The 57099-nt window shown below is 73.8% G+C and carries 57 protein-coding genes (1 of these 57 only partly in view); 44 read left to right on the plus strand and 13 right to left on the minus strand.

Annotated features, from left to right (window positions below; translation table 11 throughout):
* Positions 1-43: 43 nt before the first annotated feature.
* Positions 44-817, minus strand: coding sequence for a DUF305 domain-containing protein (locus WCD58_RS29925; RefSeq protein ID WP_337706784.1), 774 nt, complete (start codon positions 815-817; stop codon positions 44-46).
* Positions 817-1734, minus strand: a complete 918-nt coding sequence (locus tag WCD58_RS29930) for a thioredoxin-like domain-containing protein (RefSeq protein WP_337706785.1) — start codon at positions 1732-1734, stop codon at positions 817-819. The genes WCD58_RS29925 and WCD58_RS29930 overlap by 1 nt, the downstream gene beginning before the upstream one ends.
* 123 nt (positions 1735-1857) lie before the next feature.
* On the opposite strand from WCD58_RS29930, the gene argS reads away from it, so the two are divergent.
* The 25 genes from argS to WCD58_RS30050 all read left to right on the plus strand — a co-directional run bounded on the left by argS (position 1858) and on the right by WCD58_RS30050 (position 28004).
* Positions 1858-3510 (plus strand): arginine--tRNA ligase, encoded by a 1653-nt coding sequence (argS, locus tag WCD58_RS29935; protein WP_337706786.1) that lies wholly within the window; start codon positions 1858-1860, stop codon positions 3508-3510.
* A 78-nt stretch (positions 3511-3588) separates the two neighbouring features.
* On the plus strand, positions 3589-5013 hold the full coding sequence (gene lysA, locus WCD58_RS29940; protein WP_337706787.1) for a diaminopimelate decarboxylase: 1425 nt from the start codon (positions 3589-3591) through the stop codon (positions 5011-5013).
* A gap of 26 nt (positions 5014-5039) precedes the next feature.
* Positions 5040-6389 carry a homoserine dehydrogenase gene (locus WCD58_RS29945; protein ID WP_337706875.1) on the plus strand — a complete coding sequence of 450 codons (1350 nt, stop codon included), beginning with the start codon at positions 5040-5042 and terminating at the stop codon, positions 6387-6389.
* Positions 6386-7480, plus strand: a complete 1095-nt coding sequence (gene thrC, locus WCD58_RS29950; protein ID WP_337706788.1) for a threonine synthase — start codon at positions 6386-6388, stop codon at positions 7478-7480. The genes WCD58_RS29945 and thrC overlap by 4 nt, the downstream gene beginning before the upstream one ends.
* A 14-nt stretch (positions 7481-7494) precedes the next feature.
* Positions 7495-8403: a homoserine kinase gene (gene thrB, locus WCD58_RS29955; RefSeq protein ID WP_337706789.1), complete on the plus strand. Its 909-nt coding sequence runs from the start codon at positions 7495-7497 to the stop codon at positions 8401-8403.
* Between the two features lie 415 nt (positions 8404-8818).
* Positions 8819-10969: a transcription termination factor Rho gene (gene rho, locus WCD58_RS29960; RefSeq protein ID WP_337706876.1), complete on the plus strand. Its 2151-nt coding sequence runs from the start codon at positions 8819-8821 to the stop codon at positions 10967-10969.
* A 184-nt stretch (positions 10970-11153) separates the two neighbouring features.
* Entirely contained in the window at positions 11154-12266 is a 1113-nt protein-coding gene (locus WCD58_RS29965; RefSeq protein WP_337706790.1) for a nitroreductase family protein, read from the plus strand.
* On the plus strand, positions 12263-13795 hold the full coding sequence (locus WCD58_RS29970; RefSeq protein WP_337706791.1) for a phenylacetate--CoA ligase family protein: 1533 nt from the start codon (positions 12263-12265) through the stop codon (positions 13793-13795). The genes WCD58_RS29965 and WCD58_RS29970 overlap by 4 nt, the downstream gene beginning before the upstream one ends.
* 139 nt (positions 13796-13934) lie before the next feature.
* Entirely contained in the window at positions 13935-14156 is a 222-nt protein-coding gene (gene rpmE, locus WCD58_RS29975) for a 50S ribosomal protein L31 (protein ID WP_337706792.1), read from the plus strand.
* Positions 14157-14244: 88 nt separating this feature from the next.
* Positions 14245-15348, plus strand: a complete 1104-nt coding sequence (gene prfA / locus WCD58_RS29980; protein ID WP_337706793.1) for a peptide chain release factor 1 — start codon at positions 14245-14247, stop codon at positions 15346-15348.
* Positions 15345-16157: a peptide chain release factor N(5)-glutamine methyltransferase gene (prmC, locus tag WCD58_RS29985; protein ID WP_337706877.1), complete on the plus strand. Its 813-nt coding sequence runs from the start codon at positions 15345-15347 to the stop codon at positions 16155-16157. The genes prfA and prmC overlap by 4 nt, the downstream gene beginning before the upstream one ends.
* A gap of 11 nt (positions 16158-16168) precedes the next feature.
* On the plus strand, positions 16169-16816 hold the full coding sequence (locus WCD58_RS29990; protein WP_337706794.1) for an L-threonylcarbamoyladenylate synthase: 648 nt from the start codon (positions 16169-16171) through the stop codon (positions 16814-16816).
* Positions 16817-16879: 63 nt separating this feature from the next.
* The gene (glyA, locus tag WCD58_RS29995) at positions 16880-18166 is read left to right on the plus strand and encodes a serine hydroxymethyltransferase (RefSeq protein WP_337706795.1); all 1287 of its coding nucleotides are present in this window, start codon (positions 16880-16882) and stop codon (positions 18164-18166) included.
* Positions 18167-18327: 161 nt separating this feature from the next.
* A complete protein-coding gene (locus tag WCD58_RS30000) occupies positions 18328-19461 on the plus strand; it encodes a glycosyltransferase family 4 protein (RefSeq protein WP_337706878.1) in 1134 nt (377 codons plus the stop codon).
* 29 nt (positions 19462-19490) lie between these two features.
* Positions 19491-19976: a Cg1360 family ATP-synthase-associated protein gene (locus tag WCD58_RS30005; protein WP_337706796.1), complete on the plus strand. Its 486-nt coding sequence runs from the start codon at positions 19491-19493 to the stop codon at positions 19974-19976.
* A gap of 87 nt (positions 19977-20063) precedes the next feature.
* A complete protein-coding gene (locus WCD58_RS33805) occupies positions 20064-20363 on the plus strand; it encodes an AtpZ/AtpI family protein (RefSeq protein ID WP_373696309.1) in 300 nt (99 codons plus the stop codon).
* Positions 20360-21190, plus strand: a complete 831-nt coding sequence (gene atpB, locus WCD58_RS30010) for a F0F1 ATP synthase subunit A (RefSeq protein ID WP_337706797.1) — start codon at positions 20360-20362, stop codon at positions 21188-21190. Before WCD58_RS33805 ends, atpB begins: the two co-directional genes overlap by 4 nt.
* Before the next feature lie 87 nt (positions 21191-21277).
* On the plus strand, positions 21278-21484 hold the full coding sequence (atpE, locus tag WCD58_RS30015; RefSeq protein ID WP_116706531.1) for an ATP synthase F0 subunit C: 207 nt from the start codon (positions 21278-21280) through the stop codon (positions 21482-21484).
* Positions 21485-21523: 39 nt separating this feature from the next.
* Positions 21524-22129 carry a F0F1 ATP synthase subunit B gene (atpF, locus tag WCD58_RS30020; RefSeq protein WP_337706798.1) on the plus strand — a complete coding sequence of 202 codons (606 nt, stop codon included), beginning with the start codon at positions 21524-21526 and terminating at the stop codon, positions 22127-22129.
* Positions 22126-22971 (plus strand): F0F1 ATP synthase subunit delta, encoded by an 846-nt coding sequence (locus WCD58_RS30025; protein WP_337706799.1) that lies wholly within the window; start codon positions 22126-22128, stop codon positions 22969-22971. The genes atpF and WCD58_RS30025 overlap by 4 nt, the downstream gene beginning before the upstream one ends.
* Positions 22972-23014: 43 nt before the next feature.
* A complete protein-coding gene (atpA, locus tag WCD58_RS30030) occupies positions 23015-24661 on the plus strand; it encodes a F0F1 ATP synthase subunit alpha (RefSeq protein ID WP_337706800.1) in 1647 nt (548 codons plus the stop codon).
* Between the two features lie 5 nt (positions 24662-24666).
* Entirely contained in the window at positions 24667-25680 is a 1014-nt protein-coding gene (locus WCD58_RS30035; RefSeq protein WP_337706801.1) for a F0F1 ATP synthase subunit gamma, read from the plus strand.
* Between the two features lie 11 nt (positions 25681-25691).
* On the plus strand, positions 25692-27143 hold the full coding sequence (gene atpD / locus WCD58_RS30040; RefSeq protein WP_337706802.1) for a F0F1 ATP synthase subunit beta: 1452 nt from the start codon (positions 25692-25694) through the stop codon (positions 27141-27143).
* Positions 27143-27541 (plus strand): F0F1 ATP synthase subunit epsilon, encoded by a 399-nt coding sequence (locus WCD58_RS30045; protein ID WP_337706803.1) that lies wholly within the window; start codon positions 27143-27145, stop codon positions 27539-27541. Before atpD ends, WCD58_RS30045 begins: the two co-directional genes overlap by 1 nt.
* 31 nt (positions 27542-27572) lie before the next feature.
* Positions 27573-28004, plus strand: a complete 432-nt coding sequence (locus WCD58_RS30050) for a DUF2550 domain-containing protein (protein ID WP_337706804.1) — start codon at positions 27573-27575, stop codon at positions 28002-28004.
* Between the two features lie 4 nt (positions 28005-28008).
* Here the strand turns inward: WCD58_RS30050 and WCD58_RS30055 are convergent, their stop codons facing one another.
* Positions 28009-28488: a hypothetical protein gene (locus tag WCD58_RS30055; RefSeq protein ID WP_337706805.1), complete on the minus strand. Its 480-nt coding sequence runs from the start codon at positions 28486-28488 to the stop codon at positions 28009-28011.
* A gap of 497 nt (positions 28489-28985) precedes the next feature.
* A complete protein-coding gene (locus WCD58_RS30060; RefSeq protein WP_337706806.1) occupies positions 28986-29741 on the minus strand; it encodes a FadR/GntR family transcriptional regulator in 756 nt (251 codons plus the stop codon).
* Between the two features lie 65 nt (positions 29742-29806).
* Between WCD58_RS30060 and WCD58_RS30065 the strand changes: the two genes are divergently transcribed.
* Genes WCD58_RS30065 through rutA form a run of 8 tightly spaced genes read left to right on the plus strand, consistent with a single transcriptional unit; the run spans position 29807 to position 37838 of the window.
* Positions 29807-30334 (plus strand): MaoC family dehydratase, encoded by a 528-nt coding sequence (locus WCD58_RS30065; RefSeq protein ID WP_337706807.1) that lies wholly within the window; start codon positions 29807-29809, stop codon positions 30332-30334.
* A complete protein-coding gene (locus tag WCD58_RS30070) occupies positions 30331-31539 on the plus strand; it encodes a CaiB/BaiF CoA transferase family protein (RefSeq protein WP_337706808.1) in 1209 nt (402 codons plus the stop codon). The genes WCD58_RS30065 and WCD58_RS30070 overlap by 4 nt, the downstream gene beginning before the upstream one ends.
* A complete protein-coding gene (locus tag WCD58_RS30075; protein WP_337706809.1) occupies positions 31539-32702 on the plus strand; it encodes an acyl-CoA dehydrogenase family protein in 1164 nt (387 codons plus the stop codon). The genes WCD58_RS30070 and WCD58_RS30075 overlap by 1 nt, the downstream gene beginning before the upstream one ends.
* Positions 32699-32893: a hypothetical protein gene (locus WCD58_RS30080; RefSeq protein ID WP_337706810.1), complete on the plus strand. Its 195-nt coding sequence runs from the start codon at positions 32699-32701 to the stop codon at positions 32891-32893. The genes WCD58_RS30075 and WCD58_RS30080 overlap by 4 nt, the downstream gene beginning before the upstream one ends.
* Complete coding sequence (locus tag WCD58_RS30085) at positions 32890-34269, plus strand: amidase (RefSeq protein WP_337706811.1); 1380 nt, start codon at positions 32890-32892, stop codon at positions 34267-34269. The genes WCD58_RS30080 and WCD58_RS30085 overlap by 4 nt, the downstream gene beginning before the upstream one ends.
* A gap of 53 nt (positions 34270-34322) precedes the next feature.
* Complete coding sequence (locus WCD58_RS30090) at positions 34323-35723, plus strand: MmgE/PrpD family protein (protein WP_337706812.1); 1401 nt, start codon at positions 34323-34325, stop codon at positions 35721-35723.
* Position 35724: 1 nt separating this feature from the next.
* Positions 35725-36762, plus strand: a complete 1038-nt coding sequence (locus WCD58_RS30095; RefSeq protein ID WP_337706813.1) for an LLM class flavin-dependent oxidoreductase — start codon at positions 35725-35727, stop codon at positions 36760-36762.
* Between the two features lie 23 nt (positions 36763-36785).
* Positions 36786-37838, plus strand: a complete 1053-nt coding sequence (gene rutA, locus WCD58_RS30100) for a pyrimidine utilization protein A (protein ID WP_337706814.1) — start codon at positions 36786-36788, stop codon at positions 37836-37838.
* Between the two features lie 165 nt (positions 37839-38003).
* Here rutA and WCD58_RS30105 read toward each other — a convergent pair whose 3' ends face one another.
* Both WCD58_RS30105 and WCD58_RS30110 read right to left on the minus strand, forming a co-directional pair.
* The gene (locus tag WCD58_RS30105; RefSeq protein WP_337706815.1) at positions 38004-38522 is read right to left on the minus strand and encodes a hypothetical protein; all 519 of its coding nucleotides are present in this window, start codon (positions 38520-38522) and stop codon (positions 38004-38006) included.
* A gap of 89 nt (positions 38523-38611) precedes the next feature.
* Positions 38612-39907: a D-arabinono-1,4-lactone oxidase gene (locus WCD58_RS30110; RefSeq protein ID WP_337706816.1), complete on the minus strand. Its 1296-nt coding sequence runs from the start codon at positions 39905-39907 to the stop codon at positions 38612-38614.
* Positions 39908-39957: 50 nt separating this feature from the next.
* Between WCD58_RS30110 and WCD58_RS30115 the strand changes: the two genes are divergently transcribed.
* Positions 39958-41139 (plus strand): alanine racemase, encoded by a 1182-nt coding sequence (locus tag WCD58_RS30115; RefSeq protein WP_373696311.1) that lies wholly within the window; start codon positions 39958-39960, stop codon positions 41137-41139.
* On the opposite strand, the gene WCD58_RS30120 is transcribed toward WCD58_RS30115, so the two are convergent.
* The 3 genes from WCD58_RS30120 to WCD58_RS30130 are packed head-to-tail and all read right to left on the minus strand — an operon-like array spanning position 41136 to position 43552.
* On the minus strand, positions 41136-41873 hold the full coding sequence (locus WCD58_RS30120; protein WP_337706818.1) for a glycoside hydrolase family 16 protein: 738 nt from the start codon (positions 41871-41873) through the stop codon (positions 41136-41138). The two genes, WCD58_RS30115 and WCD58_RS30120, sit on opposite strands and share 4 nt — an antisense overlap.
* An 11-nt stretch (positions 41874-41884) precedes the next feature.
* The gene (locus tag WCD58_RS30125; protein ID WP_337706819.1) at positions 41885-42466 is read right to left on the minus strand and encodes a cob(I)yrinic acid a,c-diamide adenosyltransferase; all 582 of its coding nucleotides are present in this window, start codon (positions 42464-42466) and stop codon (positions 41885-41887) included.
* 39 nt (positions 42467-42505) lie between these two features.
* Positions 42506-43552: an iron-siderophore ABC transporter substrate-binding protein gene (locus tag WCD58_RS30130; protein WP_337706820.1), complete on the minus strand. Its 1047-nt coding sequence runs from the start codon at positions 43550-43552 to the stop codon at positions 42506-42508.
* Between the two features lie 113 nt (positions 43553-43665).
* On the opposite strand from WCD58_RS30130, the gene WCD58_RS30135 reads away from it, so the two are divergent.
* The 4 genes from WCD58_RS30135 to murA are packed head-to-tail and all read left to right on the plus strand — an operon-like array spanning position 43666 to position 47976.
* Positions 43666-44751 carry a FecCD family ABC transporter permease gene (locus WCD58_RS30135; RefSeq protein WP_373696312.1) on the plus strand — a complete coding sequence of 362 codons (1086 nt, stop codon included), beginning with the start codon at positions 43666-43668 and terminating at the stop codon, positions 44749-44751.
* 26 nt (positions 44752-44777) lie between these two features.
* The gene (locus tag WCD58_RS30140) at positions 44778-45815 is read left to right on the plus strand and encodes a FecCD family ABC transporter permease (RefSeq protein WP_337706822.1); all 1038 of its coding nucleotides are present in this window, start codon (positions 44778-44780) and stop codon (positions 45813-45815) included.
* Positions 45816-45849: 34 nt separating this feature from the next.
* The gene (locus WCD58_RS30145) at positions 45850-46695 is read left to right on the plus strand and encodes an ABC transporter ATP-binding protein (RefSeq protein WP_337706823.1); all 846 of its coding nucleotides are present in this window, start codon (positions 45850-45852) and stop codon (positions 46693-46695) included.
* A 12-nt stretch (positions 46696-46707) separates the two neighbouring features.
* Positions 46708-47976: a UDP-N-acetylglucosamine 1-carboxyvinyltransferase gene (gene murA, locus WCD58_RS30150; RefSeq protein ID WP_337706824.1), complete on the plus strand. Its 1269-nt coding sequence runs from the start codon at positions 46708-46710 to the stop codon at positions 47974-47976.
* Positions 47977-48017: 41 nt separating this feature from the next.
* On the opposite strand, the gene WCD58_RS30155 is transcribed toward murA, so the two are convergent.
* Positions 48018-48311, minus strand: coding sequence for a hypothetical protein (locus WCD58_RS30155; RefSeq protein ID WP_337706825.1), 294 nt, complete (start codon positions 48309-48311; stop codon positions 48018-48020).
* Positions 48312-48468: 157 nt separating this feature from the next.
* Here WCD58_RS30155 and WCD58_RS30160 point away from each other — a divergent pair, with 157 nt between their 5' ends.
* Positions 48469-50502, plus strand: coding sequence for an ethylmalonyl-CoA mutase (locus tag WCD58_RS30160; RefSeq protein ID WP_337706826.1), 2034 nt, complete (start codon positions 48469-48471; stop codon positions 50500-50502).
* Here the strand turns inward: WCD58_RS30160 and WCD58_RS30165 are convergent.
* Positions 50499-50852 (minus strand): nuclear transport factor 2 family protein, encoded by a 354-nt coding sequence (locus WCD58_RS30165; protein WP_337706828.1) that lies wholly within the window; start codon positions 50850-50852, stop codon positions 50499-50501. The two genes, WCD58_RS30160 and WCD58_RS30165, sit on opposite strands and share 4 nt — an antisense overlap.
* A gap of 107 nt (positions 50853-50959) precedes the next feature.
* Here WCD58_RS30165 and WCD58_RS30170 point away from each other — a divergent pair, with 107 nt between their 5' ends.
* Positions 50960-51352 carry a PaaI family thioesterase gene (locus WCD58_RS30170; RefSeq protein ID WP_337706829.1) on the plus strand — a complete coding sequence of 131 codons (393 nt, stop codon included), beginning with the start codon at positions 50960-50962 and terminating at the stop codon, positions 51350-51352.
* Between the two features lie 13 nt (positions 51353-51365).
* On the opposite strand, the gene WCD58_RS30175 is transcribed toward WCD58_RS30170, so the two are convergent.
* Positions 51366-52382, minus strand: coding sequence for a methyl-accepting chemotaxis protein (locus WCD58_RS30175; protein WP_337706830.1), 1017 nt, complete (start codon positions 52380-52382; stop codon positions 51366-51368).
* Positions 52383-52498: 116 nt separating this feature from the next.
* Positions 52499-53023, minus strand: coding sequence for an NUDIX domain-containing protein (locus WCD58_RS30180; protein WP_507237436.1), 525 nt, complete (start codon positions 53021-53023; stop codon positions 52499-52501).
* A gap of 55 nt (positions 53024-53078) precedes the next feature.
* Here WCD58_RS30180 and nucS point away from each other — a divergent pair, with 55 nt between their 5' ends.
* The 4 genes from nucS to WCD58_RS30200 form a co-directional block, all read left to right on the plus strand.
* Positions 53079-53768, plus strand: a complete 690-nt coding sequence (gene nucS / locus WCD58_RS30185) for an endonuclease NucS (protein ID WP_337706831.1) — start codon at positions 53079-53081, stop codon at positions 53766-53768.
* Positions 53768-54253 (plus strand): HIT family protein, encoded by a 486-nt coding sequence (locus tag WCD58_RS30190; RefSeq protein ID WP_337706832.1) that lies wholly within the window; start codon positions 53768-53770, stop codon positions 54251-54253. The genes nucS and WCD58_RS30190 overlap by 1 nt, the downstream gene beginning before the upstream one ends.
* 97 nt (positions 54254-54350) lie before the next feature.
* The gene (locus tag WCD58_RS30195; RefSeq protein ID WP_337706833.1) at positions 54351-55859 is read left to right on the plus strand and encodes an aldehyde dehydrogenase family protein; all 1509 of its coding nucleotides are present in this window, start codon (positions 54351-54353) and stop codon (positions 55857-55859) included.
* Between the two features lie 94 nt (positions 55860-55953).
* On the plus strand, positions 55954-57099 hold the 5' portion of the coding sequence (locus WCD58_RS30200) for an FAD-binding oxidoreductase (protein WP_337706834.1). It continues 228 nt past the right edge of the window; only the first 1146 of its 1374 coding nucleotides appear in the window; it begins with the start codon at positions 55954-55956; its stop codon lies off the right edge, out of view.

A 57099-nucleotide genomic window follows, 5' to 3' on the forward strand; every position in this document is an offset into this window, starting at 1 on the left:
CGTCAGATGCCAGCGATGCCGCATCGCTCGCACGGGGACGTGATCAGTTCATGCCGGGCATGTGCCCGTCGTGCGCCATGCCGGCGTGGGGGTCCGCGGGCGCGGGGAGGGGAGCCGCGCCGCGTTCGGCGAGCATCTGCGTCATCGTCGCCGCCTCCGCGCTCTGGGACGCGACCATGCTCCCGGCGAGCGCGCGCACCGCCGGCACCGAGGCCTCCGACGCCGCCGCCTGCATCATCGACAGGCCGCCCTGGTGGTGGCGCAGCATGAGCTGCAGGAACGCCACGTCGAGGTCGCGGCCGGTCGACGCACGCATCCGCGCCAGGTCGTCCGGCGACGCCATGCCCGGCATCGTCGCGGTCGGCATGCCCATCCAGGCCATGTACTGCCCGCCGGGCGGGGTCAGCGGCTGGCCCCACAGGGTCAGCCAGCCCTCCATGCGCCCGACCTGCGAGGTCTGCGTCGACTCGATGTCGAACGCGATCTGTCGGACCTGCGGGTCGGCGGTGTTGTTCCGCGCCCACACGGCCATCTCGACCGCCTGGCCGTGGTGGACGTCCATGTCCTGCAGGAAGCCGACGTCGATCGAGCCCTCGGCGGGCCCGTACGTCGTCGCCGTCGAGCGCCCGAGCGCGATGCCGCCGATCACGCCGACGAGCACCAGCAGCAGCGCCAGCCCGCCGGCGACCACGGCCTTCGCCCACGTCGGGCTCGCGGACCACCAGCCACCCGCGCCGCCGTCGTCCCCGGAGCCGCCGTCGTCGTCCACGGGCGGTGGGGGATCGACGCGTTCCACCTCGGTGTCGGCCGCCATCATCAGCCGCCGTTCCCGCTCTGCGCGCCGCGGCCGTCCATCGTCACCGCGTCCGGGGGCGGGGGCGAGGCGTCGAAGGGCGGCGGGTTGTCCGGGTCGAAGGCGCCCGGCCCGAGCGCGTCGCAGCTCGCCCCGACCTCGGGGTAGGTGTACTGGTTCTGGCGCAGCGAGGAGATGAACTGGTCGATCCGCGGGTCGTTCGGGTCGCCGAGCTTGAGCTCGTGGCCCCACGACTGCAGCGCGATCGGCTGGTCGAGCCCCGGGTACGGCGACATCATCGTGTAGTCCTGGCCCTGCACCTTCGCCGCCAGCTGCTGCACCGCCGGGCCGGTGACCTGGTCCGGGTTGTAGGCGATCCACACCGCGCCGTGCTCCAGCGAGTGCACCATGTTCTCGGTGCGCACCGGGGTCGGGTAGACGACGCCGTTGCAGGCCGCCCAGTAGCCGTCGTGGGGCCCGCCGAACGGGGGCGAGCGGTCGTAGGCGACGCGCTGCTGCGGACTGACGTGCTGCTGGCCCGCGTACTGCCCGGTGACGATGCCGGGGATCGCGAGCGAGGGGTCGCGGTTGTCGTCGCTCGGGCGCCAGGCGCTGACCTCGCTCTCGCGGGTGAGCGCGAACCCGATGACGCCGACGGCGAGCACCACGATGACCGAGATCGCGCCGATCAGCAGCCACGGCACCTGGCGGCGGGTCGCCGCGGCGGGGCGCTTGCCGCGGGTGACGGGGTTCGGGCCGCGCTTGGCGTTCGGCCGCTGCCCGCCGCCGGAGCGCTGGCCGGCGGGGCGCTGACCACCACCGGAGCGCTGACCGCCGCCGCTCCTGCCGCGCGCCTGGCCGTTGCCGCCGCCACGCGCGGGCCCGGAGGACGACCGCCCGGAACTCGACCCGGTCCCGCGGCCGGACCCACCACTCGCCATGGGGGCGAGGATACGGAGGACACCGTCACGCCCCGGTGACCCCCCGTGATCAACGAATCCGGCCACCGGGCGGGTGACTCCTCCGCCGAGAACCCGCAGGCACCGGTCCCTAGAATCTCCGGGGTGACCCCCGCAGCCCTGGCCGACCTCCTGCGCACCGTCGCCGTGGACGTGCTCACCGAGCGCGGCCTCGACACGACGGTGCTGCCCGAGACGGTCACGGTGGAGCGCCCGCGCAACCCGGAGCACGGCGACTACGCCACCAACCTCGCGCTGCGCTCGGCGAAGAAGGCGGGCGTGCCCCCGGCCGACCTCGCGGGCTGGCTGGCCAAGGCCCTCGAGCAGCACGACGGCATCGCCGCCGCCGAGGTCGCCGGCCCCGGCTTCCTCAACCTGCGCCTGGCCGCGGACGCCCAGGGCGGCATCGTCGCCGACGTCCTCGCCGCCGGGAGCGGGTACGGGCACACCGACGCGCTGACCGGGCAGGCGATCAACCTCGAGTTCGTCTCCGCCAACCCCACGGGCCCGATCCACCTCGGCGGCACCCGCTGGGCCGCGGTCGGCGACGCCCTCGGCCGCGTGCTGGCGAGCCAGGGCGCCGCGGTCACCCGCGAGTACTACGTCAACGACGCCGGCGCGCAGATCGACCGGTTCGCCGAGTCGCTCATCGCCGCGGCGCGGGGCCTGCCGGTGCCGGAGAACGGCTACGGCGGGGCGTACGTCGCCGAGGTCGCGCAGAAGGTCGTCGACACCGAGCCGGGCGTGCTCGACCAGCCCGACGACCAGGTGCTCGCCGCGTTCAAGCGCCTCGGCGTGCAGATCATGCTCGACGAGATGCGGGCGAGCCTCGAGTCGTTCGGCACCCACTTCGACGTGTGGTCCTCCGAGCTGGCGCTGCACAGCTCCGGCGCCGTCGAGCAGTCGGTGCAGGACCTCAAGGACGGCGACGCGCTCTACTTCGCCGAGGGCGCGTGGTGGATGCGCTCGACCGCCCAGGGCGACGACAAGGACCGCGTCGTCATCAAGTCCGACGGGCGCCCGGCCTACATCGCGGGCGACATCGCCTACTACCGCGACAAGCGCGCCCGCGGCGCCGACCTCGCGATCTACATGCTGGGCGCGGACCACCACGGCTACATCCACCGCCTCAAGGCCGTCGCGGCCGCGTTCGGCGACGACCCGGCGCGCGTCGAGGTGCTCATCGGGCAGCTCGTGAACCTCGTGCGCGACGGCGAGCCGGTGAAGATGTCCAAGCGCGCCGGCACGATCATCACGCTGGAGGACCTCGTCGACGCCGTGGGCGTGGACGCCGCGCGCTACACGCTGGCGCGCAGCTCGGTCGACCAGGTGCTCGAGATCGACCTCGACCTCATCTCCAGCCGCACCAACGAGAACCCCGTGTTCTACGTGCAGTACGCCCACGCGCGGCTGTCGTCGCTGGCCCGCAACGCCGCCGACCTGGGCGTCTCCGCCGAGGACCCCGACCTCGCGCTGCTCACCCACCCCCGCGAGGGCGACCTCATCCGCACGCTCGGGGAGTTCCCGCGCGTGCTGTCCTCGGCCGCGAGCCTGCGCGAGCCGCACCGGGTGGCGCGCTACCTCGAGGAGCTGGCGGGCACCTACCACCGCTTCTACGACTCCTGCCGCGTCCTGCCCCAGGGCGACGAGGAGCCCGCGGCCATCCACACGGCGCGCCTCGCCCTCTGCTCCGCGGCGCGTCAGGTGCTCGAGAACGGCCTGGGCCTGCTCGGCGTCAGCGCGCCCGAGCGCATGTGATCACCGAACACACCGACGAACAGAGCTGGTTGCACCCACGATGACCCCGCGAGACGTAGCGGAGCGGAGCTCGACCCGATGACGAGAGCCCATCCCGCCGGGCCCCGCCACGCCGACGTCATCCCGCAGCACGAGGACGGCGCCGGCCCGCCGGACGCCGCCGCGCTCGACGCGCTGCCCGCCGCCGTGTGGCCCCGCCACGCCGTGCGCGGTGAGGACGGCGTCGTGCGCCTCGCCGGCGTCGACGTCACCACCCTCGCGCGCGAGCACGGCACCCCGCTGTTCGTCGTCGACGAGGCCGACTTCCGCTCCCGGTGCGCCGAGCACGCCGCCGCGTACGGCGACGCGGGCCTCGTGCACTACGCCGCCAAGGCGTTCCTCACCGCCGAGACCGCCCGCTGGGTCGCCGACGAGGGCCTCGGCCTCGACGTCTGCACCGAGGGCGAGCTGCTCACGGCGCTGCGCGGCGGCTTCCCGCCCGAGCGGATCACCGTGCACGGCAACAACAAGAGCCGCCACGAGCTCGCCGCCGCGCTCGACGCGGGCGTCGGGGCGATCGTGCTCGACTCCTACGTCGAGATCGCCCGCCTCGACGAGCTCGCCCGCGGGCGCGACGTGCGCGCCGACGTGATGGTGCGCGTGACCGTCGGGGTCGAGGCGCACACCCACGAGTTCATCGCGACCGCCCACGAGGACCAGAAGTTCGGGTTCTCGCTGGCCGCGGGCGACGCCGCCGAGGCCGTGCGCCGGGTGCTCAAGTCGCCGGGCCTGCACCTCGTCGGGCTGCACAGCCACATCGGCTCGCAGATCTTCGACGCCGACGGCTTCGAGCTCGCCGCGCGCCGGGTGATCGGGCTGCTCGCGGAGCTGCGCGACGAGCACGGGGAGGCGGTCGCCGACGCCCTGGGCACCGTCGACCTCGGCGGCGGCATGGGCATCGCCTACACCGTGGCCGACCAGCCGCGCTCGCCCGCCTGGATGGCCGGCGAGCTGCGCGCGATCGTCGACCGCGAGTCCGCGCGGGCCGGGCTCGCGCCGCCGCGGATCGCCGTCGAGCCGGGCCGCGCGATCGTCGGGCCGGGCACGGTGACCCTCTACGAGGTCGGCACGGTGAAGGACGTCGAGCTGGGCGGGGGCGCCCGCCGGCGCTACGTCAGCGTCGACGGCGGGATGAGCGACAACATCCGCACCGCGCTCTACGACGCGCACTACGACTGCCGGCTGGTGTCGCGGTCCGCGGCCACCGCCCCGCCGGTGCGCTCGCGGGTCGTCGGCAAGCACTGCGAGTCCGGCGACGTCGTCGTCCGCGACTGCTGGCTGCCCGCCGACCTCGCGCCCGGCGACCTCGTCGCCGTCGCCGCGACGGGCGCCTACTGCTACGCGATGGCCAGCGCGTACAACAAGGTCCCGCGGCCCGCGGTCGTCGCCGTGGCGGACGGCACGTCGCGGACGGTGCTGCGGCGCGAGACCCTCGACGACCTGGCGCGACTGGAGGTGGGGTGACGGTGGTCGGCAACGGTGGACGACCCATCTCCGTGGCCCTGCTGGGCTGCGGTGTCGTCGGGTCGCAGGTGGTCCGGCTGCTCACCGAGCAGGCCGACGAGCTGACCGCGCGGGTCGGGGCGCCGCTGCGCCTGGCCGGCGTCGCGGTCCGGCGCCCGCAGCGCCACCCCGACGTCCCCGCCGACCTGCTGACCACCGACGCCGCCGGGCTGGTGTCCCGCGACGACGTCGACGTCGTGGTCGAGCTGGTCGGGGGCATCGAGCCGGTGCGCGGGCTGCTGCTCACCGCGCTGAAGAGCGGCAAGTCGGTGGTGTCGGCCAACAAGGCGCTGCTCGCCGAGGACGGCGCGGCGCTCGCCGCGGCCGCCGACGAGTCGGGCGCCGACCTCTACTACGAGGCCTCGGTCGCCGGCGCGATCCCGCTGCTGCGCCCGATCCAGCAGTCGCTGGCGGGCGACCGGATCGTGCGCGTCGCCGGCATCGTCAACGGCACGACGAACTTCATCCTCTCGGCGATGGCGTCCTCGGGCGCGAACTACACCGAGGCGCTCGAGGAGGCCGGCCGGCTGGGCTACGCGGAGGCCGACCCCACCGCCGACGTCGACGGCTACGACGCCGCCTCCAAGGCCGCGATCCTCGCGAGCCTCGCCTTCCACACCCGCGTCACCGCCGATGACGTGTACCGCGAGGGCATCCGGGACGTCACCGCCGCCGACATCGCCGCCGCGAAGGCCCTGGGCTGCACGGTGAAGCTGCTGGCGATCTGCGAGCAGGTGGACGGTGCGGTCAGCGCCCGCGTGCACCCGGCCATGATCCCGCGCTCGCACCCGCTGGCGTCGGTCTCGGGCGCCTACAACGCGGTGTTCATCGAGGCCGCCGCGGCCGGGCAGCTGATGTTCTACGGGCAGGGCGCGGGCGGCCCGCAGACCGCGAGCGCCGTGCTGGGCGACCTCGTCGCGGCCGCGCGCAACCGCGTCATCGGCGGGCGGGGTCCCCGCGACACCGCGCACGCGGCCCTGCCGGTGCTGGCGATGGGCGACACGCACACCCGCTACCACGTCGCGCTCGACGTGAACGACCGCGCGGGCGTGCTCGCGCAGGTGGCGGGCGTGTTCGCCGAGCACGGAGTGTCGATCGCGACGGTGCGCCAGGAGGGCCGCGGCTCCGGCAACGGGGAGGCCGGGCGTGACGCGGACGATGGCGCGCCCGGGCCCAAGGACGCCACACTGGTGATCGTGACCCACTCCGCCTCCGACGCCGCCCTCGCGGCCACCGTCGACGCCCTCACCGGGCTCGACGCGGTCCGGGGCGTCGCCGGCGTGCTGCGCGTCGAGGGCCTCGGGCGCCCCGTGACGGAGCTGGGGGGCGGGTCGTGACCGGAGTCGTCCCTGCTCAGGCGCTCGGCGCGCGCGTCGAGTGGCCCGGCATCATCCACGCCTACCGCGACCGCCTGCCCCGGGTGCAGCCCGGCTGGGAGGTCGTGACCCTGCGCGAGGGCGGCACCCCGCTGCTGCCGGCGCCGCACCTCTCGGAGCTCACGGGCTGCGAGGTGCACCTCAAGATCGAGGGCGCGAACCCCACGGGGTCGTTCAAGGACCGCGGCATGACCGTGGCGATGACCGAGGCGCTCGCGGGCGGCGCGCAGGCCGTGATCTGCGCGTCCACCGGCAACACCTCGGCCTCGGCGGCCGCGTACGCCACGCGCGCCGGCATGACCTGCGCCGTCCTCGTGCCCCAGGGCAAGATCGCGCTCGGCAAGCTCGCCCAGGCCACGGTGCACGGCGCGCGGATCCTGCAGCTCGAGGGCAACTTCGACGCCTGCCTCGAGCTCGCCCGCCGCGCGGCCGAGCAGTACCCGATCGCGCTGGTCAACTCGGTCAACCCGGCGCGGATCGAGGGCCAGAAGACGGCGTCGTTCGAGATCTGCGACCAGCTGGGGCGCGCGCCCGACGTCCACGCGCTGCCCGTCGGCAACGCCGGCAACATCACCGCCTACTGGCGCGGCTACACCGAGTACGCCGGCGACGGCGTCGTGGCCGGCACGCCCCGCATGCTCGGGGTGCAGGCCGCCGGCGCCGCCCCGCTCGTGCACGGCGCCCCCGTCGCCGACCCGGAGACGCTGGCCACGGCCATCCGGATCGGCTCGCCCGCCTCGTGGGACGGCGCGATCGCCGCCCGCGACGAGTCCGCGGGCGAGATCACCGCCGTCGACGACGACGCGATCGTCGAGGCCTACCGGCTGCTCGCCGCCCGCGAGGGCGTGTTCGTGGAGCCGGCGTCGGCGGCCTCGGTCGCCGGGCTGCTCGCGAAGGCCCGCGCCGGTCGCCTCGACACCGGACAGCTCGTCGTGTGCACGGTGACCGGACACGGGCTCAAGGACCCGGCGACCGCGCTCGCCGACGCCCCGGACCCCGTCGTGCTCCCGACGCACGTCGACGCCGTCGCCGACGCCCTGGGCCTGCGCTGAGCGCCGGGGCGGAGGTGGCGCAGGAGGAGGCTCCTGCGGGCACCGTCGTGCGCGTCCGGGTGCCCGCCACCTCGGCGAACCTGGGCCCCGGCTTCGACACGCTCGGCCTGGCGCTGGGCATGTGGGACGAGGTCGAGCTCTCGGTCGGCGACGGCGAGCGGTGCACCGTCGAGGTCGAGGGGGAGGGCGCCGCACGCGTCCCCCGCGACGAGCGCCACCTCGTGCTGCGCGCCGCGCACGCCACCTTCGCACGGGCGGGGGCACCGCGGGTGTCGCTGCGCCTGCGATGTCGCAACGTCATCCCGCACAGCCGTGGGCTGGGCTCGTCGGCGGCCGCCGCCGTCGCGGGAATCGTGGCGGCCCGGGGCTTGTTGTCCTCGACGTATCCGTTGGACGACGACGCGGTGCTCGACCTCGCGGCCGGGTTCGACGGCCACGCCGACAACGTGGCCGCCTGCCTCCACGGCGGGCTCGTCGTCAGCTGGGGACACGAGGGCGACTGGCACGCCGTGCACCTCACGCCGCACCCGGCGCTGCGCCCCGTGGCGCTGATCGCCGAGCGGTCCAGCTCCACCGAGGCCACCCGCGGGCTGCTGCCCGACCGCGTCCCGCACGCGGACGCGGCCTTCACGGCGGCACGGTCGGCGTTGCTCGTGCACGCGCTGACCAGCGAGCCCGAGCTGCTGCTCGCGGCCACCGAGGACCGCCTGCACCAGCCCTACCGGCGGCCCGCCTACCCGGAGACCGCCGCGGTCGTCGACTGCCTGCGCGCCGCCGGCGTCGCGGCCGTCGTCTCGGGGGCCGGGCCGACGGTGCTCGCGCTGACGCTCGACGGGCAGCTGCCCGACGAGCTCGACACCACCGGCTTCACGGTGCGGCCGCTCGCGGTCGACACCGAGGGCGCGCGGGCCGAGATCGTCTGAGGGAGATCCCGCTGCCCGCCGCGCGGGGGGTGGTTGTTGCCGGTCACCGGGGCGGGGTCTACATTGAGGCTCACAGCGACCACGCGTGTGGCGCGTCGGTGCCTGGTCCCGCTCCGTTCGGGGCCAACCCTCTTCCCCAGCCGTCGGGTCGTCCCGGCGGACGGACACTCATGATCGCTGTACGAGAGTTCCGCGGGCCTTCCCGCCCGAGACCGGCTCCTGCCGGTCCGCCGGGCCGGAGCGGTCCCGCGAGCAGCCCCGTCGTATGCGGGGCGGACACGTCCGCTGGCTCGGGTGGTCCCCGGGCCGGTCAGGAAGGACCTGCGTGACCGAAACCGACGTCATCTCCACCGACGGCGCCGACGGCGCTGCGACTCCCGCGCCCGAACGGCGCCGGCGGGGAGGTGTCTCCGGAATGGTGCTCGCCGAGCTGCGCGATCTCGCGACCTCGCTCGGCGTCTCCGACACCACGGGGATGCGGCGCAACGACCTCATCGCCGAGATCAAGAAGCGGCAGTCCGGCGGCGGCGACCAGCTCCCGCTCGCCGAGGACGCCCCCACCGGCGGCAACGGCGCCGCCGCTGCCGCCACCACCGAGACCCCCGCCGAGGCGCCGGCCCAGGCCCCCGCCGAGGACGCCGCTCCGGCGCGCCGCCGCGGCGGTCGCCGTCGCGCCACCTCCGCGGCGGGATCGCCGCCCGAGGCCGAGTCGCCCGCCGAGGACGCCGCCGCGTCCAACGGCAGCGCGCCGGCCGAGGTGCCCACCGAGGCCCCCACCGAGGTGCCCAGTGCCGTGACCGCGGCGTCCGACGCCGTGCCCGGTGCCGACGCCGCGGCCGCCACCGCGACCGAGGCCCCGTCCGACAACACGTCCGACAGCACCTCCGACACCACCTCCGAGGCCCCGAGCTCGTCCCGCCGTGGCCGTCGTGGCGCCCGCCGCGACGCCGGCCCGGGTGTCGACGCGCCGGACGGGGCGGCCGCCGCGGACGAGACGTCCGCGAGCGAGTCGGCCACCGACAGCGCCCCCACCACCGAGCGCACCGACACCACGCCCGACGGCGACGGTGACGGCGGCCGCAACCAGGGTGGCCAGTCCCGCCGCCAGCGCGACCGCGACCGCCAGCAGGACCGCCAGCAGGACCGCCAGCAGGGTGGCAAGCCCGACCAGAACGGTCAGGGCGGCCAGCAGGGCGGCGGCCGCAACCAGGGTGGTGGCCAGCAGCAGGGCGGCGGCCAGCAGGGCGGCGGCCAGCAGGGCGGCGGCCAGCAGCAGACCAACCAGCGCGACGACGATGACGACGACGAGGAGGGCGGTGGCCGCCGGCGCGGCCGGCGCTTCCGCGACCGTCGGCGCAACCGCAACGACCGCGGCGACCGCAACGAGCGCGGCCAGGGCGGCGGCGAGCCGGAGGTCCGCGACGACGACGTCCTCATCCCCGTCGCCGGCATCCTCGACGTGCTCGACAACTACGCGTTCGTCCGCACGTCGGGCTACGCGTCGGGGCCGAACGACGTCTACGTGTCGATGTCGCTGGTGCGCAAGCACGGGCTGCGCCGCGGTGACGCCGTCACCGGCCAGGTCCGCCAGCAGCGCGAGGGCGAGCAGAACCGGCAGAAGTTCAACCCGCTGGTGCGCATCGACTCGATCAACGGGCTGGACCCCGAGGCGGCGCGCAAGCGTCCCGAGTTCACCAAGCTCACCCCGCTCTACCCCAACGAGCGGCTGCGCCTCGAGACCGACTCGCACCTGCTGACCACGCGCGTCATCGACCTGGTCATGCCGGTCGGCAAGGGCCAGCGCGCGCTGATCGTCTCGCCGCCGAAGGCCGGCAAGACGATGGTGCTGCAGGCGATCGCCAACGCGATCACCACGAACAACCCCGAGGTCCACCTCATGGTCGTGCTCGTCGACGAGCGGCCGGAGGAGGTCACCGACATGCAGCGCTCGGTGAAGGGCGAGGTCATCGCCTCGACCTTCGACCGGCCGCCGTCGGATCACACCTCGCTGTCGGAGCTGGCCATCGAGCGGGCGAAGCGCCTGGTCGAGATGGGCCACGACGTGGTGGTCCTGCTCGACTCGATCACCCGCCTCGGCCGCGCGTACAACCTCGCGGCCCCGGCGTCCGGGCGCATCCTGTCCGGCGGCGTCGACTCGACGGCCCTCTACCCGCCGAAGCGCTTCCTCGGCGCCGCGCGGAACATCGAGGACGGCGGCTCGCTCACCATCTTCGCGACGGCCCTGGTCGAGACCGGGTCGACGATGGACACGGTGATCTTCGAGGAGTTCAAGGGCACCGGCAACGCCGAGCTCAAGCTCGACCGCAAGCTCGCCGACAAGCGCATCTTCCCCGCGATCGACCCGGACCCCTCGGGCACGCGCAAGGAGGAGCTGCTCCTGTCGCCGGACGAGATGGCGGTGACCCACCGGCTGCGTCGCGTGCTCGCCGCGCTCGACTCGCAGCAGGCCATCGAGCTCGTGCTCGACCGCCTGCGCAAGAGCCGGACGAACATCGAGTTCCTCATGCAGGTGGCCAAGACGACGCCCGGCAAGGACGACGACTAACCCGATCGTCCCAGCGCGCAGACCCGTCTGCGCTCGCACGTGATGAACGAACGGCGCTTTCGCTGCTGACGAAGCAGCGAGAGCGCCGTTCGTTCGTCCAGAGGCGAGCGAGCACCGGGCGCGCCGCCGGAGTTGAGTAGTCGTACGGCGGTCCCGGGAGCCGCCGCGCACGAGGCTTGCTGCCATGACAGCCCACCCCGGCGCCGGCGCCCCCTCCCTCCCCGGCCCCTGGCCGGCGATCCTGGACGAGGCGCGCCGCTACCCCTCGCCGCACAACTCCCAGCCGATCGTCGTGCGCGTGCACGACGACCGCCGCGCCGAGATCTTCTACGACCTCGACCGCGGCCTGCCCGCCGAGAACTTCGGGATCCCGTTCGCGCACGTCTGCGCCGGGGTGTACCTCGAGTCCCTCGCCACGGTGGCCGCCGCGCACGGCTGGGCGGTCCGCGAGACGCTGCGGCTCGCCGAGATGGACTTCTCCTCGCCGGACCGCCGGCACCTCCTCGGCACCGTCGAGCTCGAGCCGACCCCGGTCACCGACGCGGCGGTCGAGCAGCTCGCGGCGTTCCGCGCGCGCCGGACCTCGCGCCGCCCCTACGACCGCCGTCCCGTCGACGCCCGGGTCACCGAGGAGGTCGCGGCCGTCGCCGCCGCGGCCGGCCAGGAGTTCGGGCGCACCGGCGACCAGGCCCTCGTCGACGACCTGATCCGCATCAACCAGGAGACCCTGTTCGACGACCTGCGCGACGACGCCGTACACGCCGAGATCCTCACCTGGATCCGCACGTCGAAGCGCCAGGCGGCCGCCACCCGCGACGGGCTCTCCGCCGAGACGATGCTGATCCCCGGCCCGCTGCTGCGGATCGCGATGCGCCACCGGTGGCTGTGGGACCTGCCGGTGATCGGCGGCGTGTTCCGCCGGGTCTACCTCAACACGATGCGCGGGGTGCGCGAGCTGGGCTGGCTCACCGGCCCCTTCGACGGCCCCGCCGACCACGTCGAGGCCGGCCGCGTCTTCCTGCGGATCTGGCTCGCCTTCACCCGCCACGGCGTGGACCTGCACCCCTTCGGCACGGTGATCACCAACCCCCGCTCGCACGCCGCGTTCGTCGAGCGCACGGGCATCCAGGAGACCGGCGGGCGCATGGCGTGGATGCTCTTCCGCTACGGCACCGGGAGGACACCGCCACGGGCCTGGCGACGCCGGCTCGACGCGATGCTGGTCGACGGGCGCAGCGATACACCCGACGGGTCGAGTTCCGCTGCGCTGCGTCTCCCTCCGGCGGTGGCGTCGTGAGGATCCTGTGGTGGTTCCAGGAGCTCCTGGTCGACCTGCTCGGACGGTCCCCGCGGACCCACGCCCTGCTCCTCGCGCCCGGGTTCGAGCGGCTGCGCTGGTGGCTCGGACGCCGCCGGGCGCAGCGCACCGTCGCCCGCACCGTCCGCCGCGTCCCCGCCTACCGGGCGTTCCTCGCCGAGCAGGGGGTGCCGGCGAGGGCGGCGTTCGCGGACCTCCCCGAGGCCGACAAGCGCAGCTACATCGCCCGCTGGTCGATCCCCGAGCGCTGCGTGGGCGGGCGGCTGCCGCGGCGCGGGGTCGTCGTCGACGAGTCGTCGGGCTCGACGGGCACGCCGACCAGCTGGGTCCGCGGCCCGGTCGAGCGCCGGGCCTCCCGCGAGGTGCTGCGCGTCGGTTTCCTGCGCCACGCGAGCCCGGAGCGGCCGGTCTTCGTCATCAACGCCTTCTCGCTCGGCGCGTGGGCGACCGGCATGAACGTCACCGCGGCGCTGACCCGGGTCTCCACGATCAAGTCGACCGGCCCCGACCGCGACAAGATCATCAACACGATGCGCGAGTTCGGCCCCGGCTACACCTACGTGATCACCAGCTACCCGCCGTTCCTCAAGGGCCTGCTCTCCGACGACCGGCTCGACTGGTCGGCCTACGACGTGGTCTGCGCCTTCGGGGGCGAGGGGATCAGCGAGGGGATGCGCGACCACATCCTGCGCCGCGCGCGGAAGGTCGTCGGCGCCTACGGGGCCAGCGACCTCGAGATCAGCATCGCCGTCGAGACCGAGTTCACCATCGCGCTGCGCCGGGCGATCGCCGCCGACCCGGCCCTCGCCACCGCCCTGACCAGGACCGACGAGTACGGCGTGCTGCCGAACATCTTCCAGTTCAACCCCTACGCCTACCTGATCGAGGAGAACGAGGCCGGCGAGCTGGTCGTCACCATCACCCGCCCGCAGAACGTCGACCCCCGCATCCGCTACAACATCCACGACCGCGGGCACGTGCTGCGCATGCGCGACGTGCTGCCCGTGCTGCGGCGCTTCGGGCTCACCGAGGTGCTCGACGAGCGCACGCTCGACCTGCCGCTGCTGCTGCAGTACGGGCGCAGCGACCACTCCGTCGACTACAACGGCGCGGTCGTCCCGCCCGACGGGGTCCGCGACGCCGTGGCCGGCGACCCCGAGCTCCTCGCGGCCGTCGAGAACCATCGGGTGATCTCGTACGAGGACCGCGCCGGCGACCGCCGCCTGCACCTCGCGCTGCAGCTGGCCGACGGCCGGGTGCTCGCCGACCCGGACCAGGCGGCCCACCGGCTGCTCGCGGCGATGCGGCGCGCGAACCGCGACTTCGACAACGCCATCGCGACCTGCTCGCCGGGCACCGAGCCGACCGTCGGCGTCTACCCCTTCCGCGGCGGCGTGTTCGCGGGCGACGGGTCGAAGCTCAAGAACGAGTACGTGTGGATCCTCGACGCCGCGGGGGCCGAGGCGGCGGGCATCGACGAGCAGGTGGTCAGCCCGCGGGCGGCCTGACGGCGCGGGAACATTCGGCACCCCGAGGTGGTTGTGCAGCACAGCGGGCGGTCCTGCGAGAATGGCCCGCACACCAGGTACCGGTTCACCCCACGCACGACGGGGACCCGGCGACCACCAGACGAGAGGACCGAGATCCGTGAAGAGCGGCATCCACCCCGATTACCACGAGACCCAGGTGCTGTGCGGCTGCGGCAACTCGTTCACCACCCGTAGCACCAAGCCGGGCGGCAACATCACCGTCGAGATCTGCTCCGCCTGCCACCCGTTCTACACGGGCAAGCAGCGGATCATGGACACCGGCGGTCGCGTGGCCCGCTTCGAGGCCCGCTACGGCAAGCGCACCCCCGGCAAGAAGTAGCTCCCGCGACGCCCGTCGCCCCAGCGCCACGCGCGGGGCGGCGGGCGTTCTGCGTGTCGGGACGGGTCAGCAGAGGGGAGGTCAGGGAATGACCGGGAGCATGACGTCCTCGCCCGGCGTCACCGCGCTGCTCGAGGAGCACGCGGGCCTCGAGGCGCGCCTGGCCGACCCCGACGTGCACGCCGACGCCGCGCTCGCCCGCTCGCTGGGGCGGCGGTACGCGGCGATCTCGCCGGTCGTCGCCACCGTCGGCGAGCTGAGCTCCGCCGAGGCCGACCTCGCCGACGCCCACGAGCTCGCCCGCGAGGACCCGGCGTTCGCCGCCGAGGCCACCGAGCTCGAGGGCCGCGTGGAGATGCTGCGCGCGCGCCTGTCCGAGCAGCTCGTGCCGCGCGACCCGGCCGACGCGAACGACGTGGTGGTCGAGGTCAAGTCGGGGGAGGGCGGCGAGGAGTCGGCGCTGTTCGCCGGCGACCTGCTGCGCATGTACTCCCGCTACGCCGAGCGCCGCGGGTGGAAGGTCGAGGTGCTCTCGGCGACCGAGTCCGACCTCGGCGGCTACAAGGACGTCACCGTCACCGTGACCGCGCCGGGCAGCGACCCGGACGGCGTCTGGTCGTGGTTCAAGTACGAGGGCGGGGTGCACCGCGTCCAGCGGGTGCCCGTCACCGAGTCGCAGGGCCGCATCCACACCTCGGCGGCCGGGGTGCTCGTCTACCCCGAGGCCGAGGGCGCCTCGGAGATCGAGATCGACGAGAAGGACCTGCGCATCGACGTCTTCCGGTCGTCGGGCAAGGGCGGGCAGGGCGTCAACACCACCGACTCCGCGGTCCGGATCACCCACCTGCCCACCGGCGTGGTCGTGTCCTGCCAGAACGAGCGCTCGCAGCTGCAGAACAAGGCGCGCGCGCTCGAGGTGCTGCGCAGCCGCCTGCAGGCGATGGCCGACGAGGCCGAGCAGGCCCAGGCGTCGGCGGACCGCCGCAGCCAGGTCCGCACGGTCGACCGCTCGGAGCGCGTGCGCACCTACAACTTCCCCGAGAACCGGATCTCCGACCACCGCATCGGCTACAAGTCGCACGACCTCGACCGGGTGCTCGACGGCGACCTCGACGGCGTGCTCGACGCCCTGCGCGCCGCCGACCGCTCCGAGCGCATGGCGAAGGCCGCCGACGAGGCGAGCGCCTCCTGAGCCTCCGAGAGCTGCTCGCCCGCACCACCGCCCGGCTCGCCGACGCCGGGGTCGCCTCGCCCCGGGCCGACGCCGAGCTGCTCGTCGCCCACGTCCTGGGCGTCCCGCGGGGTCGTCTGCTGCTCGCCGACCCGCCGGCCGACGAGACCGAGCTCGACGCCCTCGTCGCGCGCCGGGCCGCCCGCGAGCCCCTGCAGCACCTGCTCGGCACGGCGGTGCTCGGCCCGGTCGAGGTGGCCGTCGGGCCCGGGGTGTTCGTGCCGCGCCCGGAGACGGAGATCCTGCTGGAGTGGGCCCTCGGGCAGCCCGCCGGCGTCGTCGTCGACCTCTGCACGGGCACCGGCGCGCTGGCGCTGGCCCTCGCGCACGAGCGCCCCGGCGCCGTGGTGCACGCCGTCGAGGCCGACCCCGGGGCGCTGGCCTGGACCCGGCGGAACCTCGAGGGCTCGACGGTCGTCCTCCACGAGGCCGACGTGACCGCCCCCGGCGTCCTCGCCGACCTCTACGGCACCGTCGACCTGGTCGTCTGCAACCCGCCCTACGTCCCCGAGGGGCTGGCCGTGCCGCCGGAGGTGGACGCGGACCCGCACGGCGCGGTGTTCGCCGGCCGCGACGGGCTCGCGGTGATCCGGCCGGTCGCCGCCCTGGCCGACCGGCTGCTGCGGCCCGGGGGAGCGCTCGGGATCGAGCACGACGACTCGCACCCCGCCGCGGTGCGCGAGGTGCTGACCGAGGCCGGGTTCGCCGAGGTCACGACCCTTCTCGATCTCACCGGACGCCCCCGCGTGGCCACCGCGCGGCGGGCCTAGGCTGGGGCGCCGTGGCCACGGTGTACGACTGCGAGGATCCTGCGACGCGACCCACGGGGCTGGCCGCGGCGGCGGCCGCGGTGCGGGCGGGCCGGCTCGTCGTCACCCCCACCGACACCCTCTACGGCATCGTCGCGGACGCGTTCGACGCCCAGGCGGTGGCCGACCTGCTCGCCGCCAAGCACCGCGGGCCGGACATGCCGCTCGGGGTGCTCGTCGGCAGCTGGTCGACGATCGACGGGCTGGTCGGCGTCGTGCCGCCGGTGGCGCGCGACCTCGTCGAGGCGTTCTGGCCGGGCGGGCTCTCGATCGTCCTGCCCCACGCGCCGAGCCTGGCCTGGGACCTCGGGACGACGCGCGGCACGGTGATGCTGCGCATGCCCCTGCACCCGGTGGCCCTCGAGCTGCTGCGCGAGGTCGGCCCGCTGGCCCAGAGCAGCGCGAACGTCTCGGGGCAGCCGCCGGCGACGACGGCCCAGGAGGCCCGCGACCAGCTCGGCGACTCGGTGGAGGTCTACCTGGACGGCGGGGTCTGCGCGTCGGGCGTCGGCTCCACGATCGTCGACCTCACCGGCGAGACCCCCCGGCTGCGCCGCGAGGGCGCGGTCAGCGCCGAGGACGTCTCCCGCGTCGTCGGCATCCCCGTCTCGCTCACGTAGGACTGTGACGCGTGTACCACCAGGGCCGCGCGAGGCCGTGATGCGCCGGTAACGTGGGTCGACATGGCAGCCGACTCGCAGCACTTCTGGGGCCCGGACTACGACGCACTCAAGGCCGTCGATCCCGAGATCGCCCAGGTCGTCGACGACGAGCTCACCCGGCTGCGCGGAGGACTCCAGCTCATCGCGAGCGAGAACCTCACCAGCCCGGCCGTGCTCGCCGCGCTCGGCTCGACGCTGTCCAACAAGTACGCCGAGGGCTACCCGGGCCGGCGCTACTACGGCGGCTGCGAGGTCGTCGACCGCGCCGAGCTCATCGGCATCGACCGCGCCAAGGCCCTCTTCGGCGCCGAGCACGCCAACCTCCAGCCGCACTCGGGCGCGAACGCCAACCTCGCGGTGTACGCGGCGTTCTGCCAGCCCGGCGACAAGGTGCTGGCCATGAGCCTGCCGCACGGTGGGCACCTCACCCACGGTGCGAAGGTCAGCTTCTCGGGCAAGTGGTTCGAGCCGGTGCCCTACACCGTCCGCGAGGACGACGGGCTCATCGACTACGACCAGGTGCGCGACCTCGCGCTCGAGCACCGCCCGAAGATGATCGTCGCCGGGGCCACCGCCTACCCGCGCCTCATCGACTTCGCGAGGTTCCGCGAGATCGCCGACGAGGTCGGCGCGATCCTCTGGGTCGACGCCGCCCACTTCATCGGCCTGGTCGCCGGCCAGGCGATCCCCAGCCCGGTGCCCTACGCCGACGTCGTCACGTTCACGACGCACAAGGTCCTGCGCGGTCCCCGCGGCGGCATGCTCGTGTCGAAGGCCGAGCACGCGAAGGCCCTGGACAAGGCCGTGTTCCCGTTCCTGCAGGGCGGGCCGCTGATGCACGCGGTGGCCGCGAAGGCGACCGCGCTCGCCGAGGCCGCCACCGAGGACTACCAGCGCTACGCGCGCCAGGTCATCGCCAACGCGCAGGCGCTCACCTCGGGTCTCGAGACCCAGGGGATGCGCGCGATCTCGGGCGGCACCGACACCCACCTCGCGCTGCTCGACCTGCAGCCTCTCGGGGTGACGGGCAAGGAGGCCGAGGCCCGCAGCGGGCTCGCCGGCATCACGCTCAACAAGAACGCGATCCCGTACGACCCGCAGCCGCCGATGACCGCGTCGGGCATCCGCGTCGGCTCGCCGTCGATCACCACGCAGGGCATGACCGAGGCCGAGATGGGTGACGTCGCCCGCCTCATCGCCACCGCGGTCACCGCCGACGAGAGCACCGACGTCGGCCAGAAGACGCTCGCCGACGTGCGCGAGGAGGTCGGCACGCTGGTGTCGCGCTTCCCGGCGTACGCCCGCTAGGCGCGGGAACGGCAGGACAGCGCGACGAAGGAGCGCTGTCGGGCCGTCTCCTCGTCGCCGGGAAGGCCCGAGCCGGCGACCGACACGGGTGGCCTGACGGAGCCCGGACGGACCCGGGGCTACCCTCGGGTTCCGTGGGCCCGTCAGCGGACTTCGCCCCCATGGGGCTACCGATCCGGGAGTACCTCCTGGTCGGGCTGTCCGCCGCGGTCGTCACCTACCTGCTGACCGGCCTGGTGCGCCGGGTCGCGCTGCGCATGGGCGCGATCGCGGTGCCCCGCGGGCGCGACGTGCACACGATCCCGATCCCGCGCCTCGGCGGCGTCGGCATCTACCTCGGCGTCGTCGGGGGCGTGTTCGTCGCCTCGCAGCTGCCGGTGCTGCGCCGCGCGTTCGACTACTCGAACGAGACCGTCGCCGTGCTCGTCGCCGGCGGCGTGATCGTGCTGGTCGGCGTGCTCGACGACCGCTTCGGCCTCGACGCCCTGACGAAGCTCGCCGGCCAGGCCACGGCCGCCGGCGTGCTCGTGCTCATGGGCGTGCAGTGGACCGCGGTCTACCTGCCCTGGGGCGGCACGGGCGGGAGCACCGGGTCGGTGCTGCTGCTCGGCCAGGACCAGGGCGTGCTCATCACGGTGTTCCTCTGCGTCCTGCTGATCAACGCGATGAACTTCGTCGACGGCCTCGACGGGCTCGCCGCCGGCATCGGCACGATCGCGGCCACCGCCACCTGCGCGTTCGCCCTCGGCCTGCTCGGCCAGCAGAACGGCGACGTCAACGCCTACCCGCCCGCGCTCATCGCCGCCGTGCTGGCCGGGGCGCTGGCCGGGTTCCTGCCGCACAACTTCCAGCCCGCGCGCCTGTTCATGGGCGACTCGGGCTCGATGTTCATCGGCCTGACGCTCGCGGCCGCCGTCACCACGGCGTCGGGACGCACCAACTACTCGACCACCGGCGCCACCGGGGCGCTCGCGCTGGTCACGCCGCTGATCGTGGTGGCCGCGGTGGTCTTCGTGCCGCTGCTCGACCTGCTGCTCGCCGTGATCCGACGGACCCGCGCGGGCACCAGCCCCTTCGCGCCGGACAAGATGCACCTGCACCACCGGCTGCTCGAGATCGGCCACTCCCAGCGCCGCGCCGTGCTCCTCATCTACCTGTGGGCGGGCGTGCTGGCGTTCGGGGCCGTGGCCCTCGCGCTGGTCGACAACGCGTTCCTCGTGGTGTGGATGGTGACCGCGGGGGTGCTCGTCGCCGTCCTGGCCTCCGCCGTCCCGCGCCTGCGCTCCCGCGCCTGACCCGGCGCTCCCCGAGAGGAAAGACCCCGATGACCAGCCCCGAGTCGCCCGAACCCACGCCGCAGACGCCATCGTCGTCGTCGGGAGCCACCCCCCACGCCACCCCCGCCACGACCGCCCAGGTCCTCGAGGCGAGCACGGCGATGCTGCGCGGCGGCCTGTGGCCCGCCGCGATCGTGGCCGTGCTCGCCGCCGTGGTCGCCGGTCTGCTCGCCGGGGTCACGGGCGTCGTCGCGGCGATCGTCGGCGCGGTCGTCGTCATCGCCGTCTGCTCGCTCGGGCCGCTCGTCATGCGCTGGACCGCGGCCGCCGACCCGATGGTCGTCATGGCCGCGGCGCTCGTGAGCATGATGGGCAAGCTCGGCCTGCTGCTCGTCGTCTTCCTGGTGCTGCAGGCGCTCGGCGTCGTCGACACCCGCATCGCCGCGCTCGCGCTCGGCCCGACGGCCATCGCCTTCATCGTCGGCGAGGTCATCGCCTTCGCGCGGCTCCGCACGCCCACGATCGCGGTGTGACCTGCGTCCCAGGGGCCTCCGACCTGCGTCAGAGCCTCCGACGGCCCGTAGTGGACTGCGACGAACGTGCTGATATGGTGCGCCTCGATGGCGCAGGACAGCCTCCGCGGAGATGCGGGTCGCACCCCTCCGCAGGGGTCCGACCACTCACCGTCCGAGGCATGGACGGTCCTCTCCCACCTCATCACCGGAATCCTGGTGTTCGGAGGGCTGGGATGGGTACTCGACGCCCTGCTCTCGACGCGGTGGTTCCTCCTCGTCGGTCTCCTGGCCGGTGGGGCGGCGTCCTTCGCGTTGATCTACATCCGATACCTTTACGTCCCCCCCGACCCCCCTCGACCCGGTGAACCCGCCGGCCCGGAGGACCGGAAGGAGCAGCACGGGTGATCTCGTCGTTGTTGACGCAGGTGCCGGCGCCGCCGGTCCCGCCCGGCACCCCGGCGGAGGGCTTCAAGGCGCCCGGTGTCGAGGACTTCAATCTCCCGCCGATCTTCGAGGGCATCCCGGTCCTCGAGTGGGTCGACAAGGTCTCGATCCAGTTCATCGTCGCCGCGCTGATCGTGTGGGGCTTTTTCGCGCTCGCGACGAAGGACCCGAAGGTGATCCCCGGGCGGCTGCAGTTCCTCGCGGAGAAGTTCCAGGGCATCGTCCGCGACCAGATCGCGCGCGACAACATCGGGCCCGATTTCCGCAAGTACGTGCCCTACCTGGTCGCGCTCTTCGCGTTCATCCTGGTGAACAACGTCTTCGGGATCCTGCCGTTCGTGCAGTTCCCGTCGTTCTCGCACCCGGGCATGGCCTACGCGCTCGCGGCCATCACGTGGCTGATCTACAACTACGTCGGCATCAAGAAGCAGGGCTTCGGCGGCTACGTCCAGCTCATGACGTGGCCTCCCGGCGTGCCGGGGTGGGTCCGGGTCATCCTGACCCCGATCGAGTTCCTCTCGAACTTCATCCTGCGGCCCGTCACGCTCTCCCTGCGGTTGTTCGGCAACATGCTCGCCGGCCACCTGCTGCTGCTGGTCTTCATCTTCGGCGGCGAGTACATGCTCACCGTCGCGGACGATCTCGTCCTCAACGTCCTGTCGCCGTTCGCGTTCCTCTTCGCGATCGTCATGACGTTCTTCGAGGCCTTCATCCAGGTGGTGCAGGCCTACATCTTCACCGTCCTCACGGCGTCGTACATCGGTGCGTCGCTGGCGGACGAGCACTAGACCACCACTGACGATCACCGGGTCGCCGAAACCACCGGCGCCATCGGACTCCCCGATCCCAGAACGAACACCGGAAAGGAACCCCTCATGGTTCAGGGCAGCCTCAACATGGTCGGCTACGGCCTCTCCGCCGTCGGCCCCGGTATCGGCGTCGGCATCGTCTTCGCGGCGTTCATCAACGGCGTGGCCCGCCAGCCCGAGGCCCGCGGCCAGCTGCAGACCATCGCGTTCATCGGCTTCGCCCTCTCCGAGGCGCTGGCCATCATCGGTCTGGTGCTCGCGTTCGCCATCTGATCCCCCTGACCGGTCGCCGGAGGGGCGGGAGGTGAACACATGAGTGCCATCGAGCTGCTGGCTGCCGAGCAGCCGGCGGGCGAGCCGTACGCCGCGTTCCCGCACGTCGCGGAGATCATCGTCGGCCTGATCGCCTTCTCGCTGCTCGTCTACGTGATCGGCAAGTTCGCGTGGCCGAACGTCGTGACCTCGCACGAGGACACGAAGAAGCAGATCGAGGGCGGGATCGCCAAGGCCGAGGCCATGGAGGCCGACGCCAAGGCGGAGCTCGCGCGCAGCCGGGAGCGGCTGGCCGGGGTCGACGACGAGACCGCGCGGATCCGGGACGACGCCCGGGCCGACGCGGAACGCATCGGGCAGGACATGGACGCGCGGGCGGCCGAGGAGGCCGAGCGCGTCCGCGCCCAGGGGCGGCAGTCCCTGGAGGCGTCGCGGTCCCGCGCGATCGCGGAGCTGCGCGCCCAGACCGGGCGCGAGTCGGTCGAGCTGTCCCGGCGGATCGTGGAGTCGGCGCTGTCCGATGACGCGAGCCGCGGCGCCAGCGTCGACCGCTTCCTCGACGAGCTCGAGGCCATGGGCGGGGCCGGTTCGTCGGCGAACGACCCGGACCAGAGCGTCATCAGCGGGAACGGAGCGCAGTCATGACGGCCTCCAGCGGCCTGCTGGCCGACTTCCACGCCGCGAGCCGCGACGCGCTCGAGTCGACGCGCCGCCGCCTCGGCGAGGCGACCGCGCAGGCGTCGGCGGGCGACCTGGGCACGGTGGCCGACCAGCTCGACGCGGTCGCCGACCTGCTGCGCCGCGAGGCGGTGCTGCGGCGCACGCTGGCCGACTCGTCGCGCTCCGCGGACGACCGCGAGGGCCTGGTGGACCGCGTGGTCGGCCAGCAGGTCACCTCGGCGACCGCCGACGTCGTGCGCACCGCGGTGTCGTCGTCGTGGTCGCGCCCCGACGACCTGGTCGACGGCCTGCGCATCGTCGCCCGCGAGGCCCTGCTGGCCTCCGCCGAGAAGGACGGGCGCCTCGACGCCGTCGAGGACGAGCTGTTCCGCCTCGGGCGCATCGTCGCCGCACAGCCCGACCTCGAGCGTCTGCTCGCCGACCCGTCGGCCGACGCCGACGGCAAGCAGCAGGTGCTCGACCGGCTCCTCGCCGACAAGGCCGAGCCCACCACGCGCAAGCTCGTCGCCCAGCTCGTGGCCCACCCCGTGGGCGGCGGGATCGCCCAGGGCCTCGAGCGTCTGGCCGAGGTCGCCGCCGAGCGCCGGGAGCGGTCGGTCGCGACCGTGCGCTCCCCGATCGCCCTGTCCGACCAGCAACAACGACGACTGGCCGACGCCCTCACGCGCATCTACCGTCGGGACATCACCCTGCACCTCGAGGTCGACCCCGGACTGGTCGGTGGTCTCGTGATCCAGGTGGGGGACGAGGTCATCGACGGCAGCGTGGCCGGCCGGCTCGACGAACTGAGCCGCCGGCTCGGCTGAGCCCCCAGCACGTGACCCCTAACGACTAGCGAGAGCGGAAGCCATGGCCGAGTTGACCATCACCTCCGACGAGGTCCGTAGCGCGATCGAGGACTACGTGTCCTCGTACTCCGCGGACTCGACCCGTCAGGAAGTCGGCATCGTCACCTCGACGGGTGACGGCATCGCGTACGTCGAGGGTCTGCCCTCGACGATGACGAACGAGCTCCTCGAGTTCCCCGGAGGCGTGCTGGGCCTGGCCCAGAACCTCGAGGAGCGCGAGATCGGCGTCGTCATCCTCGGTGAGTACGAGACCATCGAGGAGGGGCAGCAGGTCACGCGCACCGGTCGCGTGCTCTCGGTGCCGGTCGGCGACGGCTTCATGGGCCGGGTCGTCGACCCGCTCGGCCAGCCGCTCGACGGGCTCGGCGAGATCGAGTCCGAGGGCGAGCGCGAGATGGAGCTGCAGGCGGCCTCCGTCGTGCAGCGCAAGGAGGTCAAGCAGCCGCTGCAGACCGGGATCAAGGCCATCGACGCCATGACCCCGATCGGCCGCGGCCAGCGCCAGCTGATCATCGGTGACCGCAAGACCGGCAAGACCGCGGTCTGCACGGACACGATCATCAACCAGCGCGAGGCCTGGGAGACCGGCGACCCGGAGCAGCAGGTCCGCTGCGTCTACGTCGCCGTCGGCCAGAAGGGCACCACGATCGCCGGCGTGCGCCAGGCGCTCGAGGACGCCGGCGCGATGGAGTACACGACCATCGTCGCGGCGCCCGCCTCCGACCCCGCGGGCTTCAAGTACATCGCCCCGTACGCCGGCTCCGCGATCGCGCAGCACTGGATGTACCAGGGCAAGCACACCCTGATCGTCTTCGACGACCTGTCGAAGCAGGCCGAGGCCTACCGCGCGATCTCGCTGCTGCTGCGCCGCCCGCCGGGCCGCGAGGCCTACCCGGGCGACGTCTTCTACCTGCACTCGCGGCTGCTCGAGCGCTGCGCGAAGCTCTCCGACGACCTCGGCGCGGGCTCGCTGACCGGGCTGCCGATCGTCGAGACCAAGGGCGGCGACATCGCGGCCTACATCCCGACGAACGTCATCTCGATCACCGACGGCCAGTGCTTCCTCGAGGCCGACCTGTTCAACCAGGGCCAGCGGCCCGCGCTGAACGTCGGGAACTCCGTGTCGCGCGTCGGTGGCTCGGCGCAGGTCAAGGCCATGCGCTCGGTCGCCGGCCGCCTGCGCGTCGACCTGGCGCAGTACCGCGAGCTCGAGTCGTTCGCGGCCTTCGGCTCCGACCTCGACGCCACCAGCCAGGCGCAGCTCGACCGCGGCGCCCGCCTCATGGAGCTGCTCAAGCAGGGCCAGGGCGAGCCGTACCCGGTCGAGGAGGAGGTCGTGAGCATCTTCCTCGGCACCCGTGGCCACCTCGACTCGGTGCCCGTCGAGGACGTCGCCCGCTTCGAGACCGAGTTCCTCGAGCACGTCCGTCGCGACGGCGGCGTCCTGTCCTCGATCCGCGAGTCGGGGCAGCTGTCGGACGAGGACGAGGAGCGCCTGACCAAGGCCGTCTCCGACTTCAAGGAGCAGTTCTCGACCGGCGAGGGCGAGGGCGTCACCGACGACGGCGGCAGCGGCGAGCTGTTCGGCGAGAACCAGTCCGGCACCGACTCCGACGAGGGCCCCTCCGACGAGAGCTCGGAGAGCTAGCGCCGATGGCTGCATCCCTCCGCGTCCTGCGACGGCGCATCCGTTCGACCAAGAACATCGCCCAGATCACCAAGGCGATGGAGATGGTCGCGGCCTCGCGCATCGCGAAGGCGCAGGCCCGCGTCCACGCGGCGCGCCCGTACTCCGACGAGTTCACCCACGTCCTGACCACGGCCGCCAAGGCCGGGGCCAGCGACCACCCGCTGCTCGTGGCCCGCGAGGAGCCGAGCCGCGCGGGTGTCCTCGTCGTCACCAGCGACCGCGGCCTGTGCGGCGGCTACAACGCGAACGTGCTGCGCGAGACCGAGCGGGTCATGCGCGAGCTGTCCGACGCCGGCAAGCAGACCTCGCTGTTCGTCATCGGCGGCAAGGGCGTCGCGTACTTCCGGTTCCGCAACCGGGAGATGTCCGGGCAGTGGACGGGCTTCTCCGAGGTGCCGGACTACCCGAACGCGGCCCAGGCCGCGGACACCATGACGGCCACCTTCCTCGCCGGCGGCGACGAGACGGTGCAGCGGCCCTCCGACGAGGACGGGCAGTCGGAGGAGGGCGGGTCCTCCCGCTCGACCTCGTTCGTGCCGCCGGAGGACGCCGAGGGCCTGGCCGGCGTGGATGAGCTGCACGTGGTGTTCACCGCGTTCAACTCGGTCGCGAGCCAGACCGTCACCTCCCGGCAGATCGCGCCGCTGGAGCTCGAGGAGGACTCCTCGGACTCCGACGAGCAGTCCTCGGACTCCTCGGACTCCTCGGAGCGCGAGGCCGAGTACGAGTTCGAGCCGGAGCCGGAGGTCCTCTTCGACCGGCTCATGCCCAAGTACCTCCGCGCGCGGGTGTTCGCGGCGCTGCTCGACGCCGCGGCGTCCGAGTCGGCGGCCCGGCAGCGCGCCATGAAGGCCGCGACCGACAACGCCAACGACCTGGTCGACAACCTGACCCGCGAGGCGAACCAGGCGCGCCAGGCCCAGATCACGCAGGAGATCAGCGAGATCGTTGGCGGCGCCAACGCCCTCGCCGAATAGGGGAGCTGACGATGACCCAGTCCACCGCCACGGCCGCGGGCACCGAGCAGGGCTCGCCCAGTGCCTCCGGCCGCATCACCCGCATCCTCGGGCCCGTCGTCGACGTGGAGTTCCCGCGCGGCGAGGTGCCCGACCTGTTCACCGCCCTGAACATCGACGTGACGCTCTCGGGCGTCACGAAGAAGCTGACGCTCGAGGTCGCCCAGCACCTCGGTGACGGCCAGGTGCGCACGATCTCCATGCAGCCCACCGACGGTGCGGTGCGTGGCCAGGACGTGACCAGCACCGGCGGCCCGATCTCGGTGCCGGTCGGCGACGTCGTCAAGGGCCACCTGTTCAACACCCTCGGCGACTGCCTCGACGAGCCGGGCTACGCCTCGGACGCCGAGCGCTGGGGCATCCACCGCGACCCGCCGCCGTTCGAGCAGCTCGAGGGCAAGACCTCGGTGCTCTGGACCGGCCTCAAGGTCGTCGACCTGCTCACCCCGTACGTCGAGGGCGGCAAGATCGGCCTGTTCGGCGGCGCCGGCGTCGGCAAGACGGTGCTCATCCAGGAGATGATCCAGCGCATCGCCCGCAACTTCGGCGGCACCTCGGTGTTCGCCGGGGTGGGCGAGCGGACCCGTGAGGGCAACGACCTCTGGGTGGAGCTCGGCGAGGCGGACGTCCTCAAGGACACCGCGCTGGTCTTCGGTCAGATGGACGAGCCGCCGGGCACCCGCATGCGCGTCGCGCTCTCCGCGCTGACCATGGCGGAGTACTTCCGCGACGTGCAGGAGCAGGACGTGCTCCTGTTCATCGACAACATCTTCCGGTTCACGCAGGCCGGCCAGGAGGTCTCGACGCTGCTGGGCCGCATGCCCTCGGCGGTGGGCTACCAGCCGACCCTGGCCGACGAGATGGGCGAGCTGCAGGAGCGGATCACGTCGACCCGCGGCCGCTCGATCACCTCGATGCAGGCGATCTACGTGCCCGCCGACGACTACACCGACCCGGCGCCGGCCACCACGTTCGCCCACCTCGACGCGACCACGGAGCTCTCCCGCGGCGTGTTCGCCAAGGGCATCTTCCCGGCCGTGGACCCGCTGACCTCGACGTCGACGATCCTCGACGCCCAGTACGTCGGCGAGGACCACTACCGGGTGGCGCGCGAGGTCATCCGCATCCTGCAGCGCTACAACGACCTGCAGGACATCATCGCCATCCTCGGCATCGACGAGCTCTCCGAGGAGGACCGCCTCACCGTCGCCCGCGCGCGCCGGATCGAGCGCTTCCTCGGCCAGAACATGTACGCCGCCGAGCAGTTCACCGGCGAGCCGGGCTCGTTCGTCGACGTCAAGGACACCGTCGAGGCCTTCGACAAGATCTGCAAGGGCGAGTACGACAACGCGCCCGAGCAGGCGTTCGCGATGAGCGGCGGTCTCGACGACGTCGAGGCGAACATCAAGAAGTACCAGTCCTGATGGCCGAGATGGAGGTCGCCATCGTCGGCGTCGAGAAGCGGCTGTGGTCGGGCCAGGCGAGCTTCGTCTCGGCCCGCACGGTCGAGGGCGACATCGGTCTGCTGCCCGGGCACCAGCCGATGATCGCCGCGCTCGACGAGGCCGGCGTGGTGCGCATCGACCCGACCGACGGCGAGTCGTTCCACGCCGCCGTCTTCGGCGGGTTCCTCTCGGTCACCGCGGAGTCGGTGACGGTCCTGGCCGAGCTCGCCGAGCTGGCCTCCGAGATCGACGTCGCCGCGGCGCGCGACGAGCTGCAGCGCGCCGAGGGCGGCGGCGACGACACGGACGACACGGCGGCGGCCGCGGCGCGGGCACGGGCCCGCCTGCGCGCCGCCGGCGAGAACCCGGGCCACTGAGGGAGCGCGGGCAGCACCGGTGGGAGTCACGATGATCGCCGAGCTGGCGGCCATCGTGGTGCTCGCGGTGCTGCTCGTCCTCCTGTTCCTGCTGCTGCGCCGCATCCGGCTGCTGCGCAAGGGCGGCGTGGACGTGGCCCTGCGCGAGAAGCGTGCCGCCGACGACCTGGGCGGCTGGCGCTCCGGTCTCGGGCGCTACCGCGGCGACGAGTTCCGCTGGTACCGGATCAGTGGGCTGCGCTCCGGACCCAACGTGGTGCTCGACCGCACCCGCCTCGAGATCGTCGACCGCCGCGCCCCCGTGGCCGGCGAGATGCACCCCCCGGGCTCCACGGTGCTGTCGTGCCGCGAGGGCGGGCGGGAGTGGGAGCTCGCGATCAACGCCGACGCGCTCACCGGCTTCTCGTCGTGGCTGGAGTCGACACCGCCCGGGCGGTCGACGGGGTACCGGCAGGCGAGCTGACCGCTCACGCCCGGGCAGCCTCGACGGCCTGCGCCAGGGCGTCGCGGAAGCGCTGCACGTCGGGGTCGATGGCGATCGGGAGCTGGTAGGTCGCCCGCTTCGCGCCCCCGAGAGGCCTGCTCGTCAGCGGGATGGACTTCGCGGGCATGGCGAGGCGCGCCGTCACGGCCTTCTCGGAGCCCTTGTCGGTCGCGATCTCGACCTGGTCGAGGCGGTGGAAGCGCACGCGCGCGCCGGGGTCGGTGTCGGCGTCGTCGCTCTGCCGGTGGGCGACGATCAGCAGCTCCGGGGTCAGGAGCATCTCCACGACGAACCGCTGCGACGTGGGACCGCCGCGCGACTCCCGGTTCATCGTCTCCTCCTCGGTACGCAGACCGTGGGTGACGGCGGCCAGGGGGTCGGCGAGCCCCCGCGCCCGCCCCTGCCCGCGCACGAACTCCGCGGTCGACGCCGGCAGATCGCCGACGGCGATGGCGTGAGACATCAGGTTGCGCGCACCCACACCGGTCACCGTTGCCGGGGCACTCCGTCGCGGTCAAGCGAGCGATGCGGCATCGCCGGCGATCCAATACTGCACGCCGATAGGGCCAGGATCGCCACAGCCTCGATGCGCGACACGCCGGGCTCGGCGTGGTGCGGGGTGCTTCAGCGTGGCGGCCACGCTGGCGTTGGACGTCAGGAAAGGCGCCACGATCACCGGGTCGGGAGGGCTCCCCGGGTGTCGGGCGCGGTGATCGCTCCAGGTGCTCCGTCGACCCGATGCCATCGGGTGCGCGGAGCAGTCGGAGCGATCATGGTCCGGTCAGCGCACGGGTGCCGGCCGCTCGCGAGTGGCGCAACGCGCAGGCGCAGGAGAGTGTCGATCATGCGTAGCGCGCCGGTCGCGACCCCGTCGCGCGCCGCCCCCGTGATCACGAGCGACGTCATGCACCCCCGGCGCCCCGCGACGTGGACAGCGTCGCCCCTGATCTCCGCCGGCGGTCAGGCCCAGAATCCGTCGCGTTCGTAGAGCCGGCGCAGTTCGACGATGTGGTCGCGCATGGCCTCCTCGGCCTCCGACGCGCGGCCCTCGGCGATGTGCTCGGCGATCTCGCGGTGGCAGGCGTCGACCTTGTCCCACTCGCGCGCCTCGACGCCCGCGCGGCGCAGGCGCGTGCGCAGGACGTCGTTCACCGGCTGGCCCATGAGCGTGAGCATGAGGTTGCCGGTGGCCATGAGCAGCGTGGTGTGGAAGTCGAGGTGGCCGACGAAGCCGCTGGGGTCGCGGTCGTCGCGCGGGGCGGCCGCGGCGGTGCGGACGGCCTCGACGGTCTCGGCGTCGGCGCGCTGCGCGGCGAGGCGGGCCGCCGCGGGCTCGAGCAGCAGGCGTGCCTCGAGGAGGTCGCTGACGTGCAGTTGCGGCGTCATGACGAGCACGCCGAGCGCGCTGCCGACGTCCTCGACGACGCGCGCGGGGTCGGGCTCGCTGACGAACGTGCCGCCCTGGACGCCGCGGTGGGTCTCGACGAGGTGCTGGCTGGAGAGCACGCGCAGCGCCTCGCGCGCGGTGCTGCGGCTGACCCCGAACGCCCGGCCCAGCTCGCCCTCGTTGGGCAGCCGGGTGCCCGCGGGCAGGGCGCCGGCGAGGATCTGGGTGCGCAGCTCGTCGGCCACCTGCCGGTAGGCGGGGCGGACACGCTGCACCCGGAGATGGGCGACGGGTGCCGACGTGCCGGAGGCGGGCGGCTGCGGGGGCACGCCGCTGAGCGTAGACCGTCGCCGACGCTTGTGGGCAATACGTCAGACGTTTAGCGTCCCGTCCCATGGCGGTGGTGGCGGGGTGGCAGGGACGCTTCTTCGAGGACTTCGTGGTCGGTGACGTCTACCAGCACCCGCTGGGGCGCACGATCACCGAGACCGACAACACCTGGTTCACGTTGCTGACGATGAACACGAACCAGGCGCACTTCAACGCGCAGGTGGGCGCCGACTCGGAGTTCGGTCGCATGATCGTCGCGTCGCCGCTGACGATCTCCATCGTGCTCGGGCAGTCCGTGTCGGACACCAGCCAGAACGCGTTCGCCAACCTCGGCATCGACGAGCTGCGGCTGAGCAACCCGGTCTTCGCCGGCGACACGCTCTGGTCGGAGTCGCTGGTGCTCGAGACGCGGACGTCGAAGAGCCGCCCGGACGCCGGGATCGTCCGCGTGCGCAGCCGCGGGCTCAACCAGGACGGCGTCGAGGTGCTGACGTTCAAGCGCGCCTTCTACGTCCACCGCCGCGACGCCCCGCGCGCCGCCTCCCACTTCCCGCAGGCCGCCACCCCGCTGTCCCTGGAGAACGAGCAGTGAGGCCCCTCGAGGACATCCGGATCATCTCCCTCGAGCAGTACGGGGCGGGGCCGTTCGGCTCGATGCACCTCGCCGAGCTGGGCGCCGAGGTCGTCAAGATCGAGGACCCGACCTCGGGCGGCGACGTCGGGCGCCACGTCCCGCCGTACGCCCAGGACGGCGACTCGCTGTTCTTCGAGTCGTTCAACAAGAACAAGTCCTCGGTGCTGCTCGACATCCGCACGCCGGCCGGTCGCGAGGTGTTCCACGACCTCGTGCGCTCGGCCGACGCCGTGTACTCGAACCTGCGCGGCGACGTCCCGGCCAAGCTGGGCATCCGCTACGAGGACCTCAAGGACGTCAACCCGCGCATCGTCTGCTGCTCGCTGACCGGCTTCGGCATGACCGGACCACGCGCGAAGGAGCCCGGCTACGACTACGTCCTGCAGGCGCTCGGCGGGTGGATGTCGCTGACCGGCGAGCCCGGCGGCGCGCCGCAGAAGGCGGGCCTGTCGCTGGTCGACTACAGCGGCGGGTTCGTCGCGGCGATCTCGCTGCTCGCCGGCATCCACGCCGCGCGTCGCGACGGCGTCGGCACCGACTGCGACCTGTCGCTCTACGACACCGCGGTCAGCCTCCTGACCTACCCGGCGACCTGGCACCTCACCGAGGGCTACCAGCCGGCGCGCACCCACCACTCCGCGCATCCGTCGCTCGTGCCGTTCCAGGCGTTCGAGGCCGCCGACGGCTGGCTGGTCGTGGGGTGCGCGAAGGAGAAGTTCTGGCAGCGGCTCACGGTCGTGCTCGAGACCCCGGACCTCGCCACCGACCCCCGCTTCGCGACGTTCCGCGACCGCGACCGGTACCGCGACGTCCTCGTCCCGCTGCTCGAGGAGCTGTTCCGCGCCCGCGACGTCGCCACCTGGATCGCCGCGATGACGGCCGCGGGCATCCCGTGCGCGCCCATCCACGACGTCGGCGAGGCCCTCACCGACGAGCACACCGCGGCCCGCGAACTCATCGCCGAGACCGAGCACCCGCACTGGGGCACCGTCCGCTCGCTGCGCTCGCCGGTGCGCGTGGGCCCGCCCGGCGACGACACCCGGCCCGCCCGCGGCGGCCCGGCGATGGGCGAGCATACCGAGACCGTGCTGCGCGGGATCGGCTACGACGACGAGCGCCTGGCCGCGTTGCGCGCCGCCGGGGCGTTCGGGAAGGACTCCTGATGGACTTCACCCTCAACGACGAGCAGCGGCTCTTCCGCGAGACGCTGCGGTCGTTCGTCGACCGCGAGATCGTGCCGGTCGCGCGCGACTGGGAGCACGAGGGCCGCTATCCGACCGAGATCGTGACGGGCATGCGCGAGCTCGGCCTGTTCGGGCTCGCGGTCCCCGAGGAGTACGGCGGGCTCGCCGCCGACACCGTCTCGTTCGCGCTGACCTTCGAGGAGATCTCGCGCGGCTGGATGGGCATCGCCGGCATCCTCGGCAGCCACTCGGTGTCCTGCTGGGTGATCGCGCGCCACGGCACCGAGGAGCAGAAGCAGCGCTACCTGCCCGAGCTCGCCACGGGGGAGCGGCGCACCGCGATCGCGCTCACCGAGCCGGGCGCGGGCACCGACCTGCAGAGCATCACGACGACCGCGAAGAAGGACGGGGACGACTACATCGTCCGCGGTACCAAGATGTGGATCACGAACGCCCGGCACGCCGACCCGCTGCCCGTGCTCGTGAAGACCGACCCGGGCGCGTCGCCGGCGCATCGGGGCATGAGCATGCTGCTGGTCGAGGCCGGCTCGCCCGGGCTCGAGATCACCAAGGACATGGGCAAGCTCGGCTACAAGGGCACCGAGTCCTGCGAGGTGGTGCTCGACGACGTCCGCGTGCCGGCCTCGCAGCTCCTCGGCGGCGTCGAGGGGCGCGGGCTGCAGCAGGCGCTCTCGTCGCTCGAGACCGGGCGGATCAACATCGCCGCGCGCTCGGTCGGGATCGCCCAGCGCGCCTACGAGGAGTCCCTGGCCTACGCCCGCGAGCGCAGCGCGTTCGGGCAGCCCATCGGCGACTTCCAGGCGGTCCAGCTGCGCCTGTCCGGCATCGCGGTCAGGCTGCAGGCGGCGCGGCTGATGACCTACTGGGCGGCCTCGCGGATGGACGCGGGCGTGCGGATGGACACCGAGTCGGGCATGGCGAAGATCTTTGCGTCGGACGCGGCACTGGAGTGCGCCACCGACGCCATGCGCATCCACGGCGGCTACGGCTACTCGACGGAGTTCGAGGTCGAGCGCCTGTACCGCGACGCCCCGCTCATGTCGATCGGCGAGGGCACGAACGACATGCTCGGCACGGTCGTCGCGCGCTCGCTGCTGGCGGGGAAGGCGACCATCGGGTGAGCGTCCCCCCGTCGGAACAGCTGGCCGCCCTCGCCGCCCGCCTCGGCTACACCGTCGACGACGAGGTCGTGGCCGCGCTGAGGGCAGCGGTCGAGGCGTCCGAACCCGCCGTCGCCCGCCTGCGCGCGCGCCCGCTCCCGTCCGACGGGGCCGCCGATCCGGCGCACGGCGACCTGTGGGTCCGCCCGTGACCGTCACCGATCTCCTCGACGCCTACGCCGCCGGGGACACCGACCCCGTCGAGGCCGTCGACGACGCCCTGACCCGGCTGAAGGCCGCGCACGAGGCGCTGAACTGCACCATCCGTAGCCTCGACGACCGCGCTCGCACGGCCGCGGCAGAGTCCGCGCGGCGCTGGGCCGACGGCACCGCGCGCCCGCTGGAGGGCGTGCCGTTCGGCGTCAAGGACGTCATCGACGTCGCCGGGGTGCCGACGACGCAGGGGTCGTGGAACCACGGCGACGCACCCGCGACGGCGTCGGCGACCGTGGTCCGGCGCCTCGAGGACGCCGGCGCGATCCCGGTCAGCAAGGACGGCACCACCGAGTTCGCCGTCGGCGGGCCGCACCCGCCGCGGTTCGGCGCGGTGCGCAACCCGTGGGACCCGGAGCGGTGGGCGGGCGGTTCCTCGACGGGGTCGGCGGCCGCGGTCGCGGCACGCGCGGTGCCGTTCGCGCTCGGCACCGACGTCGGCGGCTCGGTGCGCCTGCCGTCGGCGTGGTGCGGGCTCACCGGCCTCAAGCCCACGGCCGGCGCGATCCCGCGCACCGGGGTCTTCCCGCTGTCGTGGACCACCGAGACCGTCGGCCCGATCGCCCGCAGCGCCCGCGACGTCGCGACGCTGTTCGGCGTGCTGCGCGGTCCCGACGGCGCCGACCCGCGCAGCCTCGCCCTGCCGGACCTGCGGCTCCCCGAGCAGGACGACCTGCGAGGCCTGCGCATCGCCGTCCCCGGCGGCGCGTTCACCGAGCTCTGCGACGCCGCCGTGCAGGCGGGGGTCGACGGGCTGGTGAGCGAGCTCGTCGCCGCGGGTGCGGAGGTGGTGGCGGGGGAGGTGCCGTCGGCGGGGGACGCGCTGCCGATCGGTTACCAGATCGTGTTCACCGAGGCGGCGACGCTGCACCGCGTCGACGCCGACCGCTGGGACACCTACGACCCCGTCGTCGTGCGGCGGATCAGCCAGGGCATCGTCACGCCCGCCGTCGACTACCTGCGGGCGCTGCAGTTCCGCGTCGAGCTGCAGCGCGAGCTCGACGCGGTGTTCGCCCGCGCCGACCTGATCGTCGTGCCCACCTGTCCCTCGACGGCCCCGCGCCTGCCCGACGGGACCGTCGTCGTGGACGGCGAGGAGTACCCGCTCTACGCGGCGCAGTCGCGCTCGACGATGCTCGGCAACCTCACGGGCGCGCCCGGCCTCGCCGTGCCGACGGGCCTCGCCCCCGACGGCTGCCCGGTCTCCGCCCAGCTCGTCGCCGCGCCGCACCGCGAGGCGCTCGCGCTGTGGGCGGCGCGCGTGTTCCAGGAGCGGACCGAGCACCACCTCCAGGCGCCCCCTTTCCCGTCCTAAACGTCTGACGTATGGTCCTGTGAGGCCAGTCACCCCAGATCGAGGAGCGTCTGTTGTCGCTGGACAGCCCCACCCGCGCCACCACCGGCCAGGCCGGACGGGTCGCGGGGTTCGCCGCCGAGCTCGACGCCGCCGACATCCCCGACGAGGTCCTGGAACGCGCGCGGTACCTCGTGCTCGACGCGGTCGGGCTGGCGTTCGCGTCCACCGCGTACCGCTTCCCGGCCGTCGCGCGCGACGCGCTGGCGACGTTCGGCGGCGGCGAGCACCCGGTGCTGGGCATGCCCGACCGGCTCTCGCCGCGCGACGCGGCCGTGCTCAACGGCGTGCTCGTGCACGGCATGGACTTCGACGACACCCACATCCCCGCGGTCACCCACGTCTCGGCCGCCGCGCTGCCCGCGGCGATCTCGGCGGCCACCGTCGCCGGGGCCAGCACCCGCGACCTGCTCGCGGCCTACGTGCTCGGCGTCGAGGTGTCCGCGCGGGTCGGGCTGGGCGGCGCCGGCGGGTTCCACGACGTGGGCTTTCACCCGACCGCGGTGGCCGGCGCGTTCGGCGCCGCCGTGGCCGCCGGCAGGCTCTCCGGGCTGGACGCCGCCGGGATCGCGGCGGCGCAGGGCGTCGTCGGGTCGATGTCGGCGGGCCTGCTCGAGTTCCTCGAGGACGGCTCCTGGACCAAGCGCCTGCACCCGGGCTGGGCGGCGATGTCGGGCCTGACGGCCGCCGCGTTCGCGAAGGCGGGCTGGACCGGGCCCGCCGCGGTCTACGAGGGCCGCTTCGGGCTCTACAACACCCACCTCGCGGGGCGCGCGAGCCACCCGGAAGCGGTGTCCGAGGGCCTCGGCACGCAGTGGGAGCTGATGCGCACGGCGGTCAAGCCCTACCCGATCTGCCACTTCAACCACGCGTTCGCCGACGCCGCGCTGCTGCTGCGCGACGAGCACGCCATCGCGCCCGCCGACGTCCGCGCGATCCGCTGCGCCATCCACCCGGTGCCCGGCAAGGTCGTGTGCCAGCCGGCGGAGAACAAGTGGGCGCCGCGCGACGAGTACGACGCCAAGTTCAGCCTGCCGTTCGTGGTGTCCGCGGTCCTGTCGCGCGGGCGCTTCACCCTGGCCGAGCTGGAGGACGACGCCCTCGGCGACCCGGAGATCCTCGCGCTGGCCCGCCGCGTCGAGGTGACCGACGACGACGAGGGCCTGTTCCCCGACGCCTACTCGGGGCGCGTCGAGATCGAGCTCGCCGACGGCCGCGTCGTCGCCCACCGCGAGCAGGTCAACCGCGGCCACGACCGGCGCCCGCTGACCAACGCGGAGATCGCCGAGAAGTTCGCCGAGACCATCGGGCGCGTGGCCGACACCACCACCGCCGCACGGGTGCGCGACGCCGTGCTCGCCCTGGGCGACGACCGCCCCGCCGCCGACTTCGCCGAGGCCTGCCGTGGTGTCTGACGTGCGCGCCGGCGTCTTCCTCACCCACCAGCAGCCGCCCGGCCGCGACCCGCTGGTCGCCCTCGACGAGCAGCTCAGCCTGGTGCGCACGGCGCGCGACGCCGGCATGGACTCCGTCTTCGCCGGCCAGCACCACCTCGCCGAGTCGATGGCGCACATCCAGCCGCTGCCGTGGCTCGCGCGTGTGGCCGCCGAGGCCGGCGACATGGCCGTCGGCACCGGCATCCACCTGCTCGCCCTGCACAACCCGGTCGACACCGCCGAGGCCTACGCGGGCCTGGACGTCGTCGCCGGCGGCCGCTCGGTCTTCGGCATCGGCCTGGGCTACCGGCAGGTCGAGTACGACGCGTTCGGGATCCCGCCCGAGGACAAGGTCCGGCGGTTCACCGAGAACCTGCGCATCGTCGAGGGGCTGTGGCGGGGCGAGGCGGTCTCCGCCGACCTCCCGTGGTGCCGGCTCGACGGCGCCCGCGCCACGTTCCGGCCCGTCGCGCGGCCGGATGGGCGGACGCGGCCCCCGATCTGGATGGCGGCCAACTCCGACGGCGCGGTGCGGCGGGCGGGCCGCCTCGCCGACACGTGGATGATCAACCCGCACGCCACCCGGGCGACGATCGCCCGGCAGCTCGAGCTCTTCCACACCGAGCGCGCGGCCGCCGGCCGCGGTCCGCTGGAGGAGCTCCCGCTGATCCGCGAGGTGTTCTGCGCCCCGACCCGGGAGCAGGCCCTCGAGCTCGCCATGCCGTACCTGGCGAAGAAGTACGAGGTCTACGCCGACTGGGGCCAGGACCGTGTCATGCCCGGATCCGAGTCGTTCCGGGTCGGTTACGACGACCTCGCCCACGATCGTTTCGTGGTGGGGTCTCCGGAGGACTGCACCGCCGCTCTCCTCCCGTGGCGCGACGAGCTCGGCGTCGACCACTTCGTGTTCCGCACCGACTGGGCCGGCATGCCGGTCGAGGCGGCGCGGACGTCCCTCGACCTCCTCGCCCGCGAGGTGGTCCCGGCGCTGCGCGCGCTCCCTCTCCCCGTCTCCTGACCCCGCAGGAAGGTGGTCCCGAAGTGGACTTCGGCGTCTTCATCCCGATCGGCAACAACGGCTGGCTCATCTCCGAGAACTCCCCGCAGTACATGCCGACGTGGGACCTCAACCGCAACGTCGTGCAGGAGGCGGAGCGGCAGGGCTTCGCGTTCGCGCTGTCGATGATCAAACTCCGTGGCTTCGGCGGGAAGACGGAGTTCTGGGACCACAACCTCGAGTCGTTCACGCTGATGGCGGGCCTCGCGGCGGTCACCGAGCGGATCAAGCTCTACGCCTCGACCGCCGTGCTCACGCTGCCGCCCGCCCTGGTGGCCCGGATGGCGACGACCATCGACCAGATCGCGCCGGGACGCTTCGGCGTCAACATCGTGTCGGGCTGGGCCAAGGGCGAGTACGAGCAGATGGGGCTGTGGCCCGGTGACGAGTACTTCGGTTACCGCTACGACTACTCCACGGAGTACGTGAAGGTCCTGCGCGACCTCTGGGAGACCGGGCGCTGCGACCTCGACGGCCAGTTCTTCCAGATGGACGACTGCGTGCTCTCCCCGCGGCCGTCGGGCAAGGTCGACATCGTCTGCGCCGGGCAGTCGGAGCGCGGGATGCGCTTCTGCGCCGAGTACGGCGACTACAACTTCATCCTCTCGCCCGGGGTCAACAACCCCGAGGTCTACCGCCAGCCCACCGAGCGGCTCGCGTCGTTCGCCAAGGAGACCGGCCGCGACGTGAAGTCGCTGCCGCTGTTCATGGCGATCATGGCGGAGACCGACGAGGAGGCGCAGGCGAAGTGGCGCTCCTACAACGAGGGTGCCGACGCCGGCGCGCTCGGCTACATGAGCGACGAGGGCAGCGCCGACAAGACCGCCGACGGCGGGGGCACCGCGCGGACGATCAACCTTCCCGAGGGTGCGGTCAACTTCAACATGGCGACCCTCGTCGGCTCCTACGAGACGGTCGCGCGGCAGGTCGATGAGGTCGCGAAGATGCCCGGCGTCCAGGGGATGATGTTCACCTTCGACGACTTCGAGAAGGGCGTGCACGACTTCGGCACCAAGGTGAAGCCGCTGCTCGGCTGAGACCCCGGCGACGGACCCCGCGCCCCGCGCGGGGTCCGTCACCGGAGCCGGGAGACGCAGCGCAGCGGAGCTCGACCCTCGGAGCCGGGAGACGCAGCGCAGCGGAGCTCGACCCTCGGAGCCGGGAGACGCAGCGCAGCGGAGCTCGACCCTCGGACGCGGGGATCAGGCCCCGGCATCCCGCCGTGACCGCTCGGTGGCGGCGAGCAGGGCCTCGCGGAAGCGCGCGGCGTCCGGGCCGTCGCCGAGCGGGACCATGCGGCTCCCGCGGTGCGTGCCGCCCACGGGCGTGCTCGTCAGCGGCATCAGCCCGGCGGGCACGGCGAGCTTCGCGCCGGCCGCCCGGTCGAGCAGCTCGGAGGGCAGCGGGGAGAACTCCACCTGGTAGAGCCGGTGGAAGCTGACCTGGGCCGCCGGGTCCTCGGCGTCCGTGGTGCCGTCGCGGTAGGAGACGACGAGCAGGTCCGGGGTCAGCAGCATCTCGACGGTGCGGACCGACGTCCTCGCGCCGCCGAACAGCCGCTTCTTCGTCGTGGTCTCGTCGGTGCGCAGGGCGTGCGTCACCTCGACGAGCGGGTCGCGGAACAGCCCGCGCAGCGCCCCCTGCTCGCGGATGAAGGCGGCCGTCGCGGCCGGCAGCTGCCCGACCGCGATGGCCCGGGACGTGGTCGTTCGGTCGGCCATGGACGCGGAGCGTAGCCATAGTCGGCGCCAATGACTCTCTTTGTACCCCGTTCGGACGTATGAGGTGACGCGTTGTGCCTGCTTCGCGGCTAGGCGACCGGCCCGAGGATCCGGTCCAGGTACGCGTCGGCGAACAGGCCGCCGGGGTCGACGTCGCGGCGCACGCGGCGCACGTCCTCGAAGCGGGGATAGCGCCGCGCGAGGGCGTCGGCGTCGAGGTGGTGCTCCTTGCCCCAGTGCGGGCGCCCGCCCGCCGCGGCCGCGATCTCGCCGAACGCCGCGAAGTACTCCGCGCGGGGCGCGCCGACGTACTGGTGGATCGCGACGTAGGCGGTGTCGCGGCCGTGCGCGGTGGAGAGCCAGACGTCGTCGGCGGCGGCCACGCGGACCTCGACGGGGAAGAGCACCGGGTGCTCGAGGCGCGGGACCAGCGCGCGCAGCTCGTCGAGGACGCCGGGGAGCGCCGCCCGCGGCACCGCCCACTCCGACTCGACGAACCGCACCCGGCGCGTCGTCGCGAACACACGGTGGGAGCGGTCGCCGTACTGGCGCGCCGAGAGCACGCCCGACGCCAGCCGCCCGAGGGGGACCGCGGCCCGGGGGAACGCCCGCCCGACCCGGCACAGGGTCCCGAACGCCGCGTTCTCGACGACGTCGTACTCGAGGAACCGCCGCACCGGGTGCAGCGGCGCCGGCGGCTCGTCGACCCGCCGGTTGCGCTTCACCAGGGCCTGCGCGCCGTAGGGGAACCAGTAGAACTCGACGTGGTCGGCCTCGTCGAAGAGCGTGTCCAGGCCCGCGAGCACGTCGTCGAGCGGCTCCGGGCGCTCGCTGGCCCGCAGCGTGAAGGCGGGCACGCACCGCAGGGTCAGGTGGGTGACGACGCCCAGCGCGCCGAGCCCGACCCGGGCCGCCTCGAAGAGGTCCTCGCCTGCCGCGCAGTGCACGCGTGTGCCGTCGGCCAGCACCAGGTCGAGCGCGACGACCTGGGTCGCGAGGCCGCCGAGCCGGGCGCCGGTGCCGTGCGTGCCGGTGGCGACGGCGCCCGCGACGGTCTGGGCGTCGATGTCGCCGAGGTTCTCCAGGGCGAGCCCGTGCGCGTCGAGGGCGGCGTTGAGCGCGCGCAGGGTCGTGCCGGCGCGGACCCGCACCCGGCCGGTCGTCGTGTCGAGCGACTCGATCCCGGTCCAGTACCGCAGGTCGATCGCGTGGCCCTCGGTGGCCGCGAGCGGGGTGAACGAGTGGCCGCTGCCGCGCGGGCGCAGGTGCGATCCGCGGGCGGCGTGCACGGCCGCGACGACGTCGTCGACCGAGCGGGGGAGGTGCACGCGGGCCGGGGTCGCGGCGACGGTGCCGGACCAGTTCCGCCACGCACCGCGAGCCACGCGAGCACCGTAGCCTCCACCCCGTGATCGACACGTCGGGTCGAGCTCCGCTGCGCTCCGTCTCCCGTCGCTGGGAGCGCGCCACGGCCGACCGCGACCCGCCGTTCGCGATCGTCGACCTCGACGCCGTCGACGCCAACCTCGACGACCTGCTGGCCCGTGCCGACGGGGTGCCGATCCGCCTCGCCACCAAGTCGCTGCGGTGCCGCGCGCTCGTCGAGCGCGCGGTCGCGCGGCCCGGGGTCGCGGGGCTGATGTGCTACGCGCTGCGCGAGGCGCTGTGGCACGCGGGGCTCGGCACCAGCGACGACGTCCTCGTCGGCTACCCGACCGTCGACCGCGCGGCCCTGCGCGACCTCGCCGCCGACGAGCACGCCCGGCGGACGGTGACGCTCATGGTCGACTCGGTCGGGCACCTCGACCTGATCGACGACGTCCTCGGCGCCGGGCACCCCGGGATCCGCGTCTGCCTCGACCTCGACGCCGCCTGGCGCCCGCTGCCGCGGCTGCACATCGGGGCCCGCCGCTCGCCGGTCCGCACGCCGGCGCAGGCCGCGGCGCTGGCCCGCGCGATCGTCGGGCGCCCGGGCGTCCGACTGGTCGGGCTCATGGCCTACGAGGGCCAGATCGCCGGCGTGCCGGACGCGACCGGCGCGCGGCTGCGCGACGCGGCCGTGCGGTGGATGCAGCGGCGCTCGGCCGACGAGCTGGCCGGGCGCCGGGGCGCGGTGGTGCGCGCGGTGCGCGAGGTCGCCGACCTGGACTTCGTCAACGGCGGGGGCAGCGGCAGCGTGGAGACCACGCGCGCGGACCCGTCGGTCACCGAGATCGCCGCCGGCTCGGCGGTGGTCGGCGCCACGCTCTTCGACGGCTACACCCGCATGCACCCGCGTCCCGCGCTCGCCTACGCGCTGCCGGTGACGCGGCGTCCGGACGGGGGCCACGCCACCCTGGCCGGCGGGGGCTGGGTGGCCTCCGGCCCCGCGACCGCGTCCCGCCTGCCCACGCCGTTCGGTCCCGGTGACCTGGCGCTGACCGCCACCGAGGGGGCCGGTGAGGTACAGACGCCGGTGAGGGGCCGGCGTCTGCCGGCGCTCGGCGACCGGGTGTGGATGCGCCACGCCAAGGCCGGCGAGCTCGCCGAGCACGTCACCGAGTACCTCGGGATCCGGGGCGACGAGGTGGTGCTGGCGATGCCGACCTACCGCGGGGAGGGGAAGGCCTTCGGTTAGGGGCCGGTCACCCGGCGCACCACCAGCTCCGGGGTGTCGGCGGGGTCGTGGGCGGAGTGCTCGGGGAAGTCGAACACCGCGATCATGAGCTGCATCGGGTAGTCCGGCGCCTGGAACAGGACCCGCGTCGTGACCTCGTCGATCGTGAACTCGACGCCGCCGGGGCTGCGGCGGGCGGCGTAGCGGTGCCAGTCGGTGACGTCGAGGTCGCGGGGCTCGGCGACGAAGTCCTCGACGAGCCGGGGGTCGCGGAACGCCTTGATCCCGGAGCCGACGGACGCCCGCGCGCCCGCGACCGTGTCGCCGAAGACCTCCACCAGGCAGATCTCGCCGCAGCGCTCCGGGACGTCCTCGAGGCCGATGAGCCACGCCGAGAACATCGCCGACGGGCCGATCCGGGCGCGGCACTCGACCTCGACGGTGCCGTCGTCCGGCGTGAACCCGAGGACGGTGGGCTGCTCCTCGCGGACCAGCTGCCCCGGGCGGAACGGCTGCTGGCCGTCGGTGCTGCCGACGGGCCCGGAGCGGTTCCCCGACTGCACGCCCGACACCCGCAGCGCCGGCTCGTGGTCGTCGGCGCACCAGAGCGGCTGCTCCGGCGGGATCGTCAGGTGCAGGCCGTCGCCGTCGACCGTCCACGTGGCCGCGGCCTCGGCCCGCGAGCTCCAGGCCGGGAGGTAGGCGGGCGTCCACACCGCGGGGTCGAGCCCGCCGGTGAACCGCTCGTCGAACACGTCGGGCCTGCTCAGCGCTGTTCCTCGGGCCCGCCGGGCACCCACAGGACGTCGCCGCCGGGGTTGGCGACGCGGCCGAGGATGAACAGCAGGTCCGAGAGCCGGTTGAGGTAGTGCGCGGGCAGCTTGCTGGTGCGCTCGGGGTCGGCGGCGACCACGGCCCAGGTGCTGCGCTCGGCGCGGCGGGTGACGGTGCGCGCCACGTTGAGGTAGGCCGCCGCGGGGGTGCCGCCCGGCAGGATGAACGAGTTCAGCTTCGGCAGGCCCTCGTTGAACTCGTCGCACCAGCCCTCGAGCCGCTCGATCTGGCGCTCGGTGACGCGCAGCGGCGGGTACTCGGGGTTCTCCACGACGGGCGTGGCCAGGTCGGCCCCCACGTCGAACAGGTCGTTCTGGATCTGCCGCAGCGGGGCGACGATCGCCTCGGGCGGGTCGCCCACCGACAGCGCCACCCCGATCGCGGCGTTGGCCTCCTCGGAGTCGGCGTAGGCCGAGAGCCGCGGGTCGGTCTTGGGCACGCGCGAGAAGTCCGAGAGACCGGTGGTCCCGTCGTCGCCGGTGCGCGTGTAGATCCGGGTCAGGTGAACGGCCACGGCGTCAGTCTAGGGACGCCGAGGCCGTCCACGAGGGGGTCAGCGCTGCAGTGCCTGGGCGAACAGCGGGGCGGCGCGGTCCAGCGCGGCGGCGGTGCCGGGCACCGAGCCGGACGAGAACGCGTTGCTCGTCGTCGTGTCGTCGAGCACGACGAGGTGCCCGGCCCGGGCGGCCGGGGTCTGCGAGAGCACCGGGTCGGTGCGGATGGCGTCGGCGCTCGCGTTGATCGGGAAGACCACCGTGAGGTCGGAGGACAGCAGGCCGACCTGCTCGCCCGAGAGCGACACGTAGAACGACCCGGCGGCCTGCGGCGCGAGGGCCTCGATCTGCGGCGGCGTGCGGAAGCCGAGCCCGTTCATGACGTCGACGCGCGCGTCACCGGGGACGTAGGCGCCCCACTGGCCGCCGTAGAAGGCGCCGACGCCCGCAGCCTTGCCCGCGAACGACGGGTTGGCGGCGGTGGTGGCGCGGAACTTCTCCTCGAGCCCGGCGATCTGCTGCTGGCCCTCCTGCGGCTTGCCCAGCGCGCGGGAGACCATGTCCATCTGCTGGCGCCAGGTCGTGCCGTAGGCGGCGGCGAGCCCGGGCGGCGGGCCGACGGTCGGGGCGATGCGGGAGAGCGTGTCGTAGCGCTGCTGGTCGCCCGAGGAGCGCGTGTCGAGGATGAGGTCGGGGCGCAGGGCCGCGACGGCCTCGTAGTCGAGCTGCGTCGTGCCCAGGATCGTGGGGGGCGTCTGGTACGGCGGCGACCACGGGCCGACGCCGGTGCCGCCGAAGCCGAGCCAGTCGGACGCGCCGACGGGCTGCACGCCGAGCACGAGCGCGGTCTCGGCGTCCGACCAGCCGAGCGCCACGATCCGCTGCGGCGCCTCCGGGATCGTCACCGGCCCGAACTGGGTGTCGATCGTCGCGGGGTACTGGGTGCCGACCGCGGAACCGGCCGGGGCGGAGTCGCCCTGGGACCCGCCACCCCCGCCGCAGGCCGCGAGGAGGAGCAGGGCGGCGGCGGTCGCCGCGAGGACGCGGGAGACGGAGCGAAGCGGAGCTCGACCATCGATGAGGCGCCTGAACGGGCCGGGGGACACACGCACTCCTGGGTGACTGGAAACGGACAATCAGGGAGCCTGAGGCTAGGCAACCCTAATGGTTAGGCTGCACACCGGCATGCCTCGTGACCCAGGAGAGGGGTGAGCGCGCGGTGGTGGTGGACGCGCCCGGGCAGGCACCGCCCGCCCGGCGTGCCGGGGGACCGGTCGGCGTGGCCGGGTCGGCGACCCGCGTGCTCGGGCTGCTCGCGCTCGTGGCGGTCGCGGTGCTCGTGCTGCTGGTCAGCATCGGGATCGGCTCGCGCGACATCGGGCTCGCGCAGTCGTGGACGCTGCTGTGGGGCGGGGATCCCGGGGGTGATCCCACCGGCACCCTCGGCACCGAGGTGGCCATCGTCCGCGACCTCCGCGTGCCCCGCGGCCTGCTCGCGCTGGCCGTCGGCGCGGCGCTCGGTCTCTCGGGCGCGGTGATGCAGGGCCTGTCGCGCAACCCGCTGGCCGACCCCGGGCTTCTCGGGGTCAACGCGGGCGCCTCGGCCGCGGTGGTCGTGGCGATCGGCGCGTTCGGGATCGGGAGCGTCACCGGCTACGTCTGGTTCGGGCTGGTCGGCGCGGCCGTCGCGATGTTCGTCGTGCACGCGCTGGGCGCCACCGGCCGCGCGTCGGGCACCCCGGACCGTCTCGTGCTCGCCGGCGCCGCGGTCACCGCCGTGCTCATCGCGCTGGTCAACGCCGCGCTCGTGCTGACACCGCGGACCTTCGACTCCTTCCGGTTCTGGAACCTCGGCTCGCTGTCGGGGCGGCGGATGGACGTGCTGGTCGCGGTCGGCCCGTTCATCGCGATCGGCGTCGTCGCCGCCTTCGCGATGGCCCGCGCGCTCGACACGCTCGCGCTCGGCGACCGCGCCGGCCAGGCGCTGGGCCTCAATGTGGGGCGCACCCGGGTCGTCGCGGGCGCCGTCGTCACCGTCCTCGCGGGCGCCGCGACGGCCGCGGTCGGGCCGATCGCGTTCCTCGGCCTGGCCGTCCCGCACGTCGTGCGCGGCCTCATCGGGCCCGCCAACCGCTGGCTGCTGCCCTACACCGCCGTCCTGGGAGCGATCGTGCTGCTCGTTGCCGACCTCGTCGGCCGCGTCCTCGTCCCCCCGGGCGAGATCCAGGTGGGCGTCACGACGGCCGTGCTCGGCGCGCCGGTCTTCGTGGCCCTGTGCCGCCGGCGCCGGCTGGTGGGCGTGTGAACGCCGGGAGGGTGGGCAGTGGCCAGGTGACCGGACGGCTGGTCCGTCTCGGCGGCGGCCGGATCTCGCTGCGCGTCGGCCCGCGCTCGGTGGTCGTCGGCGCCGTCGCCGCGCTCGTGGTGGTGGTCGGCGCGCTGCTGGCGATGACCACCGGCTCGTTCCCGCTGACCCTCACCGAGGTCGCCGAGACGCTCGTCGGGCAGGGCAGCCGGTCGACCGAGTTCATCGTGCTCGACCAGCGGCTGCCGCGTCTCGTGCTCGCCGTCGGGGTGGGCGCGGCGCTCGCGGTCAGCGGTGCGGTGCTGCAGAGCCTCTCGCGCAACGCGCTGGGCAGCCCCGACGTCATCGGCTTCACCACCGGCGCCTCCACCGGCGCGCTCGTCGCCATCGTCACCTTCGGCGCCGGCACGCTGGGGACCTCGCTCGGCGCGCTCGCCGGCGGGCTCGTCACCGCGCTGCTGGTCGTGGCGCTGTCGGCGGGGCGCGGCACGCAGGGCCTGCGCATGGTGCTCATCGGGATCGGCATCGGCGCGGCGCTGCTCGCGATCAACAGCTGGCTGATCACCACGGCCCAGCTGCAGACCGCCGTCGACGCGCAGGCCTGGCTGCTCGGCGACCTGAGCAACCGCGGCTGGCCCCAGATCCTCGCGCTGACCGCTGTCGTGGTCGTGCTGCTGCCCGTGCTGTTCGCGCTGGGCCGGCGGCTCTCGCTGCTCGAGCTCGGCGACCGCCCCGCGGGCGCGCTCGGGGTCGACGTCGGGCGCACGCGCACCACCCTGCTGCTGTGCGCGGTCGCGCTCGCGGCGGCGTCGACGGCGGCCGCGGGCCCGATCCCGTTCCTGGCGCTCGCGGCCCCGCAGATCGCGCGCAGCCTCACCCGGGCGGCGACGCCGGTGCTGCTGCCGAGCGCTCTGGTCGGGGCGGCGCTGCTCGTCGTCAGCGACCTCGCCGTCACCCGCCTGTTCCAGCCCGTCCCGCTGCCGGTCGGGATCGCCACCGGCCTCATCGGCGGCCTCTACCTCGTCGCGCTGCTCGTGCGCATGTGGCGAGGGAGCACGACGTGAGCACCGTCCTCGATCTCGACCCGGCAGGAGCCGCATGACCCGCCTGCTCGCCCGCGACGTGACGCTGGGCTACGAGGGCCGCACGGTGGCCCGCGACCTCTCGGTGGCGATCCCCGACGACTCCTTCACCGTCATCGTCGGGCCGAACGCGTGCGGCAAGTCCACGCTGCTCGCGGCCCTGGCCCGCGTGCTCGCCCCGCAGGCCGGCGCGGTGCTGCTCGACGGGGCGGAGATCGCGAGCTACAAGTCGAAGGAGGTGGCACGCCGCCTCGGGCTGCTGCCCCAGACGGCGACGGCACCCGGTGGCATCACCGTCGGCGACCTCGTCGCGCGCGGCCGTTACCCGCACCAGCAGCTGCTCAAGCAGTGGTCGGACGACGACGAGGTGGCCGTCGCCGAGGCCATGGCGCTGACGAACGTCTCCGACCTCGCCCCGCGCCTGGTCGACGAGCTCTCCGGCGGCCAGCGCCAGCGGGTGTGGCTCGCGATGGCGCTGGCCCAGGAGACCCCGATCCTGCTGCTCGACGAGCCGACGACCTACCTCGACATCTCCCACCAGGTCGATGTGCTCGAGCTCTGCGCGCGCCTGCACGCCGAGCACGGCCGCACGCTGGTCGCGGTGCTGCACGACCTCAACCAGGCCGCTCGTTACGCCTCGCACCTCGTCGCGCTGCGCAAGGGCGGCGTCGTGGCCGCGACCGGCCCGCCCGACGAGGTGCTCACCGAGGAGCTCGTCACCGACGTCTACGGCCTGGCCTGCCGTGTCCTGCCCGACCCCGAGACCGGCACGCCCATGGTCGTGCCGCGCCGCCCGGGGTGGATGGCGTCCGCGGGAGGTGTCGGGGGTGCTGGCGACGGCCGGTCCGTGGCGGGCGGGTAGCGTCTCCGGCCGATGAACGAGCACTTCGTGGTGCACGGCTCCGGGCCCCTCTCGGGGGCCGTCGACGTCGTCGGCGCCAAGAACAGCGTGCTCAAGCTGATGGCGGCCGCGCTGCTCGCCGAGGGCCGGACGGTCATCACCAACTGTCCGGAGATCCTCGACGTCCCGCTGATGGCCGACGTGCTGCGCAGCCTGGGGTGCGCGGTGGCCGTCGCGGGCGACACGGTGACCATCGACGTCCCGGCCGAGCTGACCCCGGAGGCGGACTACCGCTCGGTGTCGCGGCTGCGGGCCTCGGTGTGTGTGCTGGGGCCGCTCGTGGCCCGGTGCCGGCGCGCGGTCGTGCCGCTGCCCGGCGGCGACGCGATCGGTTCGCGCCCCCTCGACATGCACCAGGCGGGCCTGCGCCTGCTCGGCGCGTCCAGCGAGATCTCCCACGGCTGCGTGGTCGCGGGCGCCGAGACGCTGCGCGGCGCCCAGATCTGGCTCGACTTCCCCAGCGTCGGGGCCACCGAGAACATCCTCATGGCCGCGGTCTTCGCCGAGGGCACGACGGTCATCGACAACGCCGCGCGCGAGCCCGAGATCGTCGACCTCGTCACGATGCTCCAGCAGATGGGCGCCAAGATCGAGGGCGGCGGGACGTCGACGCTCACGGTGCACGGCGGCGGTCCGCTGACGCCGACGACGCACCGGGTCATCGGCGACCGGATCGTCGGCGCCACCTGGGGCTTCGCCACGGCGATGACCGGGGGCGACGTCACCGTCCACGGCGTCGACCCGCACCACCTCGACCTCGTGCTCGACCGCCTGGGGCAGGCGGGGGCGCAGGTCTCGGCGCTCGACGGGGGCTTCCGGGTCGTCATGGACGGGCGGCCGCGCTCGGTCGACTGGGTCACGCTGCCCTACCCGGGCTTCGCGACCGACCTGCAGCCCATGGCGATCGCGCTGTCGGCGATCTCCGAGGGCACGTCGATGATCACCGAGAACGTCTTCGAGGGGCGGTTCCGGTTCGTCGAGGAGATGGTCCGGCTCGGGGCCGACGCGCGCACCGACGGGCACCACGCCGTCGTCCGGGGCGTGCGGCGGCTGTCGTCGGCGCCGGTGTGGGCGTCGGACATCCGCGCGGGCGCCGGTCTCGTGCTCGCGGGGCTGTGTGCGGACGGGGAGACCGAGGTGTGGGACGTCGCCCACATCGACCGCGGCTACCCCCTGTTCGTCGAGAACCTCGCCGCCCTCGGCGGCGGCATCCACCGCATCGTGGCGCCGCCCCAGCGCTGACCCTCGTGAGTGCTTTCCCGCCCTATAGGGCGGGAAAGCACTCACATAGCGCGGAGGGCCACACGGGCGTCGTCGGCGTCGCTCGGGAAGGCGAGCAGGCGCCAGCCCTCCTCGCCGTGGGCCACGGTGACCCGCACCTTCTCCCGCGCGAGCTTGGCCACCAGCACGTCGGCGGCCTCGCGCGTCGGCACGACGGCGACGGTCTCGAGCAGGCCCAGGTCGCCGTTCTCGTCGGGCAGCGCGCCCTGCGGGCCGCGGCCGAACGTCCAGCGCAGGATGCCGGCGAGCAGGATGACCAGCGACACCACCAGGGCGATCTCGGTCACGGAACCCATCCGGGCAGTGTGACGGGTCCAGCTCCGCTGCGCCGCGTGTCCCAACCTGACCGATCCTGTGGGCCACGGCATCCCGCGCGCCGCCCCGCGGCCCGGACCCGTCGGTAACATCAGCGGGTCATCCGCCAGGTGACGAAGCGCAGCGGAGGTACCTGACGTGCCCTATCCCAGCGACGACGCCCGCGACCGCCCCTGGGTCATGCGGACGTACGCCGGCCACTCGTCGGCCCGCGCGTCGAACGAGCTCTACCGGCGCAACCTGGAGAAGGGCCAGACCGGCCTCTCGGTGGCCTTCGACCTGCCGACGCAGACCGGCTACGACCCCGACCACGAGCTCGCCAAGGGTGAGGTCGGCAAGGTCGGCGTGCCGGTGGCGCACATCGGCGACATGCGGGCGCTGTTCGACGGCATCCCGCTGAACGACGCGAACACGTCGATGACGATCAACGCGACGGCGATGTACATGCTGGCGCTCTACGTCACCGTCGCCGACGAGCACGGCGCCGACCGCGAGAAGCTCGCCGGCACCACGCAGAACGACATCGTCAAGGAGTACCTGTCCCGCGGGACCTACGCGTTCCCGCCGGCGCCGAGCGTCCGGCTGATCACCGACATGATCGCCTGGACGTACACCAACGTCCCGAAGTGGAACCCGATCAACATCTGCAGCTACCACCTGCAGGAGGCCGGGGCGACGCCGACGCAGGAGGTCGCCTACACGCTGTCGACGGCCATCGCGGTGCTCGACGCGGTGCGCGACTCGGGCCAGGTGCCCGAGGAGAAGTTCGGCCAGGTCGTCGGGCGCATCTCGTTCTTCGTCAACGCCGGGCTGCACTTCATCGAGGAGATCGCGAAGCTCCGGGCGTTCTCGCAGCTCTGGGACGAGCTGTGCCGCGAGCGCTACGGCGTCGAGGACGAGAAGATGCGCCGCTTCCGCTACGGCGTGCAGGTGAACTCGCTCGGACTCACCGAGGCGCAGCCGGAGAACAACGTCCAGCGCATCGTGCTGGAGATGCTCGCGGTGACGCTCTCGAAGGACGCCCGGGCCCGCGCGGTGCAGCTGCCGGCGTGGAACGAGGCGCTCGGGCTGCCGCGGCCGTGGGACCAGCAGTGGGCGCTGCGGATGCAGCAGGTGCTGGCCTACGAGACCGACCTGCTCGACCACGACGACATCTTCGCCGGCTCGCACGTCATGGAGGCCAAGACGGCGGCGATCGTCGAGGGCGCCCGCGCGGAGATGGCCAAGGTCGCCGAGATGGGCGGTGCGGTGCCCGCCGTCGACTCGGGCTACATGAAGTCGCAGCTGGTGTCGTCGCTCGCGGAGCGCCGGATGCGTCTCGAGTCGGGTGAGGACGTCGTCGTCGTCGGGGTCAACAAGTTCACCTCCACCGAGCCGAGCCCGCTGCAGGCCGAGGGCGCCGAGGCGATCTTCACCGTCGAGAAGTCGGTCGAGGAGGAGGCTGCCCGAGCCGTGGCGGAGTGGCGCTCCTCGCGCGACCAGCAGGCCGCCGACGCCGCGCTCGAGCACCTCCGGACCGCCGCGGGGACCGACGAGAACCTCATGGAGGCCACGCTCGAGTGCGCCCGCGCCGGCGTGACGACCGGCGAGTGGGCCGGCGCGCTGCGCGACGTCTTCGGCTCCTACCGCGCCCCGACGGGCGTCTCGGCCGCGACGTCGGGCTCGGGCGAGGCCCCCGAGGAGCTCGCGCAGGTGCGGGCGCGCGTACGCCAGACGGCCGAGGAGATGGGCACGGCCTCGCTGCGCATGCTCGTCGGCAAGCCCGGGCTCGACGGCCACTCCAACGGCGCCGAGCAGATCGCCGTGCGCGCCCGCGACGCCGGCTTCGAGGTCATCTACCAGGGCATCCGCCTGACGCCGGCCGAGATCGTCGCGGCCGCCGTGCAGGAGGGCGTGCACGTCGTCGGCCTGTCGGTGCTGTCCGGCTCGCACCTCGAGGTCGTCCCGGCCGTGCTCGACGGCCTGGCCCGCGCGGGTGCGGACGACATCCCGGTGGTCGTCGGCGGGATCATCCCGCCCGCCGACGCCGAGCAGCTCCAGCGCCTCGGCGTGCAGCGCGTCGTCACGCCGAAGACCTACTCGCTGACCGGGATCATGGGCGAGTTCGTCGAGGTCGTCCGCGAGGCGAACGGCCTCGACTCCCCGTCGCCGGCACCTGTCGCAGGGTCCTAACCCGGCACCTTGTCGAGAAAGCCGTGGACGGTGCGCAGGCGCCCGTCCTCGGCGATCTCGGCGACGTCGAACCCGACGACGACCGGTTCGGCGGCGCCCGCCGGCCCGAGGTGCCAGGTGAAGCGGACGACGTCGTGGTGGGCGTCCAGCACGTCGCCGCGCGAGAACGTCAGGCCCGCGAACTGCTCCTGGGCGCCGGCGATCAGCGCGTCGACGCCGTCGTGGCCGGAGACGTCGGCGAGCGGGTCGACGTAGCGCGCGTCGGGCGTGAACGCCGCGGCGATCGCGTCGCGACGCGCCGAGGGGTCGGTCGTGTTCCAGGCGGCGAGGTAGCGGTCGACGGTGTCCATCTGGACCTCCTTGGTGGGGTTCCCCGACAGTGACCGGCGTGCGGTAGCGGGGTCGATGACCTCGCAGGTCATGGACGATCAGCGCCGCGGTCTCGACGCTGTGGCTCATGACCCCGGACGAGCTGATCGCCGCCATGCCCTTCGCCGCCGGCCTCGGCATCCGGCTCGAGACCGCCGGCGCCGACGAGACCGTCGCCGTCCTGCCGTGGTCCGACGCCCACACCACAGTCGGCGGGCTGCTGCACGGCGGCGCGATGATGACGCTCGCCGACACCGCAGGCGCCGTCTGCGCCTACCTCGGCCTGCCCGAGGGGGCCCGGACCGCCACCACGCAAACGGGCACGCACCTGCTGCGCGCGGTGTCGGGCTCGGCGGTGACGGCCACCGCGCGGCCGGTCCACGCCGGGCGCACGCAGATCGTCGTGCAGACCGACCTCACCGACGACCGGGGCCGCCTCGTCGCGCGGACCACGCAGACGCAGGCCGTCATCCCGGGATGAGCGCGATCTCCCCTCAGCCCTCCTCGTCGTCGTCGCGGGCGCCGCGGCGCTTGAGGAACGAGAACCCGGGGATGCCGTCGATCGCCTGCCGCAGGTCCTTGGTGACCTCGAGGAGCTCGTGTAGATCCGGTCCGACGCGGTCGAGGGTCGTGAGGATCGGCATGACGTCGTCGACCATGTGCTCGGTGAACTGCGGCATCTGGTCCACGAGCTTGATCAGCGCGTCGACCTCCTCGGGGCTGAGCTCGTCGACGAACTTCCCCGCCAGCGGGGCACCGCGCTCGAGCATCGGGCGGTAGAGGTCGAGCAGCTCCTGGGCCGAGCGGCTCGTGGCGCCTGCGCCGTCGACGATGCCCCGCGCGCCGTCGGTGATCTCCCGGGCGCTGCCGACGACGCCCTCGGCGCCGGTGGTGATGCTGCGTGCGGAGTCGACGACCTCGGACGCGCCGCTGGTGATGCTGCGGGCGCTGCCCACGACCTCCTCGGCGCCGCCGGTGATCCGGCGGGCGGACCCGACGACCTCCTCGGCCCCGGAGGTGATCGACCGGGCGGACTCGACGACCTCGGACGCCCCACTGGTGATGGCCCGTGCGCTGCCGACGACCTCGTCGGCGCCGCTCGTGATCTTCCGGGCCGACCCGACGACCTCCTCCGCGCCGCTGGTGATGGACCGCGCGGAGTCGACCACCTCCTCGGCACCGCCGGTGATGCGCCGCGCGGAGCCGACCACCTCCTCGGCCCCCGAGGTGATCGAGCGCGCCGAGCCGACGACGTCGTTCGCGCCGTCGGTGATGCGGCGGGCCTCGCCGAGCACACCGTCGATCTGCCCGACGATCCCGTCGGCACGGTCGACCAGGCCGTCGACCCGGTCCGCGAGCTGCCCCAGCACGCCGACCAGGCGCGTCACCTCGTCGAGCAGCGCGTCCACCCGCCCGGGCAGACGGACGCCGACGTCGGCGACCTCCCCGACCCAGCCCAGCACCTCGCCGGGGGTGGGTACCGACAGCGGACCGAGCCGCACCAACGCCATGCCTCCACCATGCCCGCGCGGGACCGAGGTGACGCGTCCACGCCCCGAGATGGGGGCTTTCCTGACGTTGGACGTCAGCGTGGCCGCCACGCTGGAACACGCCGGACCACGCGGCGCTACGGCGAGTGGAGGAGCAGGAGGGCGTAGGCGGCGAGGGTCTGGGCGTCGGTGATCTCCCCCGCGCGGATGCGCTTCTCGAACTCGGTGCGCGTCACCCACGCGAAGCGCATGTCGGCCTCGGTGTCCTCCCGCTCGGGGCGGCCCTCGGTGAGGTCGGTGGCGAGGAACGCGCGGCCGCGCTGCGAGGACAGGCCGGGGGCGACGTCGAGCAGGCCGAGGTAGGTCCAGGTCGCGGCGGTCAGGCCGGTCTCCTCGCGCAGCTCACGGGCGGCGAGGTCCTGCGGCGGCATCTCCGCGCGGTCGGGGGCGGTGCCCTGCGGGAACTCCCAGCGGCGCAGCCCGAGCGGGTAGCGGTACTGCTCGACCATGGCCAGGCGGTCCCCGTCGAGCGCCACCACGAGCGCGTAGTCGGGCTTGTCGACCACGCCGTAGACGCCGTCGGACCCGTCCGGGCGGCGGAAGGTGTCCTCGCGCAGCGTCATCCACGGGTTGGCGTAGATCTCGCGGCTGCTGGTCGTCACCGGTGGCTCCACACCCCGGGATGATCCTCGTCGGCCGTCTCCTACCCTGCGGGGTGTGCGTCTCGTCATCGCCCGGTGCACGGTCGACTACGCCGGCCGTCTGACCGCGCACCTGCCGAGTGCCCTGCGCCTGCTGCTGGTCAAGGCGGACGGGTCGGTCAGCGTCCACGCCGACGACCGCGCCTACAAGCCGCTGAACTGGATGAGCCCGCCGTGCTGGCTCACCGAGGAGCCCCGGGCGAGCGGAGCGACGGGAGAAGCCGAGAGCGTCTGGACGGTCCGGAACAAGGCCGACGAGACGCTGACGATCACTCTCGAGGAGATCCAGCACGACTCCAGCCACGAGCTGGGCGTCGACCCGGGCCTGGTCAAGGACGGCGTCGAGGCCCACCTGCAGCAGCTGCTCGCCCAGCACGTGACGACGCTGGGGGAGGGCTGGACGCTCGTGCGGCGTGAGTACCCGACGGCGATCGGCCCGGTCGACCTGCTCTGCCGCGACGACGCCGGGCGGTCCGTCGCGGTCGAGATCAAGCGGCGCGGGGAGATCGACGGCGTCGAGCAGCTGACCCGCTACCTCGAGCTGCTCAACCGCGACCCGCTGCTGACGCCGGTGGCCGGGGTGTTCGCGGCGCAGCAGATCAAGCCGCAGGCGCGCACGCTCGCCACCGACCGGGGGATCCGCTGCGTCACGCTCGACTACGACGCCCTGCGCGGCGCCGACGTCGACGAGTTCCGGCTGTTCTGATGCTCGCGCGTCTCCGGCGCGCCGTCGGTCGCCGGCTGGGGCGCGTGCGGGAGCACCTGCCCGCTGAGGTCGACGGCGAGTGCGTGTTCTGCCGAATCGTCGACGGGCGGGGCGAGGCGAGCGTCGTCGCCGAGTCAGACGGGGCGATCGCGTTCCTCGACCTCCAGCCCGTCACGCCGGGGCACGTACTCGTCGTGCCGCGCGTGCACGCCGCGCACCTCGCGGACACCACGGACGCGGACGGCACCGCGGTGTGGGCGCTGGCGCGGCGCGTGGCCGCCGGCCTGCGCGCCGCCGGGCTCGCCGACGGCGTGAACCTGCTGCTCGCCGACGGGGCGGTGGCCTGGCAGACGGTGTGGCACGTGCACGTGCACGTCATCCCGCGCCGGCGTGGCGACGGGCTGCGTCTTCTCGCCGCCTGGACGCGTCCGGGGCGGGCGCGGCTCGACACCACCGCAGACCGCATCCGCGCCGCCGTGCCTTGATCGACGGAAGAATACGGACACTGAGTGTCTGCGACGCCACGTCGCTGACACGAAGAGACAGTCGCGTCTGACCGCTACTGGTGCGTAGATTCGCGGCATGACGAGCACCCGCGACGCGGGGACGGTGCCCGCGGCCCCTCAGCGTGACGCCTTCGACTCCCTCGACCCCCGCTCCGGCGAGGTGATCGCGTCCTACCCGCGGCACACGCCCGAGCAGGTCGAGGCCACGGTCGCGCGGGCGAAGCGGGCATCGCGGTGGTGGACCGATCTCGGGTTCCGCGGGCGGTCGCACAAGCTCGCGGCCTGGCGCCAGCTGATCGACCGGCGCCGCGAGGAGCTCGCCGCCGTCGTCAGCCGCGAGACCGGCAAGCCGCTCGACGACGCGCGCATCGAGGGCATCCTCGCGCTCGACCACCTGCACTGGGCCGCCACGCACGCGGAGAAGGTGCTCGGGCCCCGCAACGCCGCCGCGGGCCTGCTGATGATCAACCACAAGGCCACCGTCGAGTACCCGGCGCTCGGCGTCGTCGGCGTGCTCGGGCCCTGGAACTACCCGGTGTTCACGCCGATGGGGTCCATCGCCTACGCGCTCGCCGCGGGCAACACGGTCGTGTTCAAGCCCAGCGAGCTCACCCCGGGCGTCGGGAAGTGGCTCGTCGACACCTTCGCCGAGGCCGTCGGCGAGGACGCGGTGTTCCAGCTGGTCACCGGCGAGGGCGAGACCGGTGCCGCGCTGTGCCGCGCGGGCGTGGACAAGGTCGCGTTCACCGGCTCGACGGCCACCGCCAAGAAGGTCATGGCCACCTGCGCCGAGACGCTGACCCCGGTGCTCGTCGAGTGCGGCGGCAAGGACGCCCTGCTCATCGACGCCGACGCCGACCTGGACGACGCCGCCGCGGCCGTGGTCTGGGGCTCGATGTCCAACGCCGGCCAGACCTGCGTCGGCGTCGAGCGCGTCTACGTGGTCGACGCGGTCGCCGAGGACCTGCTCGACCGGGTCGCGCGCCGGGCCGCCACCATCACCCCCGGCGGGGCGCCGGACTCGCAGTACGGGCCGATCACCATGCCCTCCCAGCTCGGCGTGATCTCCGGGCAGATCGACGACGCCCTCACCCGCGGCGGGCGCGCCGTCGTCGGCGGGCGCGAGTCGGTGCGCGCGCCCTACGTCGACCCGGTGGTGCTCGCCGACGTGCCCGAGGACTCGACCGCGGTCACCGACGAGACGTTCGGCCCGACGGTCGTCGTCAACCGCGTCCGCGACATCGACGAGGCCGTCGATCGGGCCAACGCCTCGCGCTACGGGCTCGGCGCCTCGGTGTTCGCGAAGAAGCGCGGCCACGACGTCGCGCGCCGCCTGCGGGCCGGGATGGTGTCGGTCAACGGCGTCATCGCCTTCGCCGGGATCCCGTCGCTGCCCTTCGGCGGCGTCGGCGACTCGGGCTTCGGGCGCATCCACGGCGTCGACGGGCTGCGCGAGTTCACCCGCCCGCTCGCGATCTCCGAGCGCCGCTTCCGCAGCGTCAACGTCATGACCTTCGACCGCCCCGGCTGGGTCGTGAAGGTGCTCGCGCGCCTGGTCAGCGTGCTGTACGGCCGCCGGAGCTGATCTCGGGGCCGATCTCGGGGCTGACACCCCGCAGCCACCCGATCACGCGACTCGATCTACCGCCGCGGGTGGGTGCTTTGCCAGGCTCACCGGTGTGGCGGAGGATCTCGACCGGGTCGCGGGCCCCGTCCTGCGTCCCGGGGACGACGGCTACGACGCCGAGCTCGCCGGGTTCGACCTGTCGGTGCGCCCGCACCCCGCGGTCGTCGTCGGCGCCGCCGGCGCGGCGGACGTCCTCGCCGCCGTCCGCCACGCCACGGCGCGGGGCCTCGCCGTGGGGGTGCAGGCGACCGGGCACGGCCCCACGGTCCCGGCCGGCGACGACACCCTGCTGATCACCACCCGGCGGATGGACGGGGTCCGCGTCGACCCGGTCGCCCGCACGGCGTGGATCGAGGCCGGGGCGACCTGGGAGCACGTGCTGCCCGCGGTCGCGCCGCACGGCCTCGCGCCGCTGCTCGGGTCTGCGCCCGGGGTCGGCGCCGTCTCGTACACCCTCGGCGGCGGGCTCGGCGAGCTCGGGCGGCGCTGGGGCTTCGCGGCCGACCACGTGCGCCGCCTCGAGGTGGTCACCGCCGACGGCGTCGCGCGGACGGCGACCGCCGACGAGCACCCCGACCTGTTCTGGGCGCTGCGCGGCGGCGGGGGCAACGTCGGCGTCGTCACCCGCATGGAGATCGACCTCGTCCCGCTGCGCGAGGTGTACGGCGGCGGGCTCTTCTTCCCGGGCGAGGACGCGGAGCCGGTGCTCACGGCCCTGCTCGCGGCCGGGCGCGCCGCCCCCGACGAGGTAACCCTCTCCGTCGCGCTCATGACCTTCCCGGACGTGCCCGCGGTGCCGGCGGCGCTGCGCGGGCTCTGGTGCGCCGACGTGCGGGTCTGCTCGTCGGGAGATTCGGGAAAGTGCGAGGACGTCATCGCCCCGGTGCGCGCCGCGGCGGCCCCGCTGGTCGACACGATCCGCACGATGCCCGTCACCGACATCGGCACGATCCACAACGACCCCGTGACGCCGCTGGCGACCAACAGCCGCTCGCTCGCCCTGCACCGCCTCGACGAGGACGCCCTCGCCGCGATCCTGCGCCACGCCGGCCCCGACGCCCCGTTCCTCGTCGAGCTGCGCCTGATGGGCGGGGCGCTCGCCCGCCCGCCGGCAGTGGCGAACGCGGTGGGCCACCGCGACGCCGCGGCCACCGTCTACACCACCGCCCACCCGCACCCGACGGGCCCGAACACCTCC

Source organism: Actinomycetospora flava (assembly GCF_037400335.1).
Classification (GTDB): domain Bacteria; phylum Actinomycetota; class Actinomycetes; order Mycobacteriales; family Pseudonocardiaceae; genus Actinomycetospora; species Actinomycetospora flava.

Coding starts and splice junctions, on each gene's coding strand:
- WCD58_RS29925 (WP_337706784.1), bottom strand. CDS start 817: ATGATGGCGGCCGACACCGAGGTGGAACGCGTCGATCCCCCACCGCCC.
- WCD58_RS29930 (WP_337706785.1), bottom strand. CDS start 1,734: ATGGCGAGTGGTGGGTCCGGCCGCGGGACCGGGTCGAGTTCCGGGCGG.
- lysA (WP_337706787.1), top strand. CDS start 3,589: ATGACGAGAGCCCATCCCGCCGGGCCCCGCCACGCCGACGTCATCCCG.
- rho (WP_337706876.1), top strand. CDS start 8,819: ATGGTGCTCGCCGAGCTGCGCGATCTCGCGACCTCGCTCGGCGTCTCC.
- WCD58_RS29965 (WP_337706790.1), top strand. CDS start 11,154: ATGACAGCCCACCCCGGCGCCGGCGCCCCCTCCCTCCCCGGCCCCTGG.
- prfA (WP_337706793.1), top strand. CDS start 14,245: ATGACCGGGAGCATGACGTCCTCGCCCGGCGTCACCGCGCTGCTCGAG.
- glyA (WP_337706795.1), top strand. CDS start 16,880: ATGGCAGCCGACTCGCAGCACTTCTGGGGCCCGGACTACGACGCACTC.
- WCD58_RS30000 (WP_337706878.1), top strand. CDS start 18,328: ATGGGGCTACCGATCCGGGAGTACCTCCTGGTCGGGCTGTCCGCCGCG.
- WCD58_RS30005 (WP_337706796.1), top strand. CDS start 19,491: ATGACCAGCCCCGAGTCGCCCGAACCCACGCCGCAGACGCCATCGTCG.
- WCD58_RS33805 (WP_373696309.1), top strand. CDS start 20,064: ATGGCGCAGGACAGCCTCCGCGGAGATGCGGGTCGCACCCCTCCGCAG.
- atpE (WP_116706531.1), top strand. CDS start 21,278: ATGGTTCAGGGCAGCCTCAACATGGTCGGCTACGGCCTCTCCGCCGTC.
- atpF (WP_337706798.1), top strand. CDS start 21,524: ATGAGTGCCATCGAGCTGCTGGCTGCCGAGCAGCCGGCGGGCGAGCCG.
- WCD58_RS30025 (WP_337706799.1), top strand. CDS start 22,126: ATGACGGCCTCCAGCGGCCTGCTGGCCGACTTCCACGCCGCGAGCCGC.
- atpA (WP_337706800.1), top strand. CDS start 23,015: ATGGCCGAGTTGACCATCACCTCCGACGAGGTCCGTAGCGCGATCGAG.
- WCD58_RS30035 (WP_337706801.1), top strand. CDS start 24,667: ATGGCTGCATCCCTCCGCGTCCTGCGACGGCGCATCCGTTCGACCAAG.
- atpD (WP_337706802.1), top strand. CDS start 25,692: ATGACCCAGTCCACCGCCACGGCCGCGGGCACCGAGCAGGGCTCGCCC.
- WCD58_RS30045 (WP_337706803.1), top strand. CDS start 27,143: ATGGCCGAGATGGAGGTCGCCATCGTCGGCGTCGAGAAGCGGCTGTGG.
- WCD58_RS30050 (WP_337706804.1), top strand. CDS start 27,573: ATGATCGCCGAGCTGGCGGCCATCGTGGTGCTCGCGGTGCTGCTCGTC.
- WCD58_RS30055 (WP_337706805.1), bottom strand. CDS start 28,488: ATGTCTCACGCCATCGCCGTCGGCGATCTGCCGGCGTCGACCGCGGAG.
- WCD58_RS30065 (WP_337706807.1), top strand. CDS start 29,807: ATGGCGGTGGTGGCGGGGTGGCAGGGACGCTTCTTCGAGGACTTCGTG.
- WCD58_RS30075 (WP_337706809.1), top strand. CDS start 31,539: ATGGACTTCACCCTCAACGACGAGCAGCGGCTCTTCCGCGAGACGCTG.
- WCD58_RS30105 (WP_337706815.1), bottom strand. CDS start 38,522: ATGGCCGACCGAACGACCACGTCCCGGGCCATCGCGGTCGGGCAGCTG.
- WCD58_RS30145 (WP_337706823.1), top strand. CDS start 45,850: ATGACCCGCCTGCTCGCCCGCGACGTGACGCTGGGCTACGAGGGCCGC.
- murA (WP_337706824.1), top strand. CDS start 46,708: ATGAACGAGCACTTCGTGGTGCACGGCTCCGGGCCCCTCTCGGGGGCC.
- WCD58_RS30155 (WP_337706825.1), bottom strand. CDS start 48,311: ATGGGTTCCGTGACCGAGATCGCCCTGGTGGTGTCGCTGGTCATCCTG.
- WCD58_RS30165 (WP_337706828.1), bottom strand. CDS start 50,852: ATGGACACCGTCGACCGCTACCTCGCCGCCTGGAACACGACCGACCCC.
- WCD58_RS30170 (WP_337706829.1), top strand. CDS start 50,960: ATGACCCCGGACGAGCTGATCGCCGCCATGCCCTTCGCCGCCGGCCTC.
- WCD58_RS30175 (WP_337706830.1), bottom strand. CDS start 52,382: ATGGCGTTGGTGCGGCTCGGTCCGCTGTCGGTACCCACCCCCGGCGAG.
- WCD58_RS30190 (WP_337706832.1), top strand. CDS start 53,768: ATGCTCGCGCGTCTCCGGCGCGCCGTCGGTCGCCGGCTGGGGCGCGTG.
- WCD58_RS30195 (WP_337706833.1), top strand. CDS start 54,351: ATGACGAGCACCCGCGACGCGGGGACGGTGCCCGCGGCCCCTCAGCGT.